Source organism: Amycolatopsis vastitatis (assembly GCF_002234595.1).
Taxonomy (GTDB): Bacteria; Actinomycetota; Actinomycetes; order Mycobacteriales; family Pseudonocardiaceae; genus Amycolatopsis; species Amycolatopsis vastitatis.
Window position 1 is genome coordinate 1 of sequence record NZ_NMUL01000084.1, and the last position, 47413, is coordinate 47413.

Annotated in this window: 42 protein-coding genes; 14 read left to right on the plus strand and 28 right to left on the minus strand. The window is 72.4% G+C overall.

Annotated features, from left to right (window positions below; translation table 11 throughout):
• Positions 1 to 136 precede the first annotated feature (136 nt).
• The 16 genes from CF165_RS51580 to CF165_RS47910 form a co-directional block, all read right to left on the minus strand.
• Complete coding sequence (locus CF165_RS51580) at positions 137 to 319, minus strand: acyl-CoA carboxylase epsilon subunit (RefSeq protein ID WP_158226962.1); 183 nt, start codon at positions 317 to 319, stop codon at positions 137 to 139.
• A 20-nt stretch (positions 320 to 339) separates the two neighbouring features.
• Complete coding sequence (locus CF165_RS47840; RefSeq protein WP_093954251.1) at positions 340 to 2034, minus strand: acyl-CoA carboxylase subunit beta; 1695 nt, start codon at positions 2032 to 2034, stop codon at positions 340 to 342.
• Complete coding sequence (locus CF165_RS47845) at positions 2031 to 2225, minus strand: DUF6222 family protein (protein WP_093954252.1); 195 nt, start codon at positions 2223 to 2225, stop codon at positions 2031 to 2033. The genes CF165_RS47840 and CF165_RS47845 overlap by 4 nt, the downstream gene beginning before the upstream one ends.
• Positions 2226 to 2329: 104 nt before the next feature.
• Positions 2330 to 2899: a flavin reductase family protein gene (locus CF165_RS47850; protein WP_093954286.1), complete on the minus strand. Its 570-nt coding sequence runs from the start codon at positions 2897 to 2899 to the stop codon at positions 2330 to 2332.
• Positions 2900 to 2906: 7 nt separating this feature from the next.
• Positions 2907 to 3359, minus strand: a complete 453-nt coding sequence (locus CF165_RS47855; RefSeq protein WP_093954253.1) for an acyl-CoA thioesterase — start codon at positions 3357 to 3359, stop codon at positions 2907 to 2909.
• Positions 3360 to 3361: 2 nt separating this feature from the next.
• Positions 3362 to 9190, minus strand: a complete 5829-nt coding sequence (locus CF165_RS47860; protein ID WP_093954287.1) for a type I polyketide synthase — start codon at positions 9188 to 9190, stop codon at positions 3362 to 3364.
• A 237-nt stretch (positions 9191 to 9427) separates the two neighbouring features.
• Entirely contained in the window at positions 9428 to 10222 is a 795-nt protein-coding gene (locus tag CF165_RS47865) for a TIGR03084 family metal-binding protein (protein ID WP_093954254.1), read from the minus strand.
• 128 nt (positions 10223 to 10350) lie between these two features.
• Positions 10351 to 11391, minus strand: coding sequence for a carboxymuconolactone decarboxylase family protein (locus CF165_RS47870; RefSeq protein WP_093954255.1), 1041 nt, complete (start codon positions 11389 to 11391; stop codon positions 10351 to 10353).
• Between the two features lie 22 nt (positions 11392 to 11413).
• A complete protein-coding gene (locus CF165_RS47875; protein ID WP_093954256.1) occupies positions 11414 to 13066 on the minus strand; it encodes a GMC family oxidoreductase N-terminal domain-containing protein in 1653 nt (550 codons plus the stop codon).
• Positions 13063 to 13638, minus strand: coding sequence for a DUF5987 family protein (locus CF165_RS47880; protein ID WP_093954257.1), 576 nt, complete (start codon positions 13636 to 13638; stop codon positions 13063 to 13065). The genes CF165_RS47875 and CF165_RS47880 overlap by 4 nt, the downstream gene beginning before the upstream one ends.
• A 35-nt stretch (positions 13639 to 13673) precedes the next feature.
• Positions 13674 to 15047: a cytochrome P450 gene (locus CF165_RS47885; protein ID WP_093954258.1), complete on the minus strand. Its 1374-nt coding sequence runs from the start codon at positions 15045 to 15047 to the stop codon at positions 13674 to 13676.
• Positions 15044 to 16036 (minus strand): enediyne biosynthesis protein, encoded by a 993-nt coding sequence (locus tag CF165_RS47890; RefSeq protein ID WP_093954259.1) that lies wholly within the window; start codon positions 16034 to 16036, stop codon positions 15044 to 15046. Before CF165_RS47890 ends, CF165_RS47885 begins: the two co-directional genes overlap by 4 nt.
• A 4-nt stretch (positions 16037 to 16040) precedes the next feature.
• Positions 16041 to 18014: an FG-GAP repeat domain-containing protein gene (locus CF165_RS47895; RefSeq protein ID WP_093954260.1), complete on the minus strand. Its 1974-nt coding sequence runs from the start codon at positions 18012 to 18014 to the stop codon at positions 16041 to 16043.
• Positions 18011 to 18973, minus strand: coding sequence for a DUF1702 family protein (locus tag CF165_RS47900; protein ID WP_093954261.1), 963 nt, complete (start codon positions 18971 to 18973; stop codon positions 18011 to 18013). The genes CF165_RS47895 and CF165_RS47900 overlap by 4 nt, the downstream gene beginning before the upstream one ends.
• A gap of 126 nt (positions 18974 to 19099) precedes the next feature.
• Positions 19100 to 20095, minus strand: a complete 996-nt coding sequence (locus CF165_RS47905) for a DUF1702 family protein (protein WP_093954262.1) — start codon at positions 20093 to 20095, stop codon at positions 19100 to 19102.
• A 25-nt stretch (positions 20096 to 20120) separates the two neighbouring features.
• Entirely contained in the window at positions 20121 to 21047 is a 927-nt protein-coding gene (locus CF165_RS47910) for a helix-turn-helix domain-containing protein (protein WP_093954263.1), read from the minus strand.
• A gap of 505 nt (positions 21048 to 21552) precedes the next feature.
• On the opposite strand from CF165_RS47910, the gene CF165_RS47915 reads away from it, so the two are divergent.
• Together CF165_RS47915 and CF165_RS47920 are read left to right on the plus strand one after the other, a co-directional pair.
• Positions 21553 to 22389, plus strand: coding sequence for an AfsR/SARP family transcriptional regulator (locus CF165_RS47915; RefSeq protein WP_093954264.1), 837 nt, complete (start codon positions 21553 to 21555; stop codon positions 22387 to 22389).
• 46 nt (positions 22390 to 22435) lie between these two features.
• On the plus strand, positions 22436 to 23131 hold the full coding sequence (locus tag CF165_RS47920) for a winged helix-turn-helix transcriptional regulator (protein ID WP_240522183.1): 696 nt from the start codon (positions 22436 to 22438) through the stop codon (positions 23129 to 23131).
• A 22-nt stretch (positions 23132 to 23153) separates the two neighbouring features.
• On the opposite strand, the gene CF165_RS47925 is transcribed toward CF165_RS47920, so the two are convergent.
• Both CF165_RS47925 and CF165_RS47930 read right to left on the minus strand, forming a co-directional pair.
• Positions 23154 to 24395 carry an RNA polymerase sigma factor gene (locus tag CF165_RS47925; protein ID WP_093954266.1) on the minus strand — a complete coding sequence of 414 codons (1242 nt, stop codon included), beginning with the start codon at positions 24393 to 24395 and terminating at the stop codon, positions 23154 to 23156.
• Positions 24392 to 24781, minus strand: a complete 390-nt coding sequence (locus tag CF165_RS47930; protein ID WP_093954267.1) for a YciI family protein — start codon at positions 24779 to 24781, stop codon at positions 24392 to 24394. Before CF165_RS47930 ends, CF165_RS47925 begins: the two co-directional genes overlap by 4 nt.
• 145 nt (positions 24782 to 24926) lie before the next feature.
• Here CF165_RS47930 and CF165_RS47935 point away from each other — a divergent pair, with 145 nt between their 5' ends.
• Positions 24927 to 25628: a maleylpyruvate isomerase family mycothiol-dependent enzyme gene (locus CF165_RS47935; RefSeq protein WP_093954268.1), complete on the plus strand. Its 702-nt coding sequence runs from the start codon at positions 24927 to 24929 to the stop codon at positions 25626 to 25628.
• Between the two features lie 3 nt (positions 25629 to 25631).
• On the opposite strand, the gene CF165_RS47940 is transcribed toward CF165_RS47935, so the two are convergent.
• On the minus strand, positions 25632 to 26252 hold the full coding sequence (locus CF165_RS47940) for an L-threonylcarbamoyladenylate synthase (RefSeq protein WP_093954269.1): 621 nt from the start codon (positions 26250 to 26252) through the stop codon (positions 25632 to 25634).
• A gap of 147 nt (positions 26253 to 26399) precedes the next feature.
• Between CF165_RS47940 and CF165_RS47945 the strand changes: the two genes are divergently transcribed.
• Both CF165_RS47945 and CF165_RS47950 read left to right on the plus strand, forming a co-directional pair.
• The gene (locus CF165_RS47945) at positions 26400 to 26912 is read left to right on the plus strand and encodes a DUF899 family protein (RefSeq protein WP_240522184.1); all 513 of its coding nucleotides are present in this window, start codon (positions 26400 to 26402) and stop codon (positions 26910 to 26912) included.
• 132 nt (positions 26913 to 27044) lie between these two features.
• Positions 27045 to 29390 (plus strand): sensor histidine kinase, encoded by a 2346-nt coding sequence (locus CF165_RS47950; protein WP_093954270.1) that lies wholly within the window; start codon positions 27045 to 27047, stop codon positions 29388 to 29390.
• Between the two features lie 9 nt (positions 29391 to 29399).
• Here CF165_RS47950 and CF165_RS47955 read toward each other — a convergent pair whose 3' ends face one another.
• On the minus strand, positions 29400 to 30005 hold the full coding sequence (locus tag CF165_RS47955; protein ID WP_093954271.1) for a response regulator transcription factor: 606 nt from the start codon (positions 30003 to 30005) through the stop codon (positions 29400 to 29402).
• A gap of 210 nt (positions 30006 to 30215) precedes the next feature.
• Entirely contained in the window at positions 30216 to 30395 is a 180-nt protein-coding gene (locus tag CF165_RS47960; RefSeq protein ID WP_093954272.1) for a hypothetical protein, read from the minus strand.
• Positions 30396 to 30855: 460 nt separating this feature from the next.
• On the opposite strand from CF165_RS47960, the gene CF165_RS47965 reads away from it, so the two are divergent.
• Entirely contained in the window at positions 30856 to 31599 is a 744-nt protein-coding gene (locus CF165_RS47965) for a helix-turn-helix domain-containing protein (protein WP_093954273.1), read from the plus strand.
• 197 nt (positions 31600 to 31796) lie between these two features.
• Complete coding sequence (locus CF165_RS47970; protein WP_093954274.1) at positions 31797 to 32402, plus strand: response regulator transcription factor; 606 nt, start codon at positions 31797 to 31799, stop codon at positions 32400 to 32402.
• On the opposite strand, the gene CF165_RS47975 is transcribed toward CF165_RS47970, so the two are convergent.
• The 3 genes from CF165_RS47975 to CF165_RS47985 form a co-directional block, all read right to left on the minus strand.
• Entirely contained in the window at positions 32344 to 33594 is a 1251-nt protein-coding gene (locus tag CF165_RS47975; RefSeq protein WP_158226963.1) for a sensor histidine kinase, read from the minus strand. The two genes, CF165_RS47970 and CF165_RS47975, sit on opposite strands and share 59 nt — an antisense overlap.
• 173 nt (positions 33595 to 33767) lie before the next feature.
• Positions 33768 to 35225: a SagB family peptide dehydrogenase gene (locus CF165_RS47980; RefSeq protein ID WP_093954276.1), complete on the minus strand. Its 1458-nt coding sequence runs from the start codon at positions 35223 to 35225 to the stop codon at positions 33768 to 33770.
• A gap of 52 nt (positions 35226 to 35277) precedes the next feature.
• Entirely contained in the window at positions 35278 to 37590 is a 2313-nt protein-coding gene (locus tag CF165_RS47985; RefSeq protein ID WP_093954277.1) for a TOMM precursor leader peptide-binding protein, read from the minus strand.
• A gap of 233 nt (positions 37591 to 37823) precedes the next feature.
• Between CF165_RS47985 and CF165_RS47990 the strand changes: the two genes are divergently transcribed.
• The 3 genes from CF165_RS47990 to CF165_RS48000 all read left to right on the plus strand — a co-directional run bounded on the left by CF165_RS47990 (position 37824) and on the right by CF165_RS48000 (position 40515).
• Complete coding sequence (locus CF165_RS47990; RefSeq protein ID WP_093954278.1) at positions 37824 to 38513, plus strand: winged helix-turn-helix transcriptional regulator; 690 nt, start codon at positions 37824 to 37826, stop codon at positions 38511 to 38513.
• Positions 38514 to 38614: 101 nt separating this feature from the next.
• Complete coding sequence (locus CF165_RS47995) at positions 38615 to 39187, plus strand: hypothetical protein (protein WP_093954289.1); 573 nt, start codon at positions 38615 to 38617, stop codon at positions 39185 to 39187.
• Complete coding sequence (locus CF165_RS48000) at positions 39184 to 40515, plus strand: copper resistance CopC/CopD family protein (protein WP_093954279.1); 1332 nt, start codon at positions 39184 to 39186, stop codon at positions 40513 to 40515. The genes CF165_RS47995 and CF165_RS48000 overlap by 4 nt, the downstream gene beginning before the upstream one ends.
• 8 nt (positions 40516 to 40523) lie before the next feature.
• Here CF165_RS48000 and CF165_RS48005 read toward each other — a convergent pair whose 3' ends face one another.
• Positions 40524 to 41180 (minus strand): maleylpyruvate isomerase family mycothiol-dependent enzyme, encoded by a 657-nt coding sequence (locus tag CF165_RS48005; RefSeq protein ID WP_240522185.1) that lies wholly within the window; start codon positions 41178 to 41180, stop codon positions 40524 to 40526.
• A 101-nt stretch (positions 41181 to 41281) separates the two neighbouring features.
• Between CF165_RS48005 and CF165_RS48010 the strand changes: the two genes are divergently transcribed.
• The 3 genes from CF165_RS48010 (at position 41282) to CF165_RS48020 (ending at position 43900) form a co-directional block, all read left to right on the plus strand.
• A complete protein-coding gene (locus CF165_RS48010; RefSeq protein WP_093954281.1) occupies positions 41282 to 42007 on the plus strand; it encodes an MgtC/SapB family protein in 726 nt (241 codons plus the stop codon).
• A gap of 120 nt (positions 42008 to 42127) precedes the next feature.
• Positions 42128 to 43063, plus strand: coding sequence for a coiled-coil domain-containing protein (locus CF165_RS48015; protein WP_093954282.1), 936 nt, complete (start codon positions 42128 to 42130; stop codon positions 43061 to 43063).
• 129 nt (positions 43064 to 43192) lie between these two features.
• Positions 43193 to 43900 carry a CPBP family intramembrane glutamic endopeptidase gene (locus tag CF165_RS48020; protein ID WP_093954283.1) on the plus strand — a complete coding sequence of 236 codons (708 nt, stop codon included), beginning with the start codon at positions 43193 to 43195 and terminating at the stop codon, positions 43898 to 43900.
• Here the strand turns inward: CF165_RS48020 and CF165_RS48025 are convergent.
• Genes CF165_RS48025 through CF165_RS48035 form a run of 3 tightly spaced genes read right to left on the minus strand, consistent with a single transcriptional unit; the run spans position 43897 to position 46513 of the window.
• Positions 43897 to 44178, minus strand: a complete 282-nt coding sequence (locus tag CF165_RS48025; RefSeq protein WP_013228661.1) for a metal-sensitive transcriptional regulator — start codon at positions 44176 to 44178, stop codon at positions 43897 to 43899. The genes CF165_RS48020 and CF165_RS48025 overlap by 4 nt on opposite strands.
• 56 nt (positions 44179 to 44234) lie before the next feature.
• Positions 44235 to 46310, minus strand: coding sequence for a heavy metal translocating P-type ATPase (locus CF165_RS48030; RefSeq protein ID WP_093954284.1), 2076 nt, complete (start codon positions 46308 to 46310; stop codon positions 44235 to 44237).
• Positions 46307 to 46513 (minus strand): heavy-metal-associated domain-containing protein, encoded by a 207-nt coding sequence (locus CF165_RS48035; protein WP_020645477.1) that lies wholly within the window; start codon positions 46511 to 46513, stop codon positions 46307 to 46309. The genes CF165_RS48030 and CF165_RS48035 overlap by 4 nt, the downstream gene beginning before the upstream one ends.
• 76 nt (positions 46514 to 46589) lie before the next feature.
• On the opposite strand from CF165_RS48035, the gene cobF reads away from it, so the two are divergent.
• Positions 46590 to 47357, plus strand: coding sequence for a precorrin-6A synthase (deacetylating) (gene cobF, locus CF165_RS48040; RefSeq protein WP_093954285.1), 768 nt, complete (start codon positions 46590 to 46592; stop codon positions 47355 to 47357).
• The last annotated feature ends 56 nt before the right edge of the window (positions 47358 to 47413 follow it).

Here is a 47413-nt window from a genome sequence, read left to right on the forward strand (position 1 = left end):
GCCCGGATCAACTACGCTCAGGCGCAGGCTGCCTGAAAACCCCGTGTCCGCCTCAACGGGGCAACTCCACAAGCGTGATTGGAGGGGCATCACACGTGATGCCCCTCCAATCACGAGAGATGCCCCTCGGCGCACGTCAGCCGGGCAGTCCGGATCGGCGCCAGGCCCCGGGCAACGCGCGTGAGACGGGCGGGTTCGGGCGGGACCACCACGACCGGCGACGCGGCCGCGGCGGGCGCCGGCGGGTCAGGAGGGCCGCCACCAGCGCGGCGAGTTCGTGGTCGTCCGGGTTTCCCCGGCCCACCCGCAGTCCGTCCACTGTGTACTCTCCCGGTGACCTCAGATCGGCTGGTTCCCGTGCTTGCGCGCCGGACCCGGCTTGCGCTTGTCCTGCAGCATGGCCAGGCCCCTGGCCACCGCCGCCCGGGTGTCGGCGGGGTCGATGATGTCGTCCACCAGTCCCCGTTCCGCGGCGTAGTGCGGGTTCAGGTACTCCCGCGTGTAGTCGGCCACGAGCCGCGCCCGCAGGGCCGCGGGGTCGGCCGCCGCCGCCAGCTCGCGCCGGTGCAGGACGTTCACCGCGCCTTCCGCGCCCATCACGGCGATCTGGTTCGTCGGCCACGCCAGCGAAAGGTCGGTGCCGATCGACCGCGAGTCCATGACGATGTACGCGCCGCCGTAGGCCTTCCGCACGATCACCTGGATCCGCGGCACGGTCGCCTCGCAGTACGCGTGCAGCAGCTGCGCGCCCTGCCGGATGATCCCGCCCTGCTCCTGCTCGACCCCGGGCAGGAAGCCGGGCACGTCGACGAAGCTGACCAGCGGGATGCCGAAGGCGTCGCAGAACCGCACGAACCGGGCGGCCTTCTGGGCCGCGGGGCCGTCGAGCACGCCGGCGAACACCGCCGGCTGGTTGCCGACCAGTCCGGCCACCCGGCCGTCGATCCGGGCCAGCGCGCACAGCACGTTGCGCGCCCAGCCTTCGTGCAGTTCGAAGAACTCGCCGTCGTCGACGACTTCGGCGAACACCTCGCGCATGTCGTACGGCCGGTTGTGCTCGACCGGGACGAGCTCGGCCAGCCGCGGCCGGTGGTCGTTCTTCGCTCCGGTGGCCGCCGTCGCCGGCGGCACCTCGAGGTAGTTCGACGGCAGCAGCGAAACCAGGTAGCGGACGTCGGCCAGGCAGGTTTCCTCGTCGTCGTGCACGACCGTGGCCACGCCGGAGCGCGAACCGTGCACGTCCGCGCCCCCGAGCTCTTCGTGCGTCACGCGCCGCCCGCTGACCGCCTCGACGACGTCGGGGCCGGTGAGGTACATCCGCGCGGTGTCCCGCACCATGAACGTGAAGTCCGCCAGCGCGGGCGAATAGGCGGCGCCGCCCGCGCACGGCCCGAGGATGACGCTGATCTGCGGGACCACCCCGGACGCCTCGACCTGGCGGCGGAAGATCCCGCCGTACCCGTCGAGGGCGAGCACCCCCTCCTGGATCCGCGCGCCGCCGCTGTCGTTCAGCCCGATCACCGGGGCGCCGTTGGCGATCGCGAGGTCGAGGATCTTGTGGATCTTGGCCGCGTGCGCTTCGCCGAGCGAACCGCCGAAGACGGTGAAGTCCTGGGCGTAGACGAAGACCTGCCGCCCGTCGATCGTGCCGGACCCGGCGACGACGCCGTCGGTGTGCGGCCGGTTCGCCGCGAGCCCGGGGCCGTCCGAGCGGTGACGGCGGTAGGGCTCGAGTTCGACGAAGGAGTCTTCGTCGAGCAGCAGGCCGAGGCGTTCGCGGGCGGTCAGCTTCCCGTTCGAGTGCTGCCGCCGGACGGCGTCGGACCGGCCGGCGGCGATCCGCGCGCGCAGTTCGTCGCGCTGCCGCCGCAGCGACGGCATGTCCGGCTCGGTCGCCGGCACCAGGCCGAGCACCCGGGCGTCGCCGTCGTCGACCCGGACGAGCCGGCGGCGGCCCTGCTGCGCCGCCGCCGGCACCGGCACCACCTCGGTGTCCTCGGCGCGCTGCGCCGAGGAGTCGTGGCCACCGCTCACGCGGCATCCCTCATCCGGACGTCCGCGGCCTCGCGGTCCCGCTCGATTTCGGCGACGACGTCCGACCACACGATCCCGCGGCCGAGGCGCGGGATCGCGCGGACCCCGCCGTCCACGGGCACCGGGGGCACGGTCGGCCCGGGGTTCGCGGTAGTGGCTCCGGTGTCGCCGGTCGCTCCGCTGGCGGTCATGTCGGGTCCTCCTCGCTCGGGCGGCCCCTCGTCGCGCCGGGACCGGGCTGCTTCGGGCCGATCGCCGCGCGATCGGCGTTTTGCTTTCGTTCGAACGGATTCGTTCAGGCGGCGCGGGCGCGGCCGTCGACCTCGTGGTACCGGCCGCCGTAGAAGACCAGCGCGTGCTCGCCCGTGCCGCGGCCGGCGGCGACCACCCGGCCCAGGAAGATCGAGTGGTCGCCACCCGCCAGCACCTGGGCCAGCTCGCACTCCAGCCACGCCAGCGTGCCGGTCAGCAGCGGAGCGCCGGTCTTGGCGCCCGCCGCCCAGTCCACCGCGTCGAACTGGGCCATCCCGTCGGGACGCCGCCAGTCGGCGAAGTAGCTCGAGAGCTCCTGCTGCTCGGCGGCGAGGATGTTCACCGCGAACGAGCCCGCGGTGACGACGGCGGTGTGCATCCGCGCCGCCTTGGACACGCAGCAAAGCACCAGCGGGGGTTCCAGTGACACCGACGAGAACGCGTTCGCGGTCATCCCGTGCGCGTCGTCGCCGGCCGCGGTGAGCACGGTGATCCCGGTGGCGAACTGGCCCAGCACCTGGCGCAGCGCGGGCTGTTCCGAGAGCCCGCGGCGCGCGGGCGAGGCCGGCAGCCGCTTCAGCACCCCCCGTTCGGGCGCCCTTCCCGGATCGATCGCCACGTCAGACTCCCCTGCCGTTCACGGCGCCTTCGGTCGCGTAGGGCGCCAGGGCTTCCATGAGCTGCTCGGGAACCCGGGACGGCACCGTCTCCGTGTTCGGCCCGCGCATGCAGGCGATCCGCTGCCGCCCGCGGGCGACCAGGCGCTCGCCGTCGGGGTGCAGGTGGACGTAGTCGAACGTGAACTGGATCTGGGTCTGCGTCAGCTCCTCCAGCCGCAGCCGGATCGACAGCTCGTCGAACGCGGTGATCTCCGCGAAGAACTCGCATTCGACCTTGAGCGTGAACAGCTTCAGGTCCGCGCGGACCTCCTCGAGGACGGCCGGGGCCTTCTCCTTGAGGAACATCTCGCGGCACCGGCCCTGCCAGCGCACGTAGTTCACGTAGTAGACGTTGCCCACCAGGTTGGTCTCTTCGAAGCCGACCGTGTGGCGGATCTCGAAGTAGTCGGACATCGTCAGTTCTCCTCTGCGTCGAGCACGGCGAAGACGATCGGGTCGGTGCGGCCGTTGACGGTGGCCGACCAGGTGGCGATCCGGGCGGTCCCGGAGGCCAGCAGCGCCCACCCGTCGGCGTCGACCTGGCGCACGGTCAGTGCCTGGGTCATCGAGCCGGTCTTGCGGACGCACTCCAGCGCGCTCCAGACCCGCGTGTTGGCCACGTCGGCCGGTTCGCCGGTGTCCGCGGCCAGCAGCCGGCCGAGGGCGAGGAGCTCTTCGCCCAGCAGCCCGGCCCAGTCCTCTTCGGACCGTTCGACCGCCGTCTCGATGTCGCAGGCGAGCGGACCGGTGCCGGTCACCACGAGGGTCAGCCGCGAAGTGTGCGACGCCGTGACGTCCGCGCCGTCGAGTTCGGGCTTGCCGTCGGGGCGGTAGCGGATCGAGACGGGCCGGTCCAGCGCGCGGCCGGCGGCGAGTGCCGTCTGCGCCCGGCGTTCGGCGACGCCTTCGGCGGGGGCGTCGACCGGGTCCGGTTCCAGCACCACCGCCCGCCGCCCGCCGAGCAGCCGCTCGCAGGCCCGCTCCAGGTACGACCCGAGCATCGACGGGACCCAGGGGCCCGCGCCGTCGCGCTTGCGGACCGCGCGCAGCTTGAGCCCTTCCCAGCGCTCCACCACGGTGCCGTCCGGGTTGCGGACGTCGACGTCGTAGACGTAGCTGTCGCCATCCTGGGACCGCTCCTGGGCGTCCAGCAGCACGTAGTCCTCGTGCTGGCTGCCCGGCTCGGCCAGGTACAGCCGCTCGACGCCCTGCGGCAGCAGGGTGGCGTCCGGGACGCAGCACTGGATGGCGTGCATCATCGCGTCCCGGGTCCCCGGGTCGGCGAGCAGCCGTTCCTGCGGCAGGAACGGGGCGAACCAGTCGACGTCGGCCGTGGTCGCGATCTCGGCGACCGCGTGCCGGGCACTGGCGCGGCGGTAGCCCAGCACGCGCTGGAACCGCTTGCCCTGGAACAGGACCGACCCGTACAGCTCGCTGATCGGCTCCACCGGCACCGCGGGCAGCGCGACGTCGCGGGCCACCCGCTCGCCCAGCTCGGCCGGGCGGGCGAAGTTCAGCCGGGCCCGGAAGTGGTCGGCGCTGAAGCCGGTCTCCTCGCTGCGGAGCACGACGTCCACCGTCTCCGCGTCGCGGGCCAGCGCGGCCAGCCGGATCGTGGTCGTCCCGCCCGGGGACACGATGATCGGCCGGAGGAACTCGACGTCCTCGAACACCGGGGCGCCGGTGCGGCCGAGCGTGGCCGCGGCCGCCTGCGTCATCGCCTCCATGCCGAGCACGGCCGGGAACAGCAGCTGCCCGTCGAGCAGGTGGTCGGCCAGGTACGGGTCGCTGCCCGCGGACAGGTCGGCCTCGGTGATCAGCTCGACGCCCGGGTAGTGCACGATCGCCCGGTCGACGAACCGGGTCAGCGGCAGCTCGCGCTTCCGGATCGGCAGCGTGGCCAGGCCCGACGTGCGGCCGCAGACCACCAGTACCGGCGGCGTGGCCGGGTCGGCCAGCACCTGGCGGAGGATGGCGATGCCCTCCTCGGTGGGGATCGGGGTGATGCCGTCGCGCATCAGGGCGGACACGACGCCGAGCTTCTCGCCCATGCCGGTGCCCGACCAGACCGACCACTCCAGCGCGATCGCCCGCGCCCGCGGGTGTTCCCGGCCGAAGCGCAGGGTCAGCTCGGTCATCCAGTCGTTCGCCGTGGCGTAGTGCGCTTCCCCGCGCAGGCCCGCCCGGCCGATGATGCTGCCGAAGGTGACCAGGAGCTTGATGCGGTCCTGGTCCACCGCGGCGAGCACCGCGTGGAGGCCGGCGATCTTCGGGGCCAGGGTCTTGCGGAAGCTGTCCTCGGTCAGGCTGAAGAGGGCGGCCGGCTCGTTGCGCCCGGCGCCGTGCAGGATCGCGGTCACCGGGCCGAGCGCGGCTTCGATCCGGGCGACGGCCCCGGCCACCTGCGCCGCGTCCGTGACGTCGGCACGCTCGTAGCAGTAGCGGATGCCGACCGCTTCCATCCGGTCGAGGTTTTCGGCCAGCTCGGTGTCGGCCTCGGGGTCGCTGCGGCCCAGCAGGGCCAGCCGGGCGCCGGAGTCCTTGGCCAGCGCCAGTGCGCTCTCCGCGGTGATGCCCTTGCCGCCGCCGGTGACGAGCAGGACGTCGCCGCGGTCCAGCGCCTCGCGGACCGGGCCGGTCGGCGCGGCGGGCAGCGCGGTCAGGCGCGGCACGGTCCGGCCGCCGTCGGCGTCGTAGCGGGCTTCGGTGAAGTCGGTGGTCGCGGCCACCTCGGCGGCCACCGCGGCCACGGCGGCGTCGACCGCGGCGGGGTCGCCGGGCTCGGGGTCGGCCAGGTCGACGATGGTGGTCTTCACCGACGGGTCCTCGAGGCGAAGCGTCTTGGCCAGGCCGGCGGCGCCGTAGCCGTGGTGCACCACGACGAACCGCGTACCGGTCGGGGCGGCCATCACCGCGCGCCCGGCTTCGAGGAACAGCCCCACGTGGGTGGCGTCGCAGTCCGACGGCAGGCAGAGCACGACGCCGTCCCCGGCTCCGGCGGCGGACAGCGCCGCCGTCAGCGGCTCGGCCAGCGGGTGCCCGGGTGTGGCGAAGACCTGCCACTCGGCGGTGCCGCCGGGCGTGAGACCGGCGGCGGCCGGGCGCGGCGCGGGCACGTGCTCGAGCGAGAACGGCCGGACCCACGGACCGACGCCCGGTGCCTCGCCCTGGTTCGCCGGTTCCGCCGAGCCCGCCGTCTGCGCCAGCTCGTCGATCATCTCGGCCAGCTCGCCGAGGCAGACGGTCGCGAAGTTCGGCATGCCCTCCAGCGGCGGGCGGCCCAGCGCCCGGGTGACGTCGTTGACCAGCTGGCCCACCGTGATCGACGACAGGTGCAGGTCGTCCAGCGGGTGGGTGTCCGCGGTGACCGTCTCCAGCGGGAGCTCGACGCGGTCGGCGGCGAGCTGGCGAAGCAGGTCGAGGGTGGAGCTGCCGCCCTCCGCCGCGTCGGCGTCGCCCTCGGCTTCGGCCTGTGCCTTCTCCGCGGCCAGCTCGGCGGCGAGCTCGGCGTCGATGGCCGGCGCGGCCTCGCACGGGCTGGCCAGGAAGCGGAACACCCCGTCCTCGGGCAGGGGCCGCGTCACCCGGCCGGCGAAGAGCGCCTCGACCGCGATCGGGGTGCCGAGCGCGAACGCCGCGCCGACCACCCGCAGCAGCGGGGCCAGCGACGCGTTGTCGGTGTCGATCGACAGCACCGGGGTGTCCGGGGCGATCTCCTCGAACAGCCCGGTCAGCACCCGGCCGGGCCCGACCTCGACGACGAGGTCGCTGCGCTCGGCCAGCCGGGCCGCGGCCTCGCGGAACCGCACGGGCAGCACGATTTGCTCCCGCAGCAGTTCGGGCAGGTCTTCGGCGGCGTGGAGCAGGTCGCCGCTGACCGTCGAAACGACCGGCCGTTCGAGGCGGGTGAAGGTGAATTCGCCGAGCCGTTCGGTCATCGCGCGGGCGGCGGGCTCGACGGCGGGCGAGTGGAAGGCGTGCGAGACCTTGAGCCGGGACGCGCCGACACCCTGGGCCTTCGCGCGCGCCACGATCCGCTCGATCGCCTCGGCCGAGCCGGACAGCACCGTCTGCCGGGGGGCGTTGTAGCCGGCGATGACGACGTCGTCGCCCAGCCCCAGCTCCTCGACCCGGCTGGGCGAGGCCGCGATCCCGGCCATCGCCCCGCCGTCGTCGCCGGACGTCGCGGCCATCACCCCGCCGCGTACCTTGGCCAGCTCCAGCACGGCCCGCTCGTCCAGCGCGCCACCCCAGTGCAGGGCGGTCAGCTCGCCGAGGCTGTGGCCGGTCGCCGAGTCGGCCTCGATGCCGAACCCGCGCAGCACGCGCAGCCCGCCGAGCGACCCGGCGACGATGCGGGGCTGGGCCACCTCGGTCGCGACCTGGTCGCCGCCGGAGGGCAGCCCGGCCGCCCGGTGGATCTCCGCGGCGGCGGGGAACCGGCGCCGGATGGCGCACTCCCCGCCGCGCCCGGAGCCCTGACCCGGGAACAGGTAACCGATCTTCGGCGCCGACGTGCGGCTGCTCGAGAAGATCCCTTCGGCGCCGGAGAACACGGCGTCGCCCGACTCCAGTTCCGCCAGCAGCGTGGTGAGCCTGCGGGCCGCCTGCTCCGGGTCCGCGGCGACGACAGCCGCGCGCACCGGCCGGTCCGCGAGCTCGCCGGCCAGCTGCCCGGCCAGGTCGGTCAGCTCCGCGAAGGACAGCTTCGGCACGAACTCGAGCACCGCCGCGATCCGGCCGCGCAGGGTGGCGAGGTCGTCGGCGTCGAACAGCAGCAGTTCGGCGTCCTGCCGGCCGGAGACCAGCGCGCGGGAGTGCTCGTCCAGCTCGCGGCGGCGGGCGGCGAAGGGTGCTTCGGTGACGGTGACGTGCGAGTTGACGCCGCCGAAGCCCATCGCCGAAACCCCGGCGCGGACCGGCTGGTCCGCCGGCCACAGCGTCGCTTCGCGCGGGACGTACATCCGGGCCGAGGAGCCGGTCAGCGACTCGTGCGGCTCGAAGTGCCCGGTCGCCGGCGGGATGACCTGGTGGTGCACCGCGAGCGTCGCCTTGATCAGGCCCGCCACCCCGGCGGCGGCCTTCGTGTGGCCGATGTTGCCCTTGATCGTCGACAGCGCCGCGGGCTTCGCGAGCGGGTCGGCGTCGCGACGGGCGGTCGAGAGCGCCTCGATCTCGGTGGCGTCGCCCAGCGCCGTGCCGGTGCCGTGCCCTTCGAAGTAGGAAACGGTTTCGACGCCGTAGCCCGCGCGCTGGTAGGCGCGCTGGAGAGCCAGCCGGTGCCCGGCCGCCTCGGGCCGCGTGATGCCGCCCTTGCCGTCCGAGGACACGCCCCAGCCGCCGAGCGAGGCGTAGATGCGCTTGTTCTGCTCGATCGCGTCGCTTTCGCGCATCAGCACGAGCATGCCGGAGCCTTCGCCCGGCCAGAAACCGTTCGAGTCGGCGTCGTAGACCTTCATCTCGCCCTTGGCCAGCGCCCCGGTCTTCGCGAAGCCGATCACCTCGAACGGGTCGATCGACAGGTCGACCCCGCCGGCCAGGGCGAGGTCGAGGTCGCCTTGGGCGAGCGCGTTGGCCGCGGTGACGACCGACAGCAGGGACGACGAGCAGGCACCGTCCACAGTGAACCCGCCGCCGCCGAAGTCGAAGTAGTTGCACACGCGCCCGGCGATGGTGTTCGCCAGGCCGCCGGCCAGGCTGTCCTCGTTGATCTCCGGGAACGGCTCCTTGTACTGGACCTCGAGCTCCCGCAGGAACTCGGCGGTCTCCTCGTCGCCCCAGCCCCGCCCGGCCAGCGCCGCGGCGACCGTGCGGCGCACGTACGGCCAGCGGAGCCGCATGATGTTGGCGCGGGAGAACTCGCCGGTGAGGCTGTTGCCGATGACGACGCCGGTGGACGTCTTCGGGGTGCCGTCCCCGTCGGAGAACCCGGCGTCGGCCAGCGCCGCCGTGGCGACCTCCAGAGCCAGCCAGTGCGTGGTGTCGGTGGCCCGGAAGGTGCTGCCCGCGATCTTGTGCGCCACCCGGTCGAATTCGTAGCCCCGCAGCACCGCCGCCTTCTGCGCGTAGAAGCGGTCCGGTGCCTTCGGGTCCGGCGAGTAGTAGTCCGCCCGGTTCATCCGCTCGTCCGGTAGCCGGCGGAACGCCCTGCGACCGGCCAGCACGTTCTCCCAGAGTTCCGCCGGGGAACTCGCGTCGGGGTACTTCAGGCCGATCCCGACGATCGAAATCCGCTCAACGCTCATGCCACCGCACTCCCACTGGCTCTTCAAAAACCCCGTTCGCCGGGACTCGGACGGCCCCGCCGGCTTCCGGTGCCGGTTCTGTCCACCCGGCACCGGCGTGGCCGTTGCCTGGCTGCCCGCGTCACGGGCGATCCGTTCCAGCATGCCGTTCACCGGTCCGGCGGTCTTCTCGGTTCGTGCCCGCGGCCTGCGGAAGAGCATGCCGGGACAAGGAATCTGCCTCGCCGCGAGAACGCGTCAGCGGGCGAACTGACCCGGCTGCCTGCCTTCGCCCGCGGGGCCGCGATACGCCTGCGCGATGTCCAGCCACTCCTCGGCCAGTGCGCCCTCCGCGCGCAGATCGAGATCGGCGTGGTGCCGCCGTCGCGTGACGAGCAGGCAGAAGTCCTCGGCGCTGCCGCTGATCCGCTGCGCCGCGTCCGCCGGCCCGAAGGTCCAGACCGCGCCGGACGGGCCGGTCAGCTCGAAGCGGAACTCCCCGGCGGGCGGGGTCAGCCCCCGCGCCTCGTAACCGAAGTCGCGGACTCGCACGGCGAACCCGCACAGGTGCTTGATCCGGTCGGTCCGCACCGGCCGCACCCCGAGGGCGTCGGCGACGTCCTGGCCGTGGCCGAACAGCTCCATCATCCCGGCGCAGGCGAGCACGTAGGGCGGCAGCGGGTTGACCAGCCACGGCACCAGCTGGTCGCCCGGGACCGCGGCGAGGGCCTTGATGCCCGCGTCGCGCTCGGCGCGCCAGCGGGTCAGCAGCAGTTCGGCGGGGTCGTGGACGTACTCCTGGAGGGCGGCTTCGACCGCGACGTCGAGGCCGCCGGTCAGCGAAGCCGTGAGCTGCTTGAAGGCTTCGGGCTGGGCGGCCGCGAGCCCGGCGATCCGGAAGATGAAGGCGAGGTGGCCGATCTGGTGCCGGACACGCCACCCCGGCGCGGGCGTCGGGGTGTCCCACGCGTCTTCCGGGAGGCCCGCGACGAGGGCGTCGACCTCGGCGGCCTCGGCGGTCAGGTCGGCGATCACGCCCGTGGTGTCAGTCACCAGTCTGTCCTTTCACCGTTGGTGGATCTCGGGAAACGGCGGCCGCCGCGCCCGGTGACGAGGAACGCCACCGCGCGGCGGCCGCGGCACTTCGATCCTCACCCGTGGCGGGCAAGACCGTCTTCTCTTCACGGGCGCACCGGCAAGCGGCCGCCCAGTTCGTTCGCGGCGGTGAAAGCGGCCCACGACGCCGCCTCGACCAGGTCCCGATCGTCCGTCCATTCGCGACGGACGGCGGCCACGGCGCCGGCGTCCACCTGGTAGGCCGCTTTGGCCACCAGCAAGGCGAACCGTCCGGCCGGCCGCTCGGACGCGGGGAGCTCGGTGAGCGCGTCCGACACCCAGGCGCGGCTCAGTCCCGGTGGCCGTCCGTCCCACGCCTTGACCTCGCGGCGGACCAGGTCGCGCACCCGCGGGGACAGCACCCGTTCCCCGGCGGCCTCGAACGCGGCCCCGACGCGCGCGAAGGCGTCGTCGGCGGTCCCGCCCGGGACGGCCCAGCCAGGGCCGTCGGTCGCCGACGGCGGCAGCAGCGGCAGGGAAAGCCCCGCGACCGGGGGTTTCCCGGGTTTCAGGAAGAAGCCGAGAACAGCTTTCGCCTTCTCACGCGCGGACGGCGGGACGTTGCCGGGCAACGGCGAGGGCCCGAGGAAGACGCTCACCACCCGGTTGAGGTAGTGGAACGCCACGGCGACCGCGGCCAGCTCCGCCGCCGCGCCCGCGGGCACGGCGGGGGGCAGCGGGCCCGCGCCCCGCGACCACGCGGCGAGCGCACGCGTGCGCGGGTCCGCGATGGTGGCGGGTTCGCCCGCCCCGATCGCGGCCGCCGTGCCCGCGTCGCCCAGCGCGCCCAGCGCCATCCCGTGCACCTCCACGCAGTACGGGCACGAGTTGGCCGCCGACACCGCCGAAGCGACCACTTCCCGCTCCGCACGGGTGGTCGAGCCGCCGGCGACGAGCGACTCGCGCAGCAGCACCCACGCGGCGGCCAGCACCTCCGGCGCGGCCGAGTGCAGGGCGACCGGCGGTGCCAGGATCCCGAAGTCCCGCTCGACCTGCCGGTACACCTCCCGGACCGCGCCGCGCGCGTGCCGCGGCCGCACGGCTTCCACGTACTTGACGTCGCGCAGCGTCCGCCGCAGGGCGACGCGTACCAATCCCGGCGCCATCGGTCCTCCCGGTTCCGCTGCCTCAGTTTCCGGCGACGAGGTCCAGTTTGGACACCGCCCGCCGTCCGGTGATCGAGCCGTCGGGCGCCGGGGCGCCGTACTTGACGTCGACGCCGCGGGCCTGCAGCGCCCGGACGATGCCCGGGACCGCCCGCTCGGCGAGCGCCGCGATGGTCATCGCCGGGTTCACCGTCAGCGCGCCCGGCACCGACGCGCTGTCGGTGACGAAGATGCCCGGGTGGTGGCGCAGCTCGTGGTTCGGGTGCAGCGCGGACGTGGCCGGGTCGTCCCCGATCCGGCACGAGGCCAGCGGGTGCACGGTGTACGCGCCGACGACGTCGTTGGTCCACGGCGCGACCTTCGCCAGGCCGTCCTTCTCGATGATCGCCTTGCAGTCCGCGTCCGCGAGGTCCCAGCCGCGCCGGGTGTTCTCCGTCGGGTCGTAGCGCAGCGAACCGCGCCCGAGCATCTGCTGCGAGATGCGGTACGCGTTGCCGGTGGGGGGCGGCGCGCCGAAGACGCCCTCGTTGTCGTCCTCGGTCATCAGGAAGATCGTCAGCCAGTTGGCCCACTGCTTGAGGACTTCCTTCTTCTCCGCGCCGAACCAGCGCGGTTCCTCGCCGCCGGGGACCTGGGCCAGGATGGTGCCCAGGCCGGGCGGGAAGTACAGCTGCTCCAGGGAGTACCGCTCGTACTCCGGCAGCGACCCGTCCAGCTTGTCCCAGTTGGCGACGGTCGGACCCTTGCCGATGTGGTTGGCCGAGTACACCGGACCGTCCGCACGGGACAGTCCGAGCACTTCGCGGACGCGGTCCTCGTCGATGATCGCGGTGTTGAGCCGCTCGCCGTTGCCGGAGAAGTACCGCCCGACGCCGTGCGGCATCTCGCCCAGCGTGGTCTCCGAGCGCTGCAGGATCACCGGTGTGGCGCCGGCCCCGGCGGCGATGATGACGACCTCCGCCTCGAGCACGCCGCTGCCGGTGTGGATCCGGTAGTCTTCTTCGTCGATCAGGTCGAAGTGGACGCGGTAGCCGCCGTCTTCGGTCCGCTCCAGGCGCTGGACCTCGTGCAGCGGCCGGATCTCGGCGCCGTGCGCCAGGGCCGCCGGCAGGTAGTTCGTCAGCATCGACCGCTTCGCGTCGAACTTGCAGCCGGCCATCATGAAGTTGCAGTTGACGCAAGTGTCGTTGTCGACGGCGACCGGCGCCGGGTTCGCCGTGCGCCCGGAGTGGTGGCAGGCCGCCGCCCACAGGCCACCGGCGTAGGAGACGTCGTTCCAGTCCTGCCTGGACACCGGGATCGACTCGTCGACGCGGTCGTACCACGGCTCCAGCGTGTCGCGGGAGATGACCGAAGGCCACATCCGGCGCCCGATACTGCCACGGCGCTCGAAGACGAACTTCGGTGCCCGTGGCATCGCGGCGAAGTACACGACGCTGCCGCCGCCGACGCAGTTGCCGCCGAGCACGCTCATCCCGTCGCCGACGACGAAGTCGAACACGCGGGTGTAGGACGACCCCAGCAGGTAGTCGTGCTCGAAGTCGTTCGCGGCCAGCCACGGCCCCCGCTCGAGCACGGTGACCTTGGCCCCGCCCGCCGCGAGGTGGTAAGCGGGGATGGACCCGCCGAATCCGCTGCCGACGATGACGACGTCGGTCTTCTCGACCGTGCTCATGCGGGGCTCCCCGATTCCGTGGTGTCCGGGTGGATTTCGGCCAGCTTGCGGCCGTAGCCGTACTTCGGGAACCGCCAGAAGCCGTCGGCGTCGGGCGCGGTGTACCCCAGCGCCAGCAGGCCGGGGTGCCCGTCGCGGATGGCCTCGGCGGTGTGCCGGTGCGCGGCGCTGTCGTAGGCCATGTTGCTGAAGAGCGCGAGGCTGACCCAGCCGTCCTTCTCCGGGTGTCCCGGCGCGGTCAGCCGCCGCACCAGCTCGCGGCGGTGCGCGTACGGCAGCGCGACGAACGGCGGCACGTCGAAGTCGAGCTCGAGCCCGGCCTCGCCCGCGTAGGACTTCGCGTGGTCGTTGAGCGACTGCGCGAGGTAGGGCAGACCGGCCGTGACGCCGGTCGCGTCGAAGTTCAGCAGCTCAAGCGCGCCCGCCGCCACCGACCCCGGGCCGGGGGCGGCCCCGGCGACCGCGCGGTCCCCGGGGAACCGCTTCTCCCCCGGCACGATCGTGTCCGCGAAGGCCTCGAGGGTCAGGTTCTTGAAGCGTTCTTCTTCGGTCTCGGTGGCCTCGGGTGGCACGGGCCTACCTCCTACGGTCGCAGTTGCGGTGGACGTCAAGCGGCCCGGCGCAGTTCCGCCGTCCGCTCGTGCACGGTCATCGGCAACCCGCCGCGCACCCGCAGCGAGAGCATGGCTTCGGGCTCGACGCGGTAGCCGGGCAGCTTGCGCAGCCGCAGGTCGCGGGCCACCATCGCGAGCACGAACACCGCCTCCATCACCCCGAGGCTGTTGCCGATGCAGAACCTCGGCCCGGCGCCGAACGGAATGTAGGCGTAGCGCGCCGGCCGCTCGGCCGCGGTGAACCGGCCCGGGTCGAAGCGCTCGGGGTCGGTCCAGAACTCCGGGTGCCGGTGCAGCGTGTAGGGCACGACGACGACGTCGGACCCGGCCGGCACGTGGTACCCGCCGATCTCGTCGTCGGCCTGCGCGACCCGGGGCAGCAGCCACACCGGCGGGTACAGCCGCATGACCTCTTCGACGACCGACGCCGTGTACGTCAGCTTCCGCAGGTCGTCGTGCCCGGGCAGCCGGTCGCCGAGCACCGCCACGGCCTCGGCGTGCAGCCGCTCGCCGACCTCCGGGTGCTCGTCGACCAGGTGGAACGCCCAGCCGAGGGTGCTCGCCGTGGTCTCGTGCCCGGCCAGCAGCAGCGTGATCAGCTCGTCGCGCATGCGTTCGCGCGAGGCGCCGTCCCCGGAACCGGAAGCGATCAGCCGCGACAACACGTCTTCGCCGTTTTCGACCGGCTTCGCGAGCCGTCGCTCGACGAGCTCGTCGGCGATCCGGCGCAGGTCGTCGCGCGCGGCCCGGAAGTGCAGCTGCTTCTTCAGCGGCACCCACTGCGGGACCATGCTCAGCGTGACCGCCTCGAACATGGCCTGGTCCTGCACGGCCTCGAACGAGTGGCCCAGGGTGTCGTAGCCGCCGAGTTCGGCGTCGAGGAGCGTCTTGCCCAGCACGCCGAGCGTCAGCCCGGTCATCTCGTGCAGGATCTCGACGGGCCCGTCGTGCGCGGCCAGCCGGCGCACCAGACTGTCCACTTCGGACGCCACCACGGCGGCCTGGCGCGCGATCCGCTTGGGCCGGAACACCGGCTGGATGGTCCGGCGCTGCCGTCGCCAGGTCTCGCCGTCGCTGGTGAGCAGGCCGTCGCCGAGAGCGCGGCGGGCTTCCTGCAGGCCGATGCCCTTGTGGTAGTTGGCGGCGTTGTCGGCCAGGACGTGCTTGGCCAGGTCCGGGTGGTTGACGAGGTACATCGCCTTCGGCCCGATGGCGATGCGGACGACGTCGCCGTAGTCCTCGGCGTTGTCGCCCATGAGGGCGAGCCGGTCGGTGAACAGCTGCTTCAGCAACCGGATGGTCGCCCGGCGCGGCGGCCCGGGCGGCGCGGTGCGCGCCGCCCGGGCTTCGTGCGAGGGGCCGGTCATGCCGCGACAGGCTTCTCGTCGTCGGCGGGCGGGGCGAGTTCGAGCTTGGCCTTCTGCGCGGCCTGGTCGGCTTCGAACTTGATCCGCGCCTTGTTCGAGAAGTGCAGGGCCCACAGGAAGGCCCCGCGGATCAGGCACACGGTCGCGGTCGCCAGGAACAGCCCGTAAGCCACGTGCACGGCGGTGAAGAAGCCGTACGCGAGCCCGACCCCGGCTCCGAACGCGAACTGCGAAACCGGCTTCGACGGCGACGTGCCCGGGTCGGTGACCATGTAGTTCGTGTAGAGCACGAACGCGATCCCGGTGGCCATCCCCAGCGCGCCGGGGATGGCGGTGCCCCAGATGACACCGCGAAGGACGGCCTGGACCACGAAGAAGATCAGCCAGCCCGCGACCAGGAACATCCGGCCGGTGAGCATCGCGTTGAGCATCGTGCCCGAGAACAGGATGATGCCGACGATCAGCCAGCCGACCCAGGTGTCCACCTTCTCGCTGAAGTGGTACGGCGGGGCGATGCTGGCCCACGGGAAGACCAGCAGGATGACCGCGATGCCGAAGTTCGACGGGTTCATGTAGTGCCGCATCCGGCCGTACACCGGCGCCTGCAGCACCCACTTCGCGCCGACCGCGACCACCACGCCGAAGACCATGACCTGCCAGCGGTCGTTGACGTAGGTGAGCATGTTGAGCGCGAGCCCGGTGATGTGCGCCGGGAACAGGAACTCCACGAGGCCCCTGAACCCGTTGCCCCGGAACCGCACCTCGCGGTGGGTGACCCGGGCGTTGATGGTCTCGAGCGTGATCTCCGTGGCGTACGCGGTCGCCAGCGCGAGGAACGGGTACAGCCACGGCTGCTCGAAGCCGAGCACGGTGTAGCCCAGGATGTTGAAGATCGTGATGGAGATGGCGAACCGGCGCAGCGCGGTGACGACCTTGTTCGTCCGCTTCGGTGGCGCACTGTCCACTTTGGTCAGAGTCGGGGTGGTCATGACGTCACATCGCTTCCTTCGCCGTGGTGCCGAGCTGGTAGGAGTGGCAGCCGGGTTGCAGCTTCAGGTCCTGCGTCCGCAGCTGCCCGGACCGGTCCCGCCACTGCAGGTGCACGTCGAGCGGGCCCTCGACGTCCTGCCCGAGGCCGATCTGGACGTCGAAGCTGCGGCGGCCGGCCTCCCCGCTGCTGCCGTCGACCCGGCCGAGGTACTTCTTGCCGTCGGAGGTCGTGACCGTGGCCTGGGCGCCGATCGCGGGCGGGCCGGCCGCGGGCAGCGGGCCGGGTGCCACCGGGGCGTCGGTGGTGAGCTTCAGCTGCAGGTACTTTCCGGGGTTCGGGCTGTCGTTGTGGTAGAAGATCGGTTCCTCCCACTGCCGCGCCACCGCGAACTCGGGCAGGCCGTCACCGTCGGTGTCGCCGACGGCGATACCGCGGGTGGGCACCGGCACCGCCAGCCCCAGCTGGGGCGCGAGGTCGGTGTACCGGCCGTCCGCGCTCTTCGCGAAGAAGTGCAGGGTCTGGTCGCCGGCGATGTCGTCACCGGCGCGCGCGTTCGGCCACCAGAACGGGTTGGACAGCAGGCCGTCGTTGGCCGTGGCCAGCTCCTGCAGGTTCGGCCAGCGGTTGACCTGGCCCTTGACGAACCCGGTCGCCTGCGCGATCTGGTTCTCACCGCTGTTGTTGAAGTCCTCGATCTTGACGTCCCAGCCCCAGCCGGACCACGCCGTGCCGTTCTCGGCGCTGTCGTCGTGGAACGGCGCGACCCCGTCGTGCAGCTGCTTGCGCAGGTCCTCGGCGTTCTTCGCGGTGTTCATGAACTGGAAGTTCGACTCTTCGATACCCCACGACGTGGTGATGTTGCTGACGAACAGGTCGTAGAGGCCGTCGTGGTTCAGGTCGCCGAAGTCGACGCCCATCCCCTTGAACGAGTCGTTGCCGAGCACTTTCGACTTCGGATCCGTGACGCCGCGGACCCCGGTGACCTCGCCGAAGTTCACGTGCCCCGGTGTGGACTTGTTGTACAGCATGTGATCGTGCCCGAAGTCGTTGGCGATGTAGAGCTCCGGCAGGCTGTCGCCGTCGACGTCGGTCGCACTGGAGGCCAGCGTCCAGCCCGAACGCGCGCTTTCCGGGATGCCCTGGGAGGCGTCGGCGTACCGGGCGCTCGGGTTCGCGCCCGCGGTGGCACCGGTCCAGCGGAAGATGTACTTGGCGCCCGAGTTCTTCGCGTGCGACATCGACTGGTTCATCGTGATGCCGCCGTCGGCGTTCGGGTCGAGGACCTTGCTGTCCGGGAAGTAGTTGCCGACGAAGATGTCGGTGTGGCCGTCGCCGTCGAAGTCACCGGTGGTGACGGAGTCGGTGTTCCACATCGGACCGCTGTACTTGCCGTCCGGGCCGCGGTGGTCGCCCGGCACCAGCTCGGTGGGCTGGAACGCCGAGGCGTCGAACTTCGTCGCGGTGGCCTTCTGCAGGAACAGGACCGGGGTGCGGCCCCAGTAGTAGGCGAGCACGTCGGTCCGGCCGTCTTCGTTGAAGTCACCGGGGACGCAGCCCATCGGCGCCATGTAGTCCCACGTCGGCAGCGCCGGCGCGGGGTCGAGCGCGAAGGGGGCGTAACGCGGGCCCGAGTCCGGCGCCGGCGTGATGACGACCTGGTCGCTGCGCGGGTCGACCAGGCAGAGGTCGTCGGCCTTGCCGCTGCCGCTGATGTCGTTGAGCGCGATCGCGGCACCGACCGAGGAGATCCACGCGGCGATGTCCTTGTACTGCTTGTTCACCGTCCGGATCGACTGCGACTTCTTCGCCGCGGGCAACGCGATCGTCATCGGGGTGAAGTGGAACTTGCTCGCCATCGAGTCCTGCTCGGCGGCGGAGACGCTGGGCAACCGCGCGACCAGGAACAGGCCGAGGATCAGCACCAGCGCCACGATGCCCGCCAGCTGCTTGCGCAGCCAGCCGAAGGTCGCGGTCATTTCTTCTTCCCTCCGTGGGTCAGCACTTCTTCGGCGATCCGCTGCCGCCAGGTTTCGAAGGCCGGGACGTCGTCGCCGTCGACGACGACGGCCGGGCGGACCTCCTGCGTGATCGCGGCGGCCCGCTCGGCGGGCAGACCGCAGATCGCGCGGGTGGCGACCTCGGTCTCCGGGAGCAGCAGGCCCGCGCGCACCCGGGCTTCGGCGGCGAACGCGCTCCCCTGCGCCAGCTGCCCGTGGTGGATCCCGGCCCGGTCGACCAGCTCCTCGAGCTCGGCGGCCTGGACCCCGCACGCGTAGGTCGAGGCCAGCCCCACACCGGCGTAGAGGTCGCCGTGGCGCGACTCGGGAAACTCTTCGATCGTCTTGGCCACCAGCGAGACGTCGGTGCCGCAGACGAACCACAGCGCCCGGCCGATGCCCTGGTCGATGGCCCGCAGCGCGTAGCCGTCGTACCGCTTGTCCGGCCAGGGGAAGCCCTGCTCCTGGTACTGCTCGCGGACGTAGGAGTCCGTCTTGAAGTACGCCTGATGGAAGCCGTAGCCGTCGAGGACGAGCCAGCGCAGCAGCGGGTCGAAGGCGGCCGCCTTCGGCCAGGCGAACCGCGGGATGCGCGCCATCGCCCAGCCGACCCCGACGTAGATGATGTAGTCGTGCTTTTCGCCCGGTCCGGTCAGGAATTCGGCGATGTTCGTGCTCTTGCCGAACGGCAGCCCGTCGAGCACGCCGTAACCCATTCCCGCGCCTTCGTAGGCGAAGCCGCGGAACTGCGGCGGAATGCGGTCCAGCCATTCTCCTGCCTGCTCGGCCGAGCGGGCTTCGACCGCGTGCGCGTAGCCGAGGAGGAACTTTTCCCCGACCGTCTCGAGCAGTTCTTGAGCGGCCGGGCTCTTCCGGTGGAAACCGCGCTTGACCAGCGATGTCTCCGAGATGTCCGGTGTCAGGATGCGCCGCCTCAACGCGCGCCAACCATTGCCCAACGCACTCTCCCCCTTCGGGTCGAATAAGGTTTGGTTCAGCTCTTCATTGCTACGTTCACAGATTCACGGGCCGGCGGTCTACTCCACGGTTGCGTGCGATCACTTTCAGCTCGCGCGCAGACCGGCGGCCGGGCGGAACTCGGCCCGGATACGTTCCCGCCACAGCTCGTAGGGCGGCTGCGGCCCGTCGTCGCCGTCGGCCCGCTCGGTGCGGTCGGCGAGGTCCTGAGCGCCCTGCACGGACAGGTCGGTGAGCACACCGGCCGCGAGGTGGGTGTGGGTGGGGACGTGACCCGAGTACGTCCGCGCCTTCACCGCGAACACCACACCGAGCGCCAGCTCGTCGAAGTACTCCCCGGCCGCCCGGCGCAGCCGGGCCAGCCCGCGCTGGTCGGTTCCCCCGGCGAACGTCGCGGCGAGCCCGATCCCGCTCCACAGGTCGGTCCGGCGGTGTTCGGCGAAGCGCCCGGCCGCGGCGGCCACGGCGTCCGGGTTCCCGCCGTGGATGAACCACAGCGCGCGGCCCACGCCCTGGTCGAACGCCCGGCCGAAGTACCCGGGACGTCCCGCCCACGGGTAGGGCACCGGTTCGGCCTGCTCGCCGACCCACTTCTCCGTGTCGAAGTAGGCGCGGTCGAAGCCGTAGCCGTCGACGGCCAGCCAGCTCATCACGGGGTGGTAGGCCACGCCGGTCAGCTCGGGCAGGATGTTCTTCCACAGTGGACGCGGCAGCCGCGCCATCGCGAAGCCGATGCCGATGTAGGTCAGGAAGATGTGCGGGCGCCCCGGCCCTTCCAGCAGGGCGCGGGTGCGGTCGTGACCACCGCCCGGCATGGCGTCGAGAATGGCGTAGCCCATCGTCGCGCCCTCGTAGGCGAACCCGCGCTGCTCCGGCTCGACGAGCGCGAGACGGCGCTCGATCTCCCAAAGCGAAGCCCCTTCGACGGCCCACTCGAACCCGCACACCACCGCCTGCGGGACCGCCTCCAGCCGGGCCGTCGCGTCGGTGTGCGTGACCGGGAAGCCGCGTTCGGCGAAGCCGACGGAGGCCAGTGACGGCGCCAGCACGCGTTTGCGCAGGACACCCAGGAAAGTCGACATCGGAATCCTTCGTTCGTCGGGGTTCTCAGGCGACGGCACGCAGGTGCGACCGCTGGGCGGGCACCATCCGCTGCCCGGCGGGTGTCTGGCGCGAAGCCAGGGTGATGGCGACCGGCGGATCGGTCAGGGACGGCGGGTGCAGCCGCAGCGTGGTTTCGGACGGTTCGAACTCCGTCACGGTCGCCAGCGACGACGCGATGGTGAAGGCCGGGCCGGCCGGCACGCCGCGCACGGCACCGTGGTCGGCCACCGCGATCACCGTCCAGGTGCCTTCGGGCACGCTGTCGATGGTCAGGTCGGTCGACAGCGCGTCCGCCACGCCGCCGAAGGCCACGGGCCCGCTCTGCGGCACGGCGTCGGCGAACACGCCGACGAGCACGTTGGCCGGCGCGGCGTCCTGCGGCATCCTCAGCCGCACAGTCAGCCGCCCGCCGCCGGGCGGCAGCGACGGCCGCGTGCTGCCGGCCTCGCGCAGGGACCGCAGCGACGGCAGCCGCCGGAAGTGCGCGGAGTGCGCCACCAGCAGTTCGCCGACTTCCGGCTCCCGGTACTCGGTCGGGGTCATCCCGACCGAGCGCAGGAACCGGCTGGTGAACGTACCCACGCTGCTGTACCCGACACTGCAGACGATGTCCGACACCGTGAGCGACGTGCTCAGGAGGAGCCGCTTCGCTTCGAACAGCCTCACCGCGGTGAGGAACCGGCCCGGTGTCACCCCGGTCGCCTTGGCGAAGATCCGGGAGAAGTGGAACGGGCTCACGTACACCTCGGAAGCCAGGGCCGACAACGTGATCGGCTCGAAGTACCGCTCGAGGATCAGTTCGATCGCGCGGAGCACGGCCGGCTGAACCGCCTTGCCCCTGGCCGGTTCCGCCTCCCAACCGCCTCGCTCCACACCTGCCGACGGCTCGGTCCCGCCGGAACTCACGGACGCAACCGATCGTAAGATCATCAGTCCAACCTCGAATTCCTACCGACGTCAATTTCCCTCGCCGCCAGGTAAGTCGCCGCGTCTCGCGGGCCAGTGGACCTCCGATGGAGGGCCGAAAGAGGGTGCCGCGCCCCCCGGACGGCGCCGGTGCGGACGTCCCGGGCGCGGATGTGCGGAATGCACACCCGTTGTGTGCGCGACGAATGTGACAGTGCGGCCGACCGGTGCACGCGGCGAGTGAGAGCGGCCACATCCGGCTTTCCCGCCGCCGACGGGAAGATCGGGACCTGCGGTTTTACCCCGGGACACCGGTTCGCCGGGCGTGCGGGGCGCCCGGCTCAGGACGTGCGGCGCGCACGGGACCGCCCGGAGAAACACAGCTCGACTCTGGTGGACGGTTCACTGGCTGCGGTACCGCCGCGTCTGTCACTGTCGAAAACGGACAGGCTCAGGGCCGGCAATCCGGCCCACACGGCTTCACTGGGGAGCTCGAGAAATCGCAGCGGGAACACTGGAGGCGCCCGGCATGTACTCCGCGAAAAACCTATCGGACGATCTGGCCGTGGTGCCGGACCGGCCCGAGCAACCACTCGGCAGCGACGTCCGGTTCACCGTCCTCGGCCCGCTCGCCGTGGTGCGCGACGGCGTCGACTACGCCCCGACCACTCCGAAGCTCCTTCAGCTGCTGGCCCTGCTGGTCCTGCGGCCCGGCAAGATGGTGCACGGCGACGCGATCGCCCAGGAGCTGTGGGGCAACAAACCACCGCGCACCATGCGAACCACCATGCACACCTACGTCTACCACCTGCGCCGGTGCATCGAGGAGCACGGCCTCGACGACGGTCTCGACTCGATGCTGGTCACCAAGGCACCCGGGTACGTCTTCCGGATCGACCCGGCCCAGGTCGACGTCTTCCGCTTCGGGCAGCTGCAGCAGGAGGGGCAGGAGCTGCTGCGCCAGGACCGGCACGCCGCGGCCGTGGAGCGGTTCCGCTCGGCGCTCGACGTGTGGACCGGGCCGCCGCTGGCGAATGTCCCTTCGGGACCGATGCTCCTGCCGTACACGGTCGAGCTGCTGGAGCAGCGGCGCACCACGATGCACATGCTCTTCGAGGCCGAGATCGCCACCGGGCACCACCGCGAGCTGATCGGGGAGCTGCGTTCGCTCACGGCGGGCAACCCGCTCGACGAAGCACTGCACGGCCAGCTCATGCGGGTACTGGGCCGCAGCGGCCGGCGGTCGGACGCGATGGTCGTCTACCGCACGCTGCGGAAGCGGCTGAGCGAAGAGCTCGGCGTCGAGCCGTGCGCCGACCTGCAGCTGCTGCACCGCGACCTCATCTCCGAGGGCGACCACCACTGATCCTCGCCGGCCGGACCGACCTGCCACACGCCCGAAGTGAGGACCGATGGCCCCGCCCACCCGAACCTACGGCCAGTTCTGCGGACTTGCCCGTGCGATGGAGCTCGTCGGCGAACGGTGGGCCCTGCTCGTCGTGCGCGACCTCGTCCTCGGCCCGAAGCGCTACCCCGAGCTGAAGGCGGGCCTGCCCAGGATCCCGCCGAGCATCCTTTCCGCCCGGCTCAACGAGCTGGAGGCCGCCGGGGTGGTCCGCCGCCGCGTCCGCCCCGACCTCGACGCCGGCCTGGTGTACGAGCTCACTGACTACGGGAGCGAGCTCGACCGGGTCCTGCTCGACCTCGGCCTGTGGGGCGCGCGGTCGCTCAGCCACCCCGCCGCGGACGACGTCTTCACCCTGGACGCGGCGATCCTCTCGCTCTACACGACGTTCCGGAGCGACGACGCGGCCGGCGTCCAGGTCACCTACGAAATCCGGTACAGCGGCGAGCTGGTCGTGCGCGTCACGGTCGACGACGGCGCGCTCGAGGTGTCCGAAGGCCACCACCCGAACGCCGACCTGGTCATCCGCTGCGGCCGGAGCCCGGCGCTGCTGGACGTGATCAGCGGCCAGGCGAGCCCGGCGGAAGCGGTGCGCTCCGGCGGCCTCTCGATCGAGGGTGATCTCGGTGACCTGGAGCTGTTCGCCCGCCTGTTCCGGCTGACGAGCGCGCCGGAACCCCAAACGGGCGTCGTCCTCCACTGACCGGGGGGTGGGCCGTGGAGGCTCAGCCGAGACGCTCGGCGCGCTCCTCGAGGTAGCGCCGCTCGGGCAGGCTCGCCGTCCGCTGCGCCGCGCGGCGGTAGTGCTCACGGGCGGCTTCGTGCTGCCCGGCCTGCTCCAGCAGGTGCGCGCGAACGGCGTCGAAGCGGTGGCTCTGCTTCATCCGGCCGTCCTCGGCGATGGAGTCCAGCAGTTCCAGTCCGCGGGCCGGGCCCTCGGCCATGGCGACCGCGATCGACTGGTTCAGCGTCACCACGGGGCTGGGCGCGAGCTCCTGCAGCACCTCGTAGAGCTGCGCGATCTGCACCCAGTCGGTGCTTTCGGCGCTCGGCGCCGCGTCGTGCAGCGCCGCGATCGCCGCCTGGACCTGGTACGCCCCGACCGGGCCGCGCCCCAGCACCCGGCCGATCAGCGCGGCGCCTTCGGCGATCATCGCGCGGTCCCAGCGGCCGCGGTCCTGCTCGGCCAGCGGCACCAGGGTCCCGTCCACGCCGGTGCGGGCGTCGCGGCGGGCGTCGGTGAGGAGCATGAGCGCGAGCAGCCCGGCCACCTCGCCGTCGTCCGGGCGCAGCGCGTGCACCGCCCGGGTCAGCCGGATGGCCTCGTGCGCCAGCCCGGGCACCCGGAGGTCGGTGCCGGAGGTCGCGGTGTACCCCTCGTTGAAGATCAGGTAGAGCACCTGGAGCACGACCGACAGCCGTTCGGCGTAATCCGGCGGCGCCGGGTCCCGGAACGTCGAGCCGGCGGCGGCGATGCTTTCCTTGGCGCGCGTGATGCGCCGGGTCATCGTCGCTTCCGGGACGAGGAACGCCTTGGCGACCTGGGCGGTGGTCAGGCCGCCCACCGCGCGGAGGGTGAGCGCCACCTGCGAGGGCGGCGAAACCGCCGGATGGCAGCACAGGAACAGCAGTGTCAGCGTGTCGTCGTCCTCGGGCGGCCGCTCCTCCCCCGGGCCGGCCACCGCGCCGGCGTCCGCGGGTTCCCGCGCCGCGACGGACGCTTCCCGGCGGCGGCGCGCGCTTTCGCTGCGCCAGTGGTCGGTGAGCCGCCGCCCCGCGACGGCGACGAGCCAGCCGTGCGGGTTCGCGGGCACGCCTTCGCCGGGCCACTGCTCGGAAGCGGCGAGCAAGGCCTCCTGGACCGCGTCCTCACACGCGTCGAACTGGCCGTGGCGGCGCACGAGGACACCGAGCACCCGCGGCACCAGGGGCCGGAGCAGCTCACCGACGTCCGCCGGGCCGGTCACCCGCCGGTGAACTCGGATTCGGTCTCCGCGTCGGCGAAGAACACCACGGGGCGGACTTCGATGCCGAGCCCGTCGATCTTCGCGTCCGGGATCATCGCGGCCACCTCGTACGCCCGCTCGGGGCTCGCGCACTCGACGAGGTAGTAGCCCGCGAGGAACTCCTTCGACTCGACGAACGGGCCGTCGGTGATCGCCGGCATCCCGTCCTTCACCCGCACCACGGCGCTCTCGGACGGCGCGCCGAGCGCCTGGGTGCTGATCATCTCCCCCGACTCGCGGATGCGGCGGATGAATTCGCCGTGCCCGCTCATCACCTCGTCCTTGGCCTGCTCGGACAGGCCGTCCCAGACTTCCGGGTTCATGTGCATCGCCAAGAGGTACTTCATCTTTTTTTCCGGCTCCCCGCGCGTTCGGCAACCCCTGGAGGCCCGAACATAGCCGATCCGGCAGCGCAAGCTGCGAGTGGTCGGCGGGCACGCCGCGGCGGCAGCATCGAAGCTTCGGCATTCGATCATCGTCGGGAGGGCACCCATGCAGGACGTGCACGCCGATCTCGGCACCGAGGCGGACACCCTCGCGGAACTCGTGCGCGAGCACGAGGGGAAGGTGCTGCTGCCCGCCGCCCGGGTGATCACCGGCCACCTCGCCGAGCTCACGGTCGTGGCCCGCCGCGTCGTGCTGAGCGTCGAGGGCGAGGAAAGCGCCTCCGCGCCGGGCATCACCGCCTCGGGCCTGCTCGGGGACGCCGTCCTCGGCTGGCGTTCGGAGCATCGGAAGGCGGCCGAACTGCTGGCCACCGCGACGTCGGACATCGCGTGGCCGGGCGGGCCGGTGCGGCCGCCGGTGCTCGCCGCCGCCCTGCTCACCGCGGTGTTCGCCCGCGGCCAGGACATCGCCGACGTCCTCGGCGTCCGCCTGCCCCGCAACGACAGCGTCGGCCACGTCGCCTACTACGGCGTCCGTACCCGCGACGACGCCTACACCGGGTGCGGCGGCACCCCGCCCGCGGCACCGTTCCGCTTCGAGCTCACGGCGCCGTCGGGCACGCGGTGGGAGTTCGGCCCGGCCGGCGCGGCGGACCGCGTGACAGGTCCCGCCGAAGACTTCTGCCTGCTGTTCACCGGCCGCCGCCCGCTCGCCGGGCTGGCCCTCACCACCGCGGGCGAAGCCACCCGCTGGGCGGAACTGGCGCCGGCCCACCGAAATCCACTTTGGACATCCGATGAGGACTGAAGGTCACGCGAAGCGGTCCGGGTCCCCGGCGCCGCGGCGGACGATCTCCGGTTCCCCCGACGAGAAGTCCACCACCGTGGTCGGCTCGACACCGCAGTCGCCGGAGTCGACGACCGCGTCGAGGACGTGGTCGAGCTCCTCCTTGATCTCCCAGCCCTGGGTGAGCGGCTCGGCCACGTCCGGCAGGAGCAGCGTGCTCGACACCAGCGGCTCGCCGAGCTCCGCGAGCAGCGCCTGGGTGACGACGTGCTGCGGGATGCGCACGCCCACGGTCTTCTTCTTCTCGTGCATCAGCCGCCGCGGCACCTCCTTGGTCGCCGGCAGGATGAACGTGTAGCTGCCCGGGGTGGCCGCCTTGATCGCGCGGAACACCGCGTTGTCGACGTGGACGAACTGCCCGAGCTGCGCGAAGTCCTCGCAGACCAGGGTGAAGTGGTGGCGCCGGTCGAGCCGGCGGATCGCCCGGATCCGGTCCAGCCCCTGCGGGTTGTCGAGCCGGCAGCCCAGCGCGTAGCAGGAGTCCGTCGGGTAGGCGATCAGGCCGTCCCCGCGCACCAGCTCCGCGATCTGGCCGACGGCGCGCCGCTGGGGGTTGTCCGGGTGGACGTCGAAGTACCTGGCCATGACCGCGAGCCTAGGCCCCGGCCCACCGGGACGCCCGGTGACCCCGCGCGCGTCTTCCAGTTTGCTCGAAGCCGCCCCGGACGGTGACGGCGCCCCGGTCACGACCGCATAATCCGGGCAACGCACCTGCGCACCGAGGAGGGGACCGTGACCGGACTGGCGCTGCCCGAGGCCACCCGCCCGCCGCTGCCCCGGCCCCGCGCCGTACCGGCGGAGGCCTACCGCTTCACCGGGCCCGCGGGTGGGGTGGACCTGGCCGGGCTGTTCGGCGGGCACCGGCGGCTCGCCGTGCACCACCCGCTGCCCGACCGCAGCCGTCCCGGTGCCACCGTGACTCCCGGTGAGCTCTCCGCGGCCATGCACGCCGCCGGCACGCGCCTGGTGCTGGTTTCCCACGCCCCGTACGCGAAGCTCGAGCAGTACGGAGTCCACTTCGGCTGGGATCTGCCGGCGTACTCCGCCGTGGGCACGGCGTTCGGCTCGGACTTCCCGGCGACGCGGTACCTCGACGGGTCCGGCTGCGACGACCGGGAAGACGCGCCCGGATTGAGCTTCTTCCGCATGGACGGGGGATTCGTGCGGCACCTCGGCTCGGTCGCCGTGCCGTACCTGGATTTCCTCGGCCTCGCGGGCGTGACCGGCCACTTGCGCGTGCGCTGACCCCGCGCGCCCGCCGGTGCGCGAACCCGGGTCCCGCGGGCTCCCATGAGATAGCATCGGCCGGTCAGCGTGCAGGGAGCCCAGCCCGGCCGGTGCGGACCTGTGCTTCGCCGACCCGCCGGAGGATCGCCGATGTCACCGGGAGCCAGTCTCGACCCCACGGCGGCGCTCTCCGTCACCGCGGAGCCCCGGGGCACCACGAAGGTCGACCGGCGGCCGCGGCTGGCGGCGTTCCTGTCCGGCGGCATCATCGTCGTGGTGGTCGCCGGGTTCGGCGTCGTGGGGCTCGCCAACCTCCTGCCGGCCTCCGTCGACTTCTTCCACGCCGCCTACGGGATCGTCGGCGTCACCGGGCTGCTGGCGATCCAGCTGCTCTGGTTCAGCCGCCCGTCGTCCAGGATGGATTCGACGACCAGCAAGGTCCTCCTCGGCGCCCTGGTGCTGCTTGCCTACGTGCCGCTCCCGACCTTCGGCCTGCTGTGGGCCGACATGCCGGACTTCGTCGGCGGCGCGGTCCTGCTGGTACTGCCGTCCCGCTACGCCTGGCCCGCGTTCGCCGCGGTGTGCGTCAGCATCGCCTGGACGTACACCATTTACGACGGCAACCCGATGAGCACGCTCTACAACACCTTCGCCTCGATCTTCTACTGCCTGGTCTTCTACCAGCTGGCCCGGCTGGCGCGGATGGTCGACGAACTGCACCGGGCACGCACCGAGCTCGCCCGGCGGGCGGTCGCCGAGCAGCGGCTGGTGTTCGCCCGCGACCTGCACGACCTGCTCGGGCTCAGCTTGTCCGCCATCGCGCTCAAGGGCGAGCTCGTGCACCACCTGCTGCGGAAGTCGCCGGATCTGGCCAAGGCCGAGCTGGACGAGATGACCGCCACCGCGCAGCGCACGCTCTCCGACGTCCGGGCCGTCTCCCGTGAGTACCGCGAGCTGTCGCTGGAGAAGGAGTCCCGGACCGCCGAGTCGCTGCTGGCCGCCTCGGAGATCGCCGTCCAGGTGCACCTCGACTCGGGCGACCTGCCGGTCCAGGCGCGAACCCTGCTGGCCAAGGTGCTGCGCGAGGGCGTGACCAACGTCCTCCGCTACAGCGACGTCGAACACTGCGAGATCGACATCGTCCAGCACGACGACAAGGTCACGCTGCAGATCGCCAACGACGGCGTCGCGGCGGGCGAGGCGGGGCTCGAGCCGGGCAGCCGGCTCACGAAGCTGCCCGACGAGGTGGCCGCGCTCGGGGGCACGGCGACCGCCGAAGCCGGTCCCGGCGGCCGGTTCGTCCTGCGCGTCGAGCTCCCGGTGCCCACCCGGCTGGAGGGGCCGGTGACCGGCCGCGACGAGCCCGACCGGCCGCAGTCGACGCTGATCCGCTGGCTGCTGCCGGCGACCATGTCGCTGATGGGCGTCGGCGCGACCCTGCACGCGCTCCGGCTGACCACGGAGGCGTGGCGGGTCGCCCTCGTGATCGGCTCGGTGGTGGCCCTGCTGGCCCTGCAGTTCTCCTACTTCAACCGGCCGGCGACACCGCTGCGCTCCGCCCAGACCTACGGGATGCTGCTGGTCCAGGCCTGCCTGACCTATCTGCCGCTGCTGCCGCTGAAGCAGGATTGGGTGAGCGTCCCCGGCCTGCTGATCGGCACGGCCCTGCTGGTGCTCCCGCCGGTGGCCGGCTGGAGCTTCTTCGCCCTGAACACCGCCGTGTACGCGTGGATCGAAAACCGGGCCGGGGCCACCGACGCGAACCTGGTGTTCTTCACGGCGGCCACGGTGATGACCGGGCTGGCCGTGTTCGGCCTGCTGTGGCTGGTCCGGCTGGTGACCGAGCTGGACCACACCCGCCGGCGGCTGGCCGGGATGGCCATCGCCGAGGAACGGCTGCGCTTCGCCCGCGACCTGCACGACCTGCTCGGGATGAGCCTTTCGGCGATCGCGCTGAAGAGCGAGCTGACCTCCCGGATCCTCGCCATCGACCGCGACCGCGCGGCGACCGAGCTGACCGAGATCCTCGGCCTGACCCGCCAGGCGCTGTCGGACGTGCGGTCGGTCGCCAGCGGCTACCGCGAACTGTCCCTGGAGAACGAGTCCCGCACAGTGCAGTCGGTGCTCGCCGCGGCCGACGTCCGGGTCCGCATGGAGACGCTGCTGTCCGAGGACCTGCCCTCGTCCGTGCGCACCGTGCTGGCCGTGGTGCTGCGCGAAGGGGTGACGAACGTCCTCCGGCACAGCCAGGTCGAAAGCTGCGACATCGCGATGCGCCGCGTCGACGGCGGGGTCAGCCTGGAGATCGTCAACGACGGCGTGGACGGCCCCGGGCACGTCACGACCGCGCCCGGCGACGGCCCCGCGCCGCGCCGGCGGCCGCCGGGCAGCGGCATCGGCAACCTGTCACACCGGGTGACCGACCTCGGCGGCGAGCTGACGGCCGGGGTGGGCCCCGACGGCCGGTTCCGCCTGCGCGCGGTCATCCCGGCCTGAGCAGGCTTCTCAGACCCAGCCGGACTCCTGCGCGATGCGGATGGCGTCCACCCGGTTGCGGGCGTTGAGCTTCGAGACGACCGCCGTGAGGTAGTTGCGGACCGTGCCCGCCGAGAGGTAGAGCCGGGCCGCGATCTCGACCGTCCCGTAGCCCTGTGCCGTCATGCGGAGCACGTCCAGCTCGCGACCGGTCAGCGGGCAGTCCACGCTGTCCCAGGCGGCGAGCGCGAGGTCGCCGTCGACCATGCGGCGGCCGGCGACGACCCCGCGGATCGCGTGGGCCAGGCGCTCCGGCGGCGCGTCCTTGAGCAGGAACCCGCCCACCTTGGCGTCCAGCGCGCGGCGCAGCGTCCCCGGACGGCCGAGGCTGGTCAGGATCAGCGTGCGGCACCCCGGCAGCTGTTCGTGAAGCTCGCCGGCCGCGGTCAGCCCGTCCTTGCCGGGCAGGTCGATGTCGATCACCGCGACGTCGGCCGCCGTCCGGCGGGCCGTCGGAAGGATTTCCAGCCCCGACGCCACCTCGGCGACGACCTCGATGTCGGGCTCGAGACGCAGCAGTGCCACCAGAGCGCCCCGTACAATGTGCATGTCCTCCGCAACGAGCACTCTGATCATGGTGCCTCCGCGATCGTGCATTCCCCAGAGGCACAGTTAAACATTCCGGGCGAGCGACCGCTTGGCGATGAACCGGCAATACCCGCGCACCACCCGCGCAATGCGGGCGTGCGCGGATCGAAAATGTCTTCTTGCGATCGGACAGCTACCCGACGTAGTGGTGTCGAGAATTTTTCCCGTGCCGGCGATCGGCCTGGCCACCACTCACGGTCAGGCGGCTTCCAGGCCGTCCATCCGGCAGATGGTCCCGCGCATCGGCGTCTTCCCCGCGGCCGACTCGCGACCCCACAGTTCGAAGCGGTCGATGACGAGGCCGGAGTCGACATTTCGGATATCGATACCGAGACCGTCGAAGAGGGCCCGGACTTCGGCGGTTATCTGAGAACTCATGGCGTACTCCCCAGTGTGTGGCGGAACTGTTTCCGTCCACAATTATTCCGCTGAGCGGGGGGTGATCAGCCAGTGTCCGTGTCATCGGGCCGTCATGCTTTCCTGCTAAGCCGCACAGGTTAGTGTGTTAGGCCGAACGGTCCATCAAAAGCGATCGACGCTCGACTGAGCGCACCGATCACGCGACGCTGCGCGATCGGTCACACGACCGCCGCGGCGCCGTTCAGCCGGCTTCCGCTGCGCGGATACCCGCTCACCGGCTGATCGAACACCGCGACGGCGGCCGTATGCAAAACGCATGCCCGGCACCCGCGAAAGCCATTCCCGACAAGTGCCGATGAGCACTTAAGAAGTAGACGCCTCCGGTCCTAGAGTTTTCGGCATACCCAATCTGCCATCGCCGGCCTGTTCACAGGGAACACCCCCCGGCAGGCACCCGGCCAGCGGAGGGACGGCCACCATGGACGACATCGTGCGGCAGGCCGTGGCACGCGCCATCGAGACCATGCAGGGCAACCTGGGCGAACGCCTCACCATCGACGATCTCGCGCGCGCCGCGATGTTCAGCAAGTTCCACTTCACCCGGATCTTCCTGCGGGCGACCGGGTTGTCCCCCGGCCGCTTCCTTTCGGCGCTGCGGGTGGCCGAGGCGAAGCGGCTGCTCGCCACGACGGCGACCTCCGTCGCGGACATCAGCCACCAGGTCGGCTACAACAGCGTCGGGACGTTCAGCGCCCGCTTCAGCGGCAGCGTCGGCCTTTCCCCGACGGGCTACCGGCAGCACTGCGGGCTGCCCGACCGGCTCCCCGAGCGCACCGGGCAGCCGGAGTCCGCGGCCGGCGTGCGCGGCCGGCTGTGGTTCCCGCCGGTCCTGCAGCGGGGGCCGGTGTTCGTCGGGCTGTTCCCGGCGCGGATCGCCGAAGGCGCGCCGGCCCGGTACGCGGTCGTCCCTGGTGACGGCCACTACGCGCTGACCAGCGTGCCGGTGGGTTCTTGGTACGTCATCGCCTGCGCGTACGGCGTGTTCGACGACCGCGGTCCCCGGGCGCTGACCGGGTTGTCCGGACCAGTCACGGTGCACCGGGAGGTCACGGCGCACCTGGCCGACGTGCGGCTGCGGCCGCGCCACCGCTTCGACCCGCCGGTGCTGCTGGCCCTGCCCGAACTGTGGCCGGCCCCGGCCCGCCGGGCGGTCGCGGTCTGAGCCGGGCGCTTCCGGCGCGGCGAACGCGGGTTTGGCCCGCGACGAAAGGCAAAACCGAGCGGCTTCGCCCCGGGACGGCAGAAATACCGTCCCGGGGCGAAGCCGCTCACGGTCGGGTGATTCCTCCGGCAGGCCCGGACGGTGGCGTACAATTCCCGCGGGGAATTGGCTCGGCTGGGGGATGCGAGGAACACAACGTGATAAAGGTTCTGCTGGCCGAAGACATGGACATGGTCCGCGGCGCGCTCGTTGCTCTCCTGAACCTCGAGTCCGACATCGAGGTGGTGGCGGAAGTGGATTCCGGTGACGAAATCCTGCCCGCCGCCCGGTCCGCCCGGCCCGACGTCGCCGTCATCGACATCGACCTGCCGGGCAAGGACGGGCTGACCGCGGCGACCGAGCTCCACGAGCACGTTCCCGAGTGCCACACGCTGATCCTCACCAGCCTCGGCCGGCCGGGCACGGTCCGCCGCGCGCTCGACGCGAAGGTGAACGGGTTCCTGCTCAAGGACGCGCCGTCGGACAAGCTCGCCAACGCGGTGCGCTCCGTCGCGGTCGGCAGGCGGGTCATCGACAGCGAGCTCGCGCTGTCGGCCTGGGAGGCCGACGACTGCCCGCTCACGCCCCGGGAGCTGGAGATCCTCGCGCTCGCCGCGCGCGGGCGCAACGTCGCCGACATCGCCGCGGACCTGTTCCTGTCCCCGGGCACGGTGCGCAACTACCTGGCGGCGTCGGTCACGAAGCTCAACGCCCGGAACCGCGTGCACGCCATCCGGATCGCCACCGAAGCCGAATGGCTCTGAGCCGCTTCGGGACCAGGCGCGCGCCCCGCCGGGGCGGCAGGAACGGCTGAAGCGGCACGGCGGCGCGCAGCACGTGTGTCCCGTCGGGCCCGGGCCCGACGGTGAGGGTGCCGCCGAGCGCGCCGACCCGGTCCTCCAGGTTCCGCAAGCCGGCACCGTGCTCCTCGTCGTCGTCCGGCTCCTCCCCCGGCACGACGCCGTCGTTGGTGATGCGCAGCCACGCCTCGCCCCTGGTCACCCCCACGGTGAGTTCGCACCACGTCGCCTTGCTGTGCCGCACGACGTTGGTGGCGCCTTCCCGCAGCATCGTGGCGAACATCGTGGCCACCGGCTCGGGCAGGTGGGCGGGCAGCCGGTGGCCGATGTGCACGCTCACGCCGGCGGTCTCCAGCACCGCCGCCGCCGCCCGGCGTTCCTCCGCCAGCGAAAACCGCCGGCTCCCGGCCGCGATCGAGCGCACGTCGGCGAGAGCTTTGCGCGAGATCGTCACGAGCTCGGCGAGTTCGGTCTTGGCCCGGTCCGGCTCGGTGTCGACGAGCCGGCGGATCAGCTCGATCTTGAGGGTGATGGCGGACAGGCTCAGCCCCAGCAGGTCGTGGGTGTCCTGGGAGAACCGCAGGCGCTCCTCGGCGATCGCGCGCGAGGTCAGCTTGCGCGCGCCCACCTCGTATCGAGCGGCCAGCCCGCTGAACCACGCGAGGCCGAACACGGCTCCTGCCCCCACCGCCGTGAGCAACGCGCCATCGACGCCGTCGACGACCGACACCACCGGTGTCCCCACTCCCGCCACCAGGAGGCCGGCCCCGGCCGACACGAGCGCGAGGACCGGCACGGACACCACCGGCCTCGCCGCGAGCAGCACACTCCCCGCGAAGAAGCAGCCCAGCGGGCTCCACGCGGCCCCCAGCTGCAGCACCGGCAGCACGCCGAGGAGGGCTTGCGCCGCCAAGGCGGGTACGCGGAACCGGGCGGGGCCGTAGCAGAACCCGGCCAGGTGCACCGCGACCAGCGCTGCCGCGTAGCCGCACGCCGCGAAGGCCGACAGCCACGATCGGGCCTCTCGCAGCGGCTCGAGCACCCTGAGGACGCCGATGCCGAGGCAGAGGGCGCTGTGGACGACGAAGATCAGGCGCGCCGGGAAGCCGCCACCCGGCAGCCCGTCCGCGGTGGCGCCGGGAGCGGGAGGCACCACTTTGCCTGACGTCACCGGATGCCGCGACCGGAATCTTGTTTCGCGCAGCCTCGCGTCAGCGATCATGCACCGCCTCCCCAGAAAGCGCCGTGCCCTGAAAAGGGCGTGCCCTCAAAGGGCGTGCCCTCAAAGCGCCGTGCTCCGAAGGCAGGGTAACAGCCGGACCACGTGCGTCAGGTCGAATTCGCGCCGTCAGGAGGGAAGTCGAGCACGCATTCGCCGACGCTGACCTCGGCCGGCCACGCCAGCTTGAGCGCCCGGTCGACGCGGTCGCCGGAGTCCGCGGGCACGGCGTGCGCCGCCAGGCCCATCGCCTTGGCCACCAGGTAGAACACCTGCTGGAGCGCGCCGAGGTGCAGCAGGGTCGTCGCGTAGGCCGCGCCGCCGAGCGCCCAGGCGACCCGGGACATCCGCGCGGTCATGGTCAGCAGGGCCGGCGGGCGGCGGTGGCCGCCCGCCGCGACCATCGCCATGTCCAGCAGGCCGTCCAGGACGGCGGTGTCGTCGTTGACCAGGGTGAGGGTGTGCCAGAGCGGGTCGTAGTGGTAGATGCCGCGAGCGAGGCCCGCGCAACGGTTGACGCCGACGTAGATTTCGAGCTCGTACAGGCAGGCCACGCTGAAGTACGGCCGCTGGGTCGCGTCGTGCGAACGGCCGCCGGGCAGCCCGGCCGGGCCGATCGAGCGCACCCGCGCGGCGCGGAACAGGAATTCGCCGATCTGCCGGGCCGACAGGCCCCGGTCGCTGACGACCGGGCAGGCGTGGTCGGTCTCCAGCAGCGCGCTCAGCGTCGGATCGCGGCCGGCCAGCGCGGCCGGCTCGGGCCGGTACAGCGGGAAGGCCGGCCCACCCGAGCCCGGTTTGACCATCGGCGGTTCCGGGCCGGGCGGGCCGTCGTCGACCTCGCGCGACGACGGCATCTGCCAGGTCCGGCTGCGGGCGTGGAACATCAGGTCCTCGTGCGACCAGGGCGCCGTGTCCGGACCGCCGTATTCGGTGAAGCGGTCCTGGGCGTCGGCGAGCAGCACGACCCCGGCGGCGACCAGGAACTCCACCACGTCGGCGACCACGGGTGCGGCCACGCCGGTGGCGGCGGCCAGCCGCTCGACGGTCGTCGGCGCGGCGAGTGACGAGGCGAGCAGGATCGCGGGCGGGCGGAACAGCGCCACCTTGTACGGCGCCCCGGGTGTCTCGGCCAGCAGGACACCGCCGTCGGCCCGCAGGGCGGTGAACCGCGACAGCCGCACCCGCCGCCCGGCGGGCAGCGGCCCGGCGCGGAACGCCGGGGACTGGGTGACCGGGATCGCCGACAGCACCGGGCCGCGGCCGTCGTTGAGCGCGACGGAGTGCACGACCGAGCCGGACAGCCGGGCGAGCACGGCCAGCAGCGACCGCCGCCAGGCCTGCTCGCCCGCGCCGTCCGCGGCCACCAGGTTCGCCATGGACACCGGGCCGAGCGCCAGCCGGGCGAGGGACTCCGGCACACCGGCGGCCGTGCCGCGGAACTCGTACTCGCCCCACCACGTGATGGCGACGAGCGAGCCCTCGTCGTCCACTTCGAGCAGGGTGTCCTCGGTGAACGACCACAACCGCACCGTTTCGGCGTGCCTTGCCGGGTTCTCGGCAGCCAACGCGAACTCCTAGCTGGACGACGGAACCGCTCACCGGCGCCCCGGCAGTGTGCTAGAGGAACATCGGGAACGGGTTGAGCCGCTCGTAGGGCACCGGCTCCGCTACCCGGCCGAGGCGCACCGGGACGTCGAACAGCCTGCCCGGCGCGAACCGGGCCCAGAACGGCCGCAACCCGGGAGCCAGCACCTTGACCACCGGCAGGCCGACGTCGGGGCGGGTCTGGTCGAGCACGAGCAACTCGCTGCCCGCCTCCGCCAGGGCACCGGCCAGCGCGAAGACGTCGTCGCGCACGTCCGGCCGGTGGACGTACCGGAAGTCGGCCGGGGTGCGGGTCCGCGCGCCTGCGGCCGGCCGCAGGTAGGGCTGGTTGGCGACGGTCGCGTGCTCCAGCCACCGCGCCGCGTCCGGGTCGCCGATGCCGTGGCCCTGCCGCAGCAGGTCCGGCAGCATCTGGTTCAGCTCCGACACCGCGCGCCGCACGGCGATCCGCGGGTCGAGGTGGGCACCGAACCCGAACATGATGTGCTCGTGCGGCCGGCCGGTGCCGCGCGAGACCGCGGCGAACACCGGCACGCCGAGGTCCGACGTCACGTCCAGGACCCACAGCTCGCGGCCGAGTCCGGCGTAGTGGCCGATCATCTCGGCCAGCCACTCGTCGTCGAACGAACCGAGGTCGACGCCCGGCACCGGGGTGCGGTTGTACCACCACAGCGCGACGGCGTCCCGCTCGACGAGTTCCAGTGTGCCCTGCAGGACGGCGTCCTCGAGGCTGCTGCCCGCCGCGGCCCCGTTGGAGTCCGCGTGCACGCCGCGCGCCCCGGACTCGGCGGGCACCCCGTAGTACAGGTACGCCGTGGGCAGGAGCCGGCGGTGGCCGGACAACGACCAGACGGGTGTCCAGTCGATGGCCGCGTCCGGGTCGAACCGGACGGGGACGTGCTGGAACGAGCCGTGCCCGGCGTTCCAGGCGGCGCGCTCGCGGTACTGGCGGTCGGCGAACAGCATGCAGTCGTTGGGGTGCACCGCCTCGGCGCCGAGCTCCTCGAACGAGGCCCGGATCCGCAGCTCGTCACCCTGGTAGTTGCCGGAAAAGCGCTCCACCGCCTCGCACAGCGCGCCGACCTCGGCGTCGAGCGCGGTGATCCCCTTGCCCCCGTTTTCGCCGCGAAGCCCGGCCCGTATCCCGGCCGCCCCGGTGACGCCGCGGGCGACGTTCTGCCCGGAGCGGTAGGCGTTGACGTAGGGCGGGGCCCCGGGATCGCGCCGGACCTCCTTGACGATCCCGGTGACCGGGCTGATCAGGTGCCCGTATCGCTCGAGGGTCTGTGCCGGCGTCGAGGTGCGGTGGCCGCCGCCGGTCGACGTCGTCTTGCGCGCCGGTTCGAGCCGGACCGGCCGGGCCCCGCGCGCCGCGACCAGCGTGCTGTCACCGCAGCCGGGGCACTGCGGCCGGCGGCGCAGCTCGTGCAGCGTGCCCTGCAGGTCCAGGGTGTCGAGCACCCACACGCACTGCTGGCCGTGGTACCGGTAGCCGGCCAGCCACTTGCTGGCCTCGAGCACGACCAGGTGTGCCGCCGCGGCCGAAAGGGACGGCAGCGCGGCCGTCGGACGGCGCGCGGGACCTTCGTGGCCGAGTAACTCCTGCGCGCACGCCTCCGCGTGGCGGTGCCCCCACAGCCGGTTGGTCAGGCAGTGCCAGCACGCCGACTCGCCGGGCCGCAGCACCGGCCCGATCCACACCTGCGCGCCGAACGGCCGGGCCAGCAGCCACGGCCGCCCGGTCCGGCGGTGTTCGGCGTCGAGCTCCTCCAGCCGCGGGTCGAGGTAGTCGGTGCACAGCACGATGCTCAGGTCCGCGTCCCCGGTCGCGGCGGGCGCGACCGCCAGGGTGGCGTCGGCCAGCGCCCGCTCGACCGGCCCGGTGTCGACGTCGTCGCCGACGGCGACCAGCCGGATCCCCGGCGCGGCGGCGCGCGAGGCCATCGGGGCGGCGTCGACACCGCACGCGTCCCAGTAGGCGAGCTCCCGTTCGTCGACGGCCGGTTCGGGCACCGGGCGGACGGAAACGAGGCCCTCGTCCACCAGCTGGGCGACGATCGCGGCCACCTCTTCGGGCGTCATCCCGGCCGGCCGGGCGCGGAGGACCTCGGCGAACTCGCGGGTGCCGTCCAGCAGCGGGGCGAGCGATTCGATCCGGGCCCCCCGCATGGTGATGACGCCCCGTTCGGAGAACAGGTAGGCGCCGTTGCCGTCGGACACCTCGGCGCGCAGGTGCCGTTTGAAGGCGAGCACGCGGGTACCCGAGGCCGGTGCTTCTTCAGGACGGCCCCGCCCCGGGACGGGCCGCACGGCTGATCCGCTCATCTGCACTCCTGTCCGGTGCGCGCGATCGGAGAACCCGGATTCTTCTCCGGCACGCAGGCCTGCGGCCAGTGCGCGGCACATCGATCCGGACATGCGAAACACACGGGTTTTCGTGGAAAAGACATGCGCGACCGAGGTTTGGCGCACTGGTCGCCGTCACCGGTGGTTCGTCACCCTGGTTCGCGAGGGCAAAGTGCCCGGCGGCACGTTCGACCGAACAGTGAGGATCGAGTATGACGACCACTCGCACCTACGGGCAGTTCTGCGGCCTCGCACGCGCGCTCGAAATCGTCGGAGAACGCTGGTCGATGCTCGTCATCCGGGATCTGGTGCTCGGTCCGAAACGGTACACGGACCTGCAGCGGGGCCTGCCCCGCATCCCGGCCAGCATCCTCTCGTCCCGCCTCAACGAGCTCGAGCAGGCGGGTGTGGTCCGCCGCCGGGTACTGCCGCAGCTCGAAGCGGGCCTGGTCTACGAGCTGACCGAGTACGGCAGCGAACTCGACCACATCCTGCTGGACCTCGCGCTGTGGGGCGCGCGGTCGCTGGGGTACCCGAAGGACGGCGAGGTCTTCACCACCGACGCCGCGATCCTCGCGCTCTACACGACGTTCCAGGAGGACGCCGCGAAGGGCGTCAACGTGACGTACGTGCTTCGCCACAGCGACTCGCTGATCGTCCACGCGATGGTCGACGACGGCGCGCTGAAGGTCAGCACCGGCGACCACCCGGCCGCCGACCTCGTGATCGAGCCCCGAGGGCCGGAACTGATCGACCTGGTCAACGGCGACCTGACCGCAGCCGAGGCGATGGCGTCCGGGCGGGTGCGGATCGACGGCGAGTTCGCGCACCTGGAGCTGTTCACCAAGCTGTTCCGGATCCCGCCGAAGCCGGAAACGGCGGAGGGACTCTCCTTCTACTGACCGGCACGGCAGCAAAAACGGCAATTCGGAGTAACGGCCCATGCGCGCGCGGCGGTTATCGTCGATGCGCCATGCCTGCTCACGACGACCTGGGGTTCAGCATGACGACTTCCGAAACCATCCGGCCCGGCGGGTTCCTCGCCGGGCTCAACAGCCGTCACCACCACCGCGCGCTGGCGGTGTTCATGGCGGTCGTGATCGCCCACTGGGCCGAGCACATCGTCCAAGCCGTCCAGATCTACGCGTTGGGCTGGCCGGTGGCCAAGGCGCGCGGAGTGCTCGGGATGCCGTTCCCGTGGCTGATTTCGCAGGAATGGCTCCACTACGGCTACGCGCTGGTGATGCTGGTGTTCCTGTGGGTCCTGCGGCACGGGTTCGCCGGCCGGTCGCGGCAGTGGTGGAACCTGGCGCTGGCCATCCAGTTCTGGCACCACATCGAGCACCTGCTGCTGTTCATCCAGGCGCAGTCGGGCTGGCGGCTGGCCGGGCAGAAGGTGCCCACCAGCATCATCCAGCTGCTCGTACCGCGGGTGGAGCTGCACCTCTTCTACAACACGATCGTCACCATCCCGATGATCGTCGCGGTGATCCTGCACCGGCGCGCCTCGGTCGCCGAGCACGAGCTGACGGGCTGCGTCTGCGGACTGCCGAGGGCCGCCCTCGCCGCGTCGTGAAGCGCGCGCTCGTCCTCCTGGCCTTCCTCACCGGCTGGCTGGTGCTCGGCGCCGTTCCGGCTTCGGCCCACGTCGAGATCGTTTCGTCGGCCCCCGGCGACGGCGCCCGCCTGAGCGCGGCGCCGCCCCTGGTCTCGGTCACCCTGTCGGAGAACGTCGGCATCCAGCCCGGGTCGATCAAGGTCGTCGACCTCGCGGGCGCGCAGGTCGACGCCGGGCCGGTGTTCCAGCCCGGCGACGTCGCCGAGCAGCTCGCGGTGCGGCTGAAGCCGGACCTGCGGGACGGCAGCTACCTGGTCGAATACGCCTTCGTCTCGGCCGACTCCCACCCGGTGCGCGGCACCTTCGCCTTCGTGGTCGGCACCGGGCCGCTGGTGACGGCGGCCGGCGCGGTGTCGGCGGCGACCGGCACCGACGCGGCCGTCGACGCCGCATCGACGGGGGTGCGCTGGCTGGCCTACCTGGGCGTCGTGCTGCTCGGCGGGCTGGCGTTCTTGGTGCTGTGCCGCCCGGCCGCCCGCACCGACCCCCGGGCCCGGAGGCTGCTGCGCTGGGGCGCCGGACTCGTCGCGGCGACCGCCGTGGCGGCGTTCGCGCTGCAGGGCCCCTACGCGGCCGGGCGGAACCTCGAAGCGGTGTTCGACACCGGGCTGCTGGCGGACACGCTGCGTGTCGCCTACGGGAAGCTGCTGCTGCTCCGGCTGGCCGCGGTGGCGGTGCTGGCGCTGCTGGTGCCCCGGCTGCTGCGGCCCGAGCTGCCGGAACAGCTGCGGTCCCGCTACGAAAACCTGGCCATGGTGACCGGCTTCCTGGTGCTGCTGACGTTCTCGGCCACCGGCCACCCGGTCACCGACCCGATCATGTTCGTTTCGGTCTCGGCGGACCTGGTGCACTTCGGCGCGATCGCCGTGTGGGCGGGCGGCCTGACCCAGCTGGCCCTGTGCCTGTACCGCCCGGCGCCCGGCGAGGACCCGGCTCCGGTGGCGACGCGCTTTTCCCGCATCGCGGCCGGAGCGGTGACGGCGATCGCGCTCAGCGGCGCCGTGCTGGCGCTGCGCATCATGCCGTCCCTGTCGTCCCTCTGGACGACCCGGTTCGGCCTGATCGTGCTGCTGAAGATCGCGGGCTTCGCGGTGCTGCTGGCGGTGGCGAGCCGCTCCCGCCGCGCGGTGCGCCGGAGCCTGACCGAGGCACCGGCGGAAGGCACGACGAAGACCGTGACAGCGGACCTGCGCCGCCTGCGCCAGGCGGTGGTGGTGGAGGTGCTGCTCGGCGTCGTGGTGCTGGCCCTGGCCGCGCTCCTCACGGTCACCCCACCGTCCGGCTGAGCCGGCCCTCAGACGCCCGGTCGGGCGGGCGGCGCGAAGGGCCCCCAGCCGAACGCGGGCAGCCACGGCTCGGGCGCCGCGCTCCAGGTCAGGGCCGCGAGCTGGGCGAGGGACCGCCGTCCGGCCAGTGAGCGGAAGAGGTCGTAGGCGGGCGCGGTCACCGTGGCCGCCGGACGGCCATCGCCCGCCGTCCACCCTTCACCCGCGGTCGTCCGCAGCCGCAACGACGGCAACCCGCGTTCCGCGATCGAGCCCGACAACCCGCGGACCAGCACTTCGAAGCTCGGCGCCCGGGCCACGTGTTCCTCCGGCGGCGCGACGCCGAGGGCCGCGCACAGGTCCAGCTCGTGGGTGTAGGCGTCCATCACCATCACCGCGCCACTGCGCCCGCCCGCGTCCTCGAGCCGCCGGTCGAGCTCCTCGCCGACGTCGTCCCAGTGATCGAGCAGCTCCGGCACCTCCGCGGCCCCGGCCGGCGCCACCCGGCTGCCGCCGTGGCGCGCCAGCACCCGCCCGGCGATCGCCGTGAGGTGGCCGAGCAGGTCCGTGACGGTCCACTCCGGACACGCCGGGACCCGGCGGGACCACGCGTCGGGCCGTGCCCCGAGCAGGCCGCGGACGCCGCGGCGCACGGCGGGGTAGGCCACGAAGTCCGGAACTGTCACCTGTCCTCCTCGCCTGGCACGATCGGTGCGTCCGGCCCAGTATGCCCAGGTGACGGTCCGGCGGTTCTCCCCGCTTGCCGCCATCGGGAACCCCGGAGGTCATGATCTTGCCCACGCTGTGGTCCACGCCGGCGCAGTGGAGCCTGCTGCCACCGGTCCTGCTCGCGCTCGTGCTGAGCGTCGCCATCGGGCTCGAACGCGAGGCGGGCATGAAGGCCGCCGGGCTGCGGACGCACAGCCTGGTCGGCGTCGGATCGGCCGTGTTCATGCTGGTGTCGAAGTACGGCTTCGCCGACCTGCTCGGCTTCGAGCACGTCTCGCTCGACCCGTCGCGGATCGCCGCCCAGATCGTTTCCGGCATCGGCTTCATCGGCGGCGGGCTGATCTTCGTGCGCCGGGACGCGGTGCGCGGGCTGACCACGGCGGCGACGATCTGGGTGACCGCGGCGGTCGGCACGGCGTGCGGGGCCGGCCTGCCGGTCCTCGCGGCCGGCACGACGATCGGGCACTTCGTGGTGACGCGGGGCTTCCCACCGCTGCAGCGGTTCGTCGCGCGCCACCGCCGCGAGCCACCGGTGGTCCGGCTGACCTACCTCGACGGCCACGGCGTGCTGCGCGCGGCGCTGGCCGCGTGCACCGGGCGCGGGTGGGCGGTGCACCACGTCGAGGTCGACCACGAGTCCCTTTCCGAAGAAGGGCAACGGATCGCGGTCGTGACGCTGCGCCTGGACGGCCGCGGCGACCTCTACGACCTCGCCGCCGAGCTCGCCGAACTGCCCGGCGTCCGGAGCACGTCCACCGGTCTCGGGGAACCGCTCGACGAATGATCGCCCGCCCGGGCAGCGCGCGGAGGCGGGTTTGCGGCACACTGGGGTGCACACGGAAATCCCCGGTGTCGCAAGGAAAACGTGCGGCCGAGGAGAAACCATCCAATTCGGAGGTGAGGCATGGCCCCCGGCGGTGGCGAGGACGCGGCGCGCACGCAGCCCGGATTCGACCTGGCGTGGCGCGGTTTTCACCGCGCACAGGTCGCGGAATACGTCGTGTGGGCCGAGGCCGAGATCCGCAGACTCACCGCCGAGCGGGACTCCGCACGGCGCCGCGGGGCCGCGCTCGCCGAGGAGAACCACGAACTGCGCCTGAAGATCGACCGCATCAGCATGACCCCGATCCCCGCGGACGCCCTGCAGGAGCGCTCTCGCCGGATGATCGAGCTCACCCGCGAGGAAGCGGCCGAAATCACCGCGGCGGCAACGGAAACCGCGGAGCGGATCCGGCGCGAAGCCGAGGCGGAGGCCGTCCGGCTCACGGAGAAAGAACGCCGGCTGGTCGCGGAGGCGGAAGCCGAACGCGAGCGGCAGCGCGCCGAGCACGAGGAATTCCTGCGTGCGGCCGAGCAGCGCCGCCGGGACCTCGACGAGGCCGCGGCACACCGCCGTGCCCAGCTGGAAGAGGACCACACCCGCGCCATGACGGTGCGCCGCGCCGACGCGATGCGCGAACTGGCCGAGCAGGCAGCGGCCGCCCAGGCGAAGGCCGACCAGCTGGTCGCCGAAGCGCGGCAACGCGGCGAAACCCTGGTCACGACCGCGGAGAACGAGCTGGCTTCGGCCCGGGACAAGGCCGGGCAGCTGGTCACCGACGCCACCCGGCACGGCGAATCCGTGGTCGAGGCGGCGCAACGCGAGGTCACGGCCCTCACGGAGGTCCGCGACAAGCTCCAGGCGAGCCTGACGGGTTGCCGGGCCTTGCTGGCCGAGGCGGCCATCGCGCTCGACGACCGTCCGGCGCCGTTCGACCCGGAAGCCACCCTGCCGATGTCGAAAAGAGTGCCGATCCAGCGCCGCTCACCAGCGGACGACCTCACCGACGCGGTAGGTTGACCCTGGCCCGCGCCACGACATCGACGCAGGTCACGGTGTCGTGAACGACTCGTTCACCTCGTCCGGAGGCAGGAAAGAGTCGTTCATGACGTTCGGCGGGCCACACGGTGACTTCGCCGGGACCGCGCCTTGACCGAGGCCGCGCCGTTCCCGCCGCGGCGGGTGTTCGCGCTGGTCGCCGCGGTCGTGACGCTCGCCGCGTCGACCACGCTGGCCAACCGCGTGCTGCCCGGCTGGGCCTATCCGGTGTGCGGGCTGGTGGCGGCGCTCGTGCTGGTCGCACTGGGCCGGGCCGCCGGGTGCTCGTGGACGGACCTGGGGCTGAGCCGGCTCCGGCGACCCGCGCTCGTCGGCCTGGCCGGCGCCGCTTCGGTGGCGATCGTGTTCGGGATCGCGCTGGCCGTGCCGTCGCTGCGCACGGTCTACCAGGACGGCCGCGTCGGCGACCCGGACTTCGCGCAGCTGCTGTGGCTGACCTGCGGCCGCATCCTGTTCGGGACAGTGCTGATCGAGGAGGTCGCGTTCCGCGGCGTGCTGCCCGGCCTGTTCGGCGCGGACGACGAGCGGTGGCGCTGGCCGCCGATCCTGTGCTCGGCCGCGCTGTTCGGTCTCTGGCACGCGCTGCCGGCGCTCGCCATCGGCCGCAACGCCGCCGTGCACGCCGTGTTCGGCTCGACGCCGGTGGTGGTGCTGCAGGTGCTGGCGATGGCCGCGGCGGGCGTCGCCGGGATCTTCCTGCACTGGTGGCGCCACCTCGGCCGGGGCGTGCTCGCATCGGTGATCGTGCACTTCACGACGAACGCGGGCGGCCTCACCCTGGCCGTGCTGGTCCGTTAGGAGCGCACCAGCCGCGCGATCGCGTCGGAGGCTTCCCGGACCTTCAGGTCGGCTTCCTCGCCGCCGGCGGCGGCCGCCTGGACGACGCAGGTGGCCAGGTGCTCGTCGAGCAGTTCCAGCGAGAACGACTGCAGTGCCTTCGTCGCCGCGGAGACCTGGGTCAGGATGTCGATGCAGTACTTGTCCTGCTCGACCATGCGCTGCAACCCGCGGATCTGGCCCTCGATCCGGCGCAGGCGCTTCAGATAGGCCTCCCGCTCGCCGCCGTAACCCGTCATCGCCCACCTGTCCCCGTCGTCGGCATTCCTCACGCCGACTATACCCTCCCGGGGTGTCAGCGGAACCGGCGCAACCGCAGGCTGTTGCTCACCACGAAGACCGACGAGCACGCCATCGCCGCGCCCGCGATCATCGGGTCGAGCAGGCCGAGTGCCGCGAGCGGCAGCGCCGCCACGTTGTAGGCGAACGCCCAGAACAGATTTCCCTTGATCGTGGCGAGCGTGCGGCGGGCCAGCCGGATCGCGTCGGCCGCGGCCCGCAGGTCGCCGCGCACCAGCGTCAGGTCGCCGGCTTCGATGGCCGCGTCGGCGCCCGTGCCCATCGCCAGGCCCAGGTCGGCCTGGGCGAGCGCGGCCGCGTCGTTGACGCCGTCGCCGACCATCGCCACCACGCGGCCCTGCGCCTGCAGCCGCTTGACGACGTCGACCTTTCCCTCGGGCAGCACCTCGGCGACGACCCGGTCGATCCCGGCTTCGGCGGCGATCGCCCGCGCGACACCCGCGCTGTCGCCGGTCAGCAGGATCGGCTCCAGGCCGAGTTGCCGCAATTCGGCGACGGCCCGCGCGGACGTCGGCTTGATCGTGTCGGCGACGGTCAGCGTCCCGCGCAGCCGGCCGTCCCAGCTCGCCCCGACCGTGGTCACGTCGCCGCCCGGCGCCCGCCCGACGCTGACGGTGCGTCCTTCGACCAGGCCGGTCACGCCGACGCCCGGCGTGCTGCGGAAGTCCGTGACGGCGGGAAGCGCGCCGAAGCGCTCCCGGGCCGCGTCGGCGATCGCGCGGCCGATCGGGTGTTCGGAAGCGGCCTCGACGGCGCCCGCGAGCCGGAGCACCTCGCCGTCGCCGTCGACGAGCACCATCCGGCCGGTGGTGACGGTGCCCGTCTTGTCCAGCACGACGGTGTCGACGCGGCGGGTCGACTCGAGCACCTCGGGGCCTTTGATGAGGATGCCCAGCTGCGCGCCGCGGCCGGTGCCGACCAGCAGCGCCGTCGGCGTCGCGAGGCCGAGCGCGCACGGGCAGGCGATGATCAAGACGGCGACGGCGGCGGTGAACGCCGCGTCCGCCGTGCCCCCGGTCGCCAGCCAGACCACGAGTGTCGCCAGCGCGGCGAAGACGACCGCCGGGACGAACACCGCCGAAACCCGGTCGGCGAGCCGCTGGACCTCGGCCTTGCCGTTTTGCGCCGCTTCGACGAGCCGCGCCATCTGCGCCAGCCGGGTGTCCGCGCCGACGCGCGTGGCGCGCACGAGCAGCCGCCCGCCGACGTTGACGGTGGCGCCGGTGACCGCGTCGCCCGGTCCGACCTCGACCGGGACGGACTCGCCGGTGAGCATGCTGGTGTCGACCGCGGAACCGCCGTCGGTGACCACGCCGTCGGTGGCGATCTTTTCGCCGGGCCGGGCCACGAAGACGGCGCCGACCTGCAGATCCTTGATCGGGACGAGGTGCTCTTCGCCATCGCGGAGCACTGTGACGTCCTTCGCGCCGAGGTCCATGAGCGCGCGGAGGGCGGCGCCGGCCCGGCGCTTCGCCCGCGTCTCGAAGTAGCGGCCGGCCAGGATGAACGTGGTGACCGCGGCGGCCACCTCGAAGTACAGCTCGTGGTGGCCGGCCGTCCCGAAGACGAGTGCGTACAGCGACCACGCCACGGAAGCGACGACGCCGAGCGAGATCAGCGTGTCCATCGTGGCGGTGGCGTGGCGCAGGTTGACCGCGGCGGCGCGGTGGAACGGCCACGCGCCCCAGCTCACGACCGGCGCGGCGAGGGCCGACGACACCCACGGCCAGGCCGTGAACTGCCAGGCGGGGACCATCGCGACGACGACGAGCGGCACGGTGAGGGCAGCGGAGACGAGCAAACGTTTGCGCAGCTCGCGCGTGTCGTCCGGCGCTTCGGGCTCGGGCAGCCGCGCCGAGTAGCCGGCGGCTTCGACGACGGCCTTGAGGTCTTCGAACGACAGCCCGCTCGGGTAGCTGACCTGGGCTTTTTCGGTGGCGTAGTTGACCGTCGCGGTCACGCCGTCGACCTTGTTGAGCTTGCGCTCGACCCGGGCGGCGCAGGACGCGCACGTCATGCCGCCGATGGCGAGCTCGACGCGGGCCGCGGTGATCACGTCGGCCGGGCTCACGCGACCAGGCGGTAGCCGGCCTCGGTGACGGCGGCGGCGACCGCGTCGGCGGTCAGCGGGGCGTCGCTGGTCACGGTCACGCGGCCGCTCTCGACGTCGACGTCCACCTGCCGGACGCCGTCCAGTTCGGAGACCTCCTCGCGGACCGAGGTGGCGCAGTGCCCGCAGGTCATGCCCTCGACGGTGTAGGTCGCTTCGGCCATTCCCGCTCCTTTCGTCTCCTTCCTTTATACCCATCGGGGGTAGGGGTTCAGCCATCGCCCCCGGCACACTCGCGGCATGCGGAAGATCTACGCGATCGGGATCGGTGCCGGCGACCCGGAGCACCTCACGGTGCAGGCCATCGACCGGCTCAACCGCGTCGACGTGTTCTTCGTGCTCGACAAGGGTGCGGAGAAGAGCGACCTGGTCCGGTTGCGCCAGGAAATCCTCGACCGGTTCGTGACGCGCCCGGGGTATCGCGTGGTGCTGGCGGAGGACCCGCCCCGCGACCGGACCCCGGCGGACTACCGGGCCGCGGTCGCCGACTGGCACGCGGCACGCGCGGCCGTGTACGAGGAGCTGATCCGCTCGGAGCTCGGGCCTTCCGAAGCCGGCGCCTTCCTGGTGTGGGGTGACCCGTCGCTGTACGACAGCACGATCGCGCTGATCGAGGCGGTGCTGGCCCGGGGGAACGTGGAGTTCGAGTACGAGGTCGTCCCCGGCATCAGCAGCATCTCGGCGCTGGTGGCCCGGCACCGGACGACGATGAACCAGATCGGCCGCGCGGTCCAGCTGACCACTGGCCGCCGGCTGGCGACAGGCTGGCCCGAAGGCGTCGACGACGTGTTCGTGCTGCTGGACGCCCACACGACGTTCGACCGCTTCACCGGAGAGGGTCTGCACATCTTCTGGGGCGCCTACGTCGGTACGCCCGACGAGATCCTGCTGTCCGGCCCGCTCACCCCGGCGTTGGCGGCACACATCCGCGAGGTGCGGGCGGAGGCGCGGGAGCGGCACGGCTGGATCATGGACACGTATCTGCTCCGGCGGCCGGCCCGGGAATAGCGAAAGGCCCCGGGAGAACCGTTTCGGGTTCTCGACCGGGGCCTTTCTGTTGGTTG

What these genes read in the sequence shown, in the direction of transcription:
- CF165_RS47985 (WP_093954277.1), bottom strand. Translation starts at nt 37,590, where the DNA reads ATGAGCGGATCAGCCGTGCGGCCCGTCCCGGGGCGGGGCCGTCCTGAA.
- CF165_RS47950 (WP_093954270.1), top strand. Translation starts at nt 27,045, where the DNA reads ATGTCACCGGGAGCCAGTCTCGACCCCACGGCGGCGCTCTCCGTCACC.
- CF165_RS47915 (WP_093954264.1), top strand. Translation starts at nt 21,553, where the DNA reads ATGTACTCCGCGAAAAACCTATCGGACGATCTGGCCGTGGTGCCGGAC.
- CF165_RS47890 (WP_093954259.1), bottom strand. Translation starts at nt 16,036, where the DNA reads ATGACCACCCCGACTCTGACCAAAGTGGACAGTGCGCCACCGAAGCGG.
- CF165_RS47870 (WP_093954255.1), bottom strand. Translation starts at nt 11,391, where the DNA reads ATGGCGCCGGGATTGGTACGCGTCGCCCTGCGGCGGACGCTGCGCGAC.
- CF165_RS47930 (WP_093954267.1), bottom strand. Translation starts at nt 24,781, where the DNA reads ATGAAGTACCTCTTGGCGATGCACATGAACCCGGAAGTCTGGGACGGC.
- CF165_RS47895 (WP_093954260.1), bottom strand. Translation starts at nt 18,014, where the DNA reads ATGACCGCGACCTTCGGCTGGCTGCGCAAGCAGCTGGCGGGCATCGTG.
- CF165_RS48010 (WP_093954281.1), top strand. Translation starts at nt 41,282, where the DNA reads ATGATCTTGCCCACGCTGTGGTCCACGCCGGCGCAGTGGAGCCTGCTG.
- CF165_RS47990 (WP_093954278.1), top strand. Translation starts at nt 37,824, where the DNA reads ATGACGACCACTCGCACCTACGGGCAGTTCTGCGGCCTCGCACGCGCG.
- CF165_RS47910 (WP_093954263.1), bottom strand. Translation starts at nt 21,047, where the DNA reads ATGATCTTACGATCGGTTGCGTCCGTGAGTTCCGGCGGGACCGAGCCG.
- CF165_RS47885 (WP_093954258.1), bottom strand. Translation starts at nt 15,047, where the DNA reads ATGACCGGCCCCTCGCACGAAGCCCGGGCGGCGCGCACCGCGCCGCCC.
- CF165_RS47955 (WP_093954271.1), bottom strand. Translation starts at nt 30,005, where the DNA reads ATGATCAGAGTGCTCGTTGCGGAGGACATGCACATTGTACGGGGCGCT.
- CF165_RS48035 (WP_020645477.1), bottom strand. Translation starts at nt 46,513, where the DNA reads ATGGCCGAAGCGACCTACACCGTCGAGGGCATGACCTGCGGGCACTGC.
- CF165_RS47965 (WP_093954273.1), top strand. Translation starts at nt 30,856, where the DNA reads ATGGACGACATCGTGCGGCAGGCCGTGGCACGCGCCATCGAGACCATG.
- CF165_RS47940 (WP_093954269.1), bottom strand. Translation starts at nt 26,252, where the DNA reads ATGGCCAGGTACTTCGACGTCCACCCGGACAACCCCCAGCGGCGCGCC.
- CF165_RS47960 (WP_093954272.1), bottom strand. Translation starts at nt 30,395, where the DNA reads ATGAGTTCTCAGATAACCGCCGAAGTCCGGGCCCTCTTCGACGGTCTC.
- CF165_RS48015 (WP_093954282.1), top strand. Translation starts at nt 42,128, where the DNA reads ATGGCCCCCGGCGGTGGCGAGGACGCGGCGCGCACGCAGCCCGGATTC.
- CF165_RS47845 (WP_093954252.1), bottom strand. Translation starts at nt 2,225, where the DNA reads ATGACCGCCAGCGGAGCGACCGGCGACACCGGAGCCACTACCGCGAAC.
- CF165_RS47920 (WP_240522183.1), top strand. Translation starts at nt 22,436, where the DNA reads ATGGCCCCGCCCACCCGAACCTACGGCCAGTTCTGCGGACTTGCCCGT.
- CF165_RS48025 (WP_013228661.1), bottom strand. Translation starts at nt 44,178, where the DNA reads ATGACGGGTTACGGCGGCGAGCGGGAGGCCTATCTGAAGCGCCTGCGC.
- CF165_RS47935 (WP_093954268.1), top strand. Translation starts at nt 24,927, where the DNA reads ATGCAGGACGTGCACGCCGATCTCGGCACCGAGGCGGACACCCTCGCG.
- cobF (WP_093954285.1), top strand. Translation starts at nt 46,590, where the DNA reads ATGCGGAAGATCTACGCGATCGGGATCGGTGCCGGCGACCCGGAGCAC.
- CF165_RS47995 (WP_093954289.1), top strand. Translation starts at nt 38,615, where the DNA reads ATGACGACTTCCGAAACCATCCGGCCCGGCGGGTTCCTCGCCGGGCTC.
- CF165_RS47860 (WP_093954287.1), bottom strand. Translation starts at nt 9,190, where the DNA reads ATGAGCGTTGAGCGGATTTCGATCGTCGGGATCGGCCTGAAGTACCCC.
- CF165_RS47855 (WP_093954253.1), bottom strand. Translation starts at nt 3,359, where the DNA reads ATGTCCGACTACTTCGAGATCCGCCACACGGTCGGCTTCGAAGAGACC.
- CF165_RS47875 (WP_093954256.1), bottom strand. Translation starts at nt 13,066, where the DNA reads ATGAGCACGGTCGAGAAGACCGACGTCGTCATCGTCGGCAGCGGATTC.
- CF165_RS47905 (WP_093954262.1), bottom strand. Translation starts at nt 20,095, where the DNA reads ATGTCGACTTTCCTGGGTGTCCTGCGCAAACGCGTGCTGGCGCCGTCA.